General features: G+C 69.5%; 53 protein-coding genes (2 of these 53 only partly in view). 16 read left to right on the forward strand and 37 right to left on the reverse strand.

The genetic code is table 11. The features are described 5' to 3' along the window. From AC0KXF_RS05005 to ispF, 3 genes are all read left to right on the forward strand, one after another. Window positions 1–252, forward strand: partial view of a CarD family transcriptional regulator gene (locus AC0KXF_RS05005; protein ID WP_223044813.1) — the 3' portion only. 234 nt of this gene lie to the left of the window's left edge; only the last 252 of its 486 coding nucleotides appear in the window; the start codon falls outside the window, past its left edge; it ends in the stop codon at window positions 250–252. Window positions 253–442: 190 nt separating this feature from the next. Next, window positions 443–1,240 carry a 2-C-methyl-D-erythritol 4-phosphate cytidylyltransferase gene (ispD, locus tag AC0KXF_RS05010; RefSeq protein ID WP_473108139.1) on the forward strand — a complete coding sequence of 266 codons (798 nt, stop codon included), beginning with the start codon at window positions 443–445 and terminating at the stop codon, window positions 1,238–1,240. Then, window positions 1,237–1,722, forward strand: a complete 486-nt coding sequence (gene ispF / locus AC0KXF_RS05015) for a 2-C-methyl-D-erythritol 2,4-cyclodiphosphate synthase (RefSeq protein WP_473108140.1) — start codon at window positions 1,237–1,239, stop codon at window positions 1,720–1,722. The genes ispD and ispF overlap by 4 nt, the downstream gene beginning before the upstream one ends. Before the next feature lie 40 nt (window positions 1,723–1,762). Here ispF and purM read toward each other — a convergent pair whose 3' ends face one another. After that, window positions 1,763–2,866: a phosphoribosylformylglycinamidine cyclo-ligase gene (gene purM, locus AC0KXF_RS05020; protein WP_473108141.1), complete on the reverse strand. Its 1,104-nt coding sequence runs from the start codon at window positions 2,864–2,866 to the stop codon at window positions 1,763–1,765. A gap of 115 nt (window positions 2,867–2,981) precedes the next feature. Here purM and purF point away from each other — a divergent pair, with 115 nt between their 5' ends. Next, window positions 2,982–4,442, forward strand: coding sequence for an amidophosphoribosyltransferase (gene purF / locus AC0KXF_RS05025; protein ID WP_223044816.1), 1,461 nt, complete (start codon window positions 2,982–2,984; stop codon window positions 4,440–4,442). A gap of 196 nt (window positions 4,443–4,638) precedes the next feature. On the opposite strand, the gene AC0KXF_RS05030 is transcribed toward purF, so the two are convergent. The 4 genes from AC0KXF_RS05030 to AC0KXF_RS05045 all read right to left on the reverse strand — a co-directional run bounded on the left by AC0KXF_RS05030 (window position 4,639) and on the right by AC0KXF_RS05045 (window position 6,180). After that, window positions 4,639–4,908, reverse strand: coding sequence for a twin-arginine translocase TatA/TatE family subunit (locus AC0KXF_RS05030; RefSeq protein ID WP_473108142.1), 270 nt, complete (start codon window positions 4,906–4,908; stop codon window positions 4,639–4,641). 32 nt (window positions 4,909–4,940) lie between these two features. Further along, window positions 4,941–5,228: a Sec-independent protein translocase subunit TatA/TatB gene (locus tag AC0KXF_RS05035; RefSeq protein WP_473108143.1), complete on the reverse strand. Its 288-nt coding sequence runs from the start codon at window positions 5,226–5,228 to the stop codon at window positions 4,941–4,943. A gap of 34 nt (window positions 5,229–5,262) precedes the next feature. After that, window positions 5,263–5,721: a hypothetical protein gene (locus AC0KXF_RS05040; RefSeq protein WP_473108144.1), complete on the reverse strand. Its 459-nt coding sequence runs from the start codon at window positions 5,719–5,721 to the stop codon at window positions 5,263–5,265. A 105-nt stretch (window positions 5,722–5,826) separates the two neighbouring features. Beyond that, window positions 5,827–6,180: a sterol carrier family protein gene (locus AC0KXF_RS05045; protein ID WP_473108145.1), complete on the reverse strand. Its 354-nt coding sequence runs from the start codon at window positions 6,178–6,180 to the stop codon at window positions 5,827–5,829. Window positions 6,181–6,238: 58 nt separating this feature from the next. Here AC0KXF_RS05045 and purD point away from each other — a divergent pair, with 58 nt between their 5' ends. Further along, entirely contained in the window at window positions 6,239–7,501 is a 1,263-nt protein-coding gene (purD, locus tag AC0KXF_RS05050; protein ID WP_473108146.1) for a phosphoribosylamine--glycine ligase, read from the forward strand. 32 nt (window positions 7,502–7,533) lie between these two features. Here the strand turns inward: purD and AC0KXF_RS05055 are convergent, their stop codons facing one another. Beyond that, window positions 7,534–8,313 carry an SRPBCC family protein gene (locus AC0KXF_RS05055; protein ID WP_473108147.1) on the reverse strand — a complete coding sequence of 260 codons (780 nt, stop codon included), beginning with the start codon at window positions 8,311–8,313 and terminating at the stop codon, window positions 7,534–7,536. Between the two features lie 266 nt (window positions 8,314–8,579). Here AC0KXF_RS05055 and AC0KXF_RS05060 point away from each other — a divergent pair, with 266 nt between their 5' ends. The 3 genes from AC0KXF_RS05060 to purQ all read left to right on the forward strand — a co-directional run bounded on the left by AC0KXF_RS05060 (window position 8,580) and on the right by purQ (window position 10,552). Continuing rightward, complete coding sequence (locus AC0KXF_RS05060) at window positions 8,580–9,479, forward strand: phosphoribosylaminoimidazolesuccinocarboxamide synthase (protein WP_473108148.1); 900 nt, start codon at window positions 8,580–8,582, stop codon at window positions 9,477–9,479. An 81-nt stretch (window positions 9,480–9,560) separates the two neighbouring features. Then, the gene (purS, locus tag AC0KXF_RS05065; RefSeq protein WP_473108149.1) at window positions 9,561–9,848 is read left to right on the forward strand and encodes a phosphoribosylformylglycinamidine synthase subunit PurS; all 288 of its coding nucleotides are present in this window, start codon (window positions 9,561–9,563) and stop codon (window positions 9,846–9,848) included. Further along, window positions 9,848–10,552, forward strand: a complete 705-nt coding sequence (purQ, locus tag AC0KXF_RS05070; protein ID WP_473108150.1) for a phosphoribosylformylglycinamidine synthase subunit PurQ — start codon at window positions 9,848–9,850, stop codon at window positions 10,550–10,552. The genes purS and purQ overlap by 1 nt, the downstream gene beginning before the upstream one ends. Window positions 10,553–10,773: 221 nt before the next feature. Here the strand turns inward: purQ and AC0KXF_RS05075 are convergent, their stop codons facing one another. Genes AC0KXF_RS05075 through hemE form a run of 6 tightly spaced genes read right to left on the reverse strand, consistent with a single transcriptional unit; the run spans window position 10,774 to window position 17,796 of the window. Then, window positions 10,774–12,111, reverse strand: a complete 1,338-nt coding sequence (locus AC0KXF_RS05075) for a glutamate-1-semialdehyde 2,1-aminomutase (RefSeq protein ID WP_473108151.1) — start codon at window positions 12,109–12,111, stop codon at window positions 10,774–10,776. Next, a complete protein-coding gene (hemB, locus tag AC0KXF_RS05080) occupies window positions 12,108–13,079 on the reverse strand; it encodes a porphobilinogen synthase (RefSeq protein ID WP_473108152.1) in 972 nt (323 codons plus the stop codon). Before hemB ends, AC0KXF_RS05075 begins: the two co-directional genes overlap by 4 nt. Next, window positions 13,076–14,056, reverse strand: coding sequence for a uroporphyrinogen-III synthase (locus AC0KXF_RS05085; protein ID WP_473108153.1), 981 nt, complete (start codon window positions 14,054–14,056; stop codon window positions 13,076–13,078). Before AC0KXF_RS05085 ends, hemB begins: the two co-directional genes overlap by 4 nt. Beyond that, window positions 14,053–15,117: a hydroxymethylbilane synthase gene (gene hemC / locus AC0KXF_RS05090; RefSeq protein WP_473108154.1), complete on the reverse strand. Its 1,065-nt coding sequence runs from the start codon at window positions 15,115–15,117 to the stop codon at window positions 14,053–14,055. Before hemC ends, AC0KXF_RS05085 begins: the two co-directional genes overlap by 4 nt. An 8-nt stretch (window positions 15,118–15,125) precedes the next feature. After that, window positions 15,126–16,688, reverse strand: coding sequence for a protoporphyrinogen/coproporphyrinogen oxidase (locus tag AC0KXF_RS05095; protein ID WP_473108155.1), 1,563 nt, complete (start codon window positions 16,686–16,688; stop codon window positions 15,126–15,128). Further along, the gene (hemE, locus tag AC0KXF_RS05100) at window positions 16,678–17,796 is read right to left on the reverse strand and encodes a uroporphyrinogen decarboxylase (RefSeq protein WP_473108156.1); all 1,119 of its coding nucleotides are present in this window, start codon (window positions 17,794–17,796) and stop codon (window positions 16,678–16,680) included. Before hemE ends, AC0KXF_RS05095 begins: the two co-directional genes overlap by 11 nt. Before the next feature lie 114 nt (window positions 17,797–17,910). On the opposite strand from hemE, the gene AC0KXF_RS05105 reads away from it, so the two are divergent. Then, window positions 17,911–19,197, forward strand: coding sequence for a glutamyl-tRNA reductase (locus tag AC0KXF_RS05105; RefSeq protein ID WP_473108157.1), 1,287 nt, complete (start codon window positions 17,911–17,913; stop codon window positions 19,195–19,197). Window positions 19,198–19,363: 166 nt separating this feature from the next. On the opposite strand, the gene AC0KXF_RS05110 is transcribed toward AC0KXF_RS05105, so the two are convergent. From AC0KXF_RS05110 to fae, 4 genes are all read right to left on the reverse strand, one after another. Beyond that, the gene (locus AC0KXF_RS05110) at window positions 19,364–20,863 is read right to left on the reverse strand and encodes an MFS transporter (RefSeq protein ID WP_473108158.1); all 1,500 of its coding nucleotides are present in this window, start codon (window positions 20,861–20,863) and stop codon (window positions 19,364–19,366) included. 71 nt (window positions 20,864–20,934) lie between these two features. Then, the gene (locus tag AC0KXF_RS05115) at window positions 20,935–22,395 is read right to left on the reverse strand and encodes an NAD-dependent succinate-semialdehyde dehydrogenase (RefSeq protein WP_473108159.1); all 1,461 of its coding nucleotides are present in this window, start codon (window positions 22,393–22,395) and stop codon (window positions 20,935–20,937) included. Further along, entirely contained in the window at window positions 22,392–23,393 is a 1,002-nt protein-coding gene (locus tag AC0KXF_RS05120; protein WP_473108160.1) for an NAD(P)-dependent oxidoreductase, read from the reverse strand. Before AC0KXF_RS05120 ends, AC0KXF_RS05115 begins: the two co-directional genes overlap by 4 nt. Next, complete coding sequence (gene fae, locus AC0KXF_RS05125; protein ID WP_473108161.1) at window positions 23,380–23,913, reverse strand: formaldehyde-activating enzyme; 534 nt, start codon at window positions 23,911–23,913, stop codon at window positions 23,380–23,382. The genes AC0KXF_RS05120 and fae overlap by 14 nt, the downstream gene beginning before the upstream one ends. A 128-nt stretch (window positions 23,914–24,041) precedes the next feature. Between fae and AC0KXF_RS05130 the strand changes: the two genes are divergently transcribed. Then, window positions 24,042–24,890, forward strand: a complete 849-nt coding sequence (locus tag AC0KXF_RS05130; protein ID WP_473108162.1) for an IclR family transcriptional regulator — start codon at window positions 24,042–24,044, stop codon at window positions 24,888–24,890. Window positions 24,891–24,911: 21 nt separating this feature from the next. Here AC0KXF_RS05130 and AC0KXF_RS05135 read toward each other — a convergent pair whose 3' ends face one another. The 7 genes from AC0KXF_RS05135 to AC0KXF_RS05165 form a co-directional block, all read right to left on the reverse strand. Further along, window positions 24,912–26,297: an FGGY-family carbohydrate kinase gene (locus AC0KXF_RS05135; RefSeq protein WP_473108163.1), complete on the reverse strand. Its 1,386-nt coding sequence runs from the start codon at window positions 26,295–26,297 to the stop codon at window positions 24,912–24,914. A gap of 75 nt (window positions 26,298–26,372) precedes the next feature. After that, window positions 26,373–27,833, reverse strand: coding sequence for an FAD-binding oxidoreductase (locus tag AC0KXF_RS05140; RefSeq protein ID WP_473108164.1), 1,461 nt, complete (start codon window positions 27,831–27,833; stop codon window positions 26,373–26,375). Between the two features lie 78 nt (window positions 27,834–27,911). Continuing rightward, on the reverse strand, window positions 27,912–28,688 hold the full coding sequence (locus tag AC0KXF_RS05145; RefSeq protein WP_473108165.1) for an SDR family oxidoreductase: 777 nt from the start codon (window positions 28,686–28,688) through the stop codon (window positions 27,912–27,914). 70 nt (window positions 28,689–28,758) lie between these two features. Next, window positions 28,759–29,703 (reverse strand): glycine betaine ABC transporter substrate-binding protein, encoded by a 945-nt coding sequence (locus tag AC0KXF_RS05150; protein WP_473108166.1) that lies wholly within the window; start codon window positions 29,701–29,703, stop codon window positions 28,759–28,761. Between the two features lie 47 nt (window positions 29,704–29,750). After that, entirely contained in the window at window positions 29,751–30,548 is a 798-nt protein-coding gene (locus tag AC0KXF_RS05155) for an ABC transporter permease (protein ID WP_473108167.1), read from the reverse strand. Window positions 30,549–30,550: 2 nt separating this feature from the next. Next, window positions 30,551–31,609: an ABC transporter ATP-binding protein gene (locus AC0KXF_RS05160; protein WP_473108168.1), complete on the reverse strand. Its 1,059-nt coding sequence runs from the start codon at window positions 31,607–31,609 to the stop codon at window positions 30,551–30,553. Continuing rightward, window positions 31,602–32,240 (reverse strand): ABC transporter permease, encoded by a 639-nt coding sequence (locus tag AC0KXF_RS05165; RefSeq protein WP_473108197.1) that lies wholly within the window; start codon window positions 32,238–32,240, stop codon window positions 31,602–31,604. Before AC0KXF_RS05165 ends, AC0KXF_RS05160 begins: the two co-directional genes overlap by 8 nt. Before the next feature lie 148 nt (window positions 32,241–32,388). Between AC0KXF_RS05165 and AC0KXF_RS05170 the strand changes: the two genes are divergently transcribed. Further along, window positions 32,389–33,255, forward strand: a complete 867-nt coding sequence (locus tag AC0KXF_RS05170; RefSeq protein ID WP_473108169.1) for an IclR family transcriptional regulator — start codon at window positions 32,389–32,391, stop codon at window positions 33,253–33,255. A 218-nt stretch (window positions 33,256–33,473) separates the two neighbouring features. On the opposite strand, the gene AC0KXF_RS05175 is transcribed toward AC0KXF_RS05170, so the two are convergent. The 5 genes from AC0KXF_RS05175 to AC0KXF_RS05195 all read right to left on the reverse strand — a co-directional run bounded on the left by AC0KXF_RS05175 (window position 33,474) and on the right by AC0KXF_RS05195 (window position 38,710). Beyond that, window positions 33,474–34,190: an iron ABC transporter ATP-binding protein gene (locus AC0KXF_RS05175; RefSeq protein WP_473108198.1), complete on the reverse strand. Its 717-nt coding sequence runs from the start codon at window positions 34,188–34,190 to the stop codon at window positions 33,474–33,476. Window positions 34,191–34,294: 104 nt separating this feature from the next. Beyond that, window positions 34,295–35,326: an iron chelate uptake ABC transporter family permease subunit gene (locus AC0KXF_RS05180; protein ID WP_473108170.1), complete on the reverse strand. Its 1,032-nt coding sequence runs from the start codon at window positions 35,324–35,326 to the stop codon at window positions 34,295–34,297. 2 nt (window positions 35,327–35,328) lie between these two features. Next, entirely contained in the window at window positions 35,329–36,321 is a 993-nt protein-coding gene (locus AC0KXF_RS05185; protein WP_394358282.1) for an ABC transporter permease, read from the reverse strand. Window positions 36,322–36,404: 83 nt separating this feature from the next. Continuing rightward, the gene (locus AC0KXF_RS05190; protein WP_473108171.1) at window positions 36,405–37,406 is read right to left on the reverse strand and encodes a siderophore ABC transporter substrate-binding protein; all 1,002 of its coding nucleotides are present in this window, start codon (window positions 37,404–37,406) and stop codon (window positions 36,405–36,407) included. A 308-nt stretch (window positions 37,407–37,714) separates the two neighbouring features. Then, on the reverse strand, window positions 37,715–38,710 hold the full coding sequence (locus AC0KXF_RS05195) for a hypothetical protein (protein WP_473108172.1): 996 nt from the start codon (window positions 38,708–38,710) through the stop codon (window positions 37,715–37,717). Between the two features lie 728 nt (window positions 38,711–39,438). Here AC0KXF_RS05195 and purL point away from each other — a divergent pair. Further along, window positions 39,439–41,853: a phosphoribosylformylglycinamidine synthase subunit PurL gene (purL, locus tag AC0KXF_RS05200; protein ID WP_473108173.1), complete on the forward strand. Its 2,415-nt coding sequence runs from the start codon at window positions 39,439–39,441 to the stop codon at window positions 41,851–41,853. A 186-nt stretch (window positions 41,854–42,039) separates the two neighbouring features. Beyond that, the gene (locus tag AC0KXF_RS05205) at window positions 42,040–42,249 is read left to right on the forward strand and encodes a hypothetical protein (protein WP_473108174.1); all 210 of its coding nucleotides are present in this window, start codon (window positions 42,040–42,042) and stop codon (window positions 42,247–42,249) included. Window positions 42,250–42,260: 11 nt separating this feature from the next. Here AC0KXF_RS05205 and tmk read toward each other — a convergent pair whose 3' ends face one another. The 7 genes from tmk to AC0KXF_RS05240 all read right to left on the reverse strand — a co-directional run bounded on the left by tmk (window position 42,261) and on the right by AC0KXF_RS05240 (window position 49,983). Continuing rightward, a complete protein-coding gene (gene tmk / locus AC0KXF_RS05210; protein ID WP_473108175.1) occupies window positions 42,261–42,893 on the reverse strand; it encodes a dTMP kinase in 633 nt (210 codons plus the stop codon). A 207-nt stretch (window positions 42,894–43,100) separates the two neighbouring features. Beyond that, window positions 43,101–45,947 carry a type I DNA topoisomerase gene (topA, locus tag AC0KXF_RS05215; protein ID WP_473108176.1) on the reverse strand — a complete coding sequence of 949 codons (2,847 nt, stop codon included), beginning with the start codon at window positions 45,945–45,947 and terminating at the stop codon, window positions 43,101–43,103. Between the two features lie 198 nt (window positions 45,948–46,145). After that, on the reverse strand, window positions 46,146–46,949 hold the full coding sequence (locus AC0KXF_RS05220) for a M23 family metallopeptidase (RefSeq protein WP_473108177.1): 804 nt from the start codon (window positions 46,947–46,949) through the stop codon (window positions 46,146–46,148). After that, a complete protein-coding gene (locus tag AC0KXF_RS05225; protein WP_473108199.1) occupies window positions 46,946–47,305 on the reverse strand; it encodes a TadE family type IV pilus minor pilin in 360 nt (119 codons plus the stop codon). Before AC0KXF_RS05225 ends, AC0KXF_RS05220 begins: the two co-directional genes overlap by 4 nt. Window positions 47,306–47,441: 136 nt before the next feature. After that, complete coding sequence (locus tag AC0KXF_RS05230) at window positions 47,442–47,774, reverse strand: DUF4244 domain-containing protein (protein ID WP_473108178.1); 333 nt, start codon at window positions 47,772–47,774, stop codon at window positions 47,442–47,444. Between the two features lie 179 nt (window positions 47,775–47,953). Further along, window positions 47,954–48,841 (reverse strand): type II secretion system F family protein, encoded by an 888-nt coding sequence (locus tag AC0KXF_RS05235; protein ID WP_473108179.1) that lies wholly within the window; start codon window positions 48,839–48,841, stop codon window positions 47,954–47,956. Window positions 48,842–48,981: 140 nt separating this feature from the next. Continuing rightward, a complete protein-coding gene (locus AC0KXF_RS05240) occupies window positions 48,982–49,983 on the reverse strand; it encodes a CpaF family protein (protein ID WP_473108180.1) in 1,002 nt (333 codons plus the stop codon). A gap of 257 nt (window positions 49,984–50,240) precedes the next feature. On the opposite strand from AC0KXF_RS05240, the gene acs reads away from it, so the two are divergent. Next, the gene (gene acs, locus AC0KXF_RS05245) at window positions 50,241–52,235 is read left to right on the forward strand and encodes an acetate--CoA ligase (RefSeq protein ID WP_473108181.1); all 1,995 of its coding nucleotides are present in this window, start codon (window positions 50,241–50,243) and stop codon (window positions 52,233–52,235) included. Window positions 52,236–52,365: 130 nt separating this feature from the next. On the opposite strand, the gene AC0KXF_RS05250 is transcribed toward acs, so the two are convergent. Beyond that, complete coding sequence (locus AC0KXF_RS05250; RefSeq protein ID WP_223044843.1) at window positions 52,366–52,842, reverse strand: RidA family protein; 477 nt, start codon at window positions 52,840–52,842, stop codon at window positions 52,366–52,368. Window position 52,843: 1 nt separating this feature from the next. Continuing rightward, complete coding sequence (locus tag AC0KXF_RS05255; RefSeq protein ID WP_017883616.1) at window positions 52,844–53,011, reverse strand: DUF4177 domain-containing protein; 168 nt, start codon at window positions 53,009–53,011, stop codon at window positions 52,844–52,846. Between the two features lie 111 nt (window positions 53,012–53,122). Here AC0KXF_RS05255 and AC0KXF_RS05260 point away from each other — a divergent pair, with 111 nt between their 5' ends. Continuing rightward, window positions 53,123–55,801, forward strand: coding sequence for a transglycosylase domain-containing protein (locus AC0KXF_RS05260; RefSeq protein WP_473108182.1), 2,679 nt, complete (start codon window positions 53,123–53,125; stop codon window positions 55,799–55,801). Next, on the forward strand, window positions 55,794–56,678 hold the 5' portion of the coding sequence (locus tag AC0KXF_RS05265) for a metallophosphoesterase (RefSeq protein WP_473108183.1). It continues 126 nt past the right edge of the window; only the first 885 of its 1,011 coding nucleotides appear in the window; the start codon lies at window positions 55,794–55,796; the stop codon falls past the right edge of the window. Before AC0KXF_RS05260 ends, AC0KXF_RS05265 begins: the two co-directional genes overlap by 8 nt.

Here is a 56,678-nt window from a genome sequence, read left to right on the forward strand (position 1 = left end):
ACCGAAGAGCCCACCAACTGGTCGCGCCGATACAAGGCCAACACCGAAAAGCTCGCCTCGGGCGACGTGATCAAGGTGTCCGAGGTCGTGCGCGACCTGTGGCGCCGCGATCAGGAGGTGCGCTCGCTCTCCGCCGGCGAGAAGCGCATGCTCGCGAAGGCCCGCCAGATCCTCGTCTCGGAGCTCGCGCTCGCCGAGAAGACCGATGAGGACAAGGCCTCCGAGGTACTCGATCAGGTGCTCGCTTCCTAAGAAGGTCTGAGCCTCGGGATCCCGATCCCGCACCCGAAACGCCCCGCCCCGAGCGGGGCGTTTCGCGTTTTCGGCACGCTTCGGCCCCCAAGGAGGAGATCCGCGCCCGTGCGGGCCGGTCCTGGAATTTCTTCCTACCTGGGGAACGATCTCCTCATCGCGGGCCTCGCTCCGGCGGTACGCTGGGGCCATGAAGACACTCGCGAACGACTTCTCCGGATCGACTCCGCACGCGCTTCCCTCGCTGGGCGTGGTACTCGTCGCCGCGGGCCGTGGCGAGCGCCTCGGCGCAGGCACCCCGAAGGCGTTCGTCGAGCTGCACGGGCGGGCACTGCTCGAGTTCGGGATCGGGGTCGCTACCTCACTCCCCCACGCGGGGCACCTCGTGGTGGTCGCCCCCGAATCGCACGCCGCACTCGCACTCGAGATCGTCGAGCAGGTGCTGCCCGAGGAATCGCCATGGGAGGTCTCGGTGGTGCACGGGGGCCGCGAGCGTCACGAATCGGTGCGCTTCGGCCTCGAGGCTCTGCCCGAGAGCGTCGAGACGGTGCTTGTGCACGATGCAGCCCGCCCCTTCGCGAGCGCCGAGCTCTTCGAGCGCGTGCTCGCCGAGGTCGTGCGCACCGGTGACGCGGTGGTGCCGGCGCTGCCCGTCGTCGACACCCTCAAGCGCGTCGATGAGGACGGGATCGTGCACGAGACCGTGGATCGCGCGACGCTGGTCGCCGTGCAGACCCCGCAGGGCTTCGTGCGCGAAACGCTCGCTGCCGCGCACGCCACAGCGCAGATCCAACAGGAGGACGACGCCCCCACCGACGACGCCGAGGTCATGCAACGCGCGGGTGCTCGGGTGCGCACGATCGAGGGTGAGCAGCGCGCTCACAAGCTGACGACGCCGGCCGACCTCGCGCTCCTCGAGCATTTCCTCACGGAGAACCTGCTCGGCCGCGAAGCCGCGCCCGCCGGAACGCACGGGGCCGCCCTGTGAACGCGCAGCTCCCGGCGATCCGCGTGGGCAACGGCTTCGACGTGCACGCCTACGATGCGGGATCGCCCCTGCGCCTGGCGGGCCTCGAGTGGCCGGACGAGCCGGGCCTCTCGGGTCACAGCGACGGTGACGCCGTCTGCCACGCGGTCGTCGACGCCCTGCTGTCGGCCGCCGGGCTCGGAGACATCGGGGAGCTCGTCGGCGTGGATGAGCCCGGAACCGAGGGAGCCGACAGCACGCGGTTCGTACAACTCGCGCTCGCGAGACTCGCCGAGCACGGGTGGCGCCCCGTCAACGTCTCGGTGCAGATCGTCGGCAACTCGCCCAGGTTCGCTCCGCGAAGAGACGAGGCGCAGTGGCGCATGTCGAAACTCGTCAGGGCCCCGGTCTCCCTCGCGGCGACGACCACCGATCACCTCGGCTTCACCGGCCGCGGCGAGGGCCTCGCCGCGATCGCGACCGCGCTGATCGAGCAGGTCTGAGCAGCTCTGAACGAGCAGCTCTGAACGAGCAGGCGCTCCGCTACCGCGAGTACGCTCCGACGAGCTTCACGGCGCCGCCGTCGACGCCCTTGGCGCCCTGCTCGAACCCATCCAGCTCGCGCGTCGCAGTCGAGATCGTGCCCGCGACCCAGGTGTCGAGTCCCTCGGCAGTGAGCGCTGCCGCGACCTGCGGGGCGCGATCCGCCTCGACGACCGCGAACATGCCGATGCCGAGGTTCCAAGCGCCCTCGAGCGACTCGAGCGTGTGCCCGCCCAGCTCGGCGAGGTGCCTGAACACTGGCAGCGGCGACCACGACGCGCGGTCCACCTCGACCCAGGCGCCCTGCGGCAGCACCCGCGCCAGGTTCGCCGCGATGCCGCCGCCCGTCACATGCGAGAGCACGTGGACGGCGCCGTCGAGCGAGGGGTCCTCGAGCACGCGCAGCAGCGGCGCCGTGTAGAGCGCGGTGGGCGTCAGCAGCGCCTCGCCGTAGCTCGCGCCCAGATCGTCGCTGCGGTCGCCGTAACCGATGCCGCGCTCGGCGAGGATGTGGCGCACGAGCGAGAAGCCGTTCGAGTGCAGCCCGGAGGCCGCCATCGCGAGCACCACGTCGCCGTCGCGCACGAGCGCCGGCTGCAGCATGCGATCGGCCTCGACAACGCCCGTCGCGGCGCCCGCCACGTCGTAGTCATCGGGTCCGAGCAGGCCGGGGTGCTCGGCCGTCTCTCCGCCGACGAGTGCTGTACCCGTGGCCTCGCAGGCCTCGGCGATGCCGCGCACGATATCGGCGATGCGCTGAGGCACGACCTTGCCGCAGGCGATGTAGTCGGTCATGAAGAGCGGCTTCGCGCCCACCACCACGATGTCGTCGACGACCATCGCCACCAGATCCTGCCCGATCGTGTCGTGCTTGTCGATGGCCTGGGCGATCGCGACCTTCGTGCCGACGCCGTCCGTCGAGGAGGCGAGCAGCGGGCGACGGTAGCCGAGCAGCGCGCTCGCGTCGAACATGCCGGCGAAGCCGCCCACACCGCCGAGCACCTCGGGGCCGTGAGTGCGGCCCACCGCTGACTTCATCAGTTCGACGGCGAGATCGCCGGCTGCAGTGTCGACTCCGGACCGGGCATACGCGTTTTCGCTCACCCCACCAGCGTACAGTGCCGTTCACTCCCCGGCAGCAGAGCACAGCGGCATGTGGGACACTAGTCCGTGCGTCTGTCTGACGCTCCATCGCATCCCAGGGAGCATTCACACCAGCATGTGCGGCATCGTCGGAATCGTCTCGCAAGAACCGGTCAACCAGCAGATCTACGACAGCCTCCTGCTCCTGCAGCACCGCGGACAGGATTCCACGGGAATCGCCACGCTCGACGGCGACTTCTTCCACATGGTGAAGGCCAAGGGCCAGGTGCGCGAGGCCTACCGCACCCGCGACATGCGCACCCTCATGGGCAGCATCGGCCTGGGGCACGTGCGCTACGCCACACGCGGTTCGGCCGCCGCGGAAGAGGAGGCGCAGCCGTTCTACGTCGGCGCCCCCTACGGCATCATCCTGGTGCACAACGGCAACCTCACCAACACACGGGAGCTCACCGCGGAGCTCTACAACGTGGATCGCCGCCACCTCAACACGCACTCCGATACCGAGCTGCTGCTCAACGTGCTCGCCAACGAGCTTCAGGCCGGCATCTCGGGTCTGTCGCTCGACGCCGAGCAGGTCTTCGACGCCGTCTCCCGCGTGCACGAGCGCGTCGAGGGCTCCTACGCGACGATCGCCCTCATCGCCGGATACGGGCTGCTCGCCTTCCGCGATCCGAACGGCATCCGTCCGCTCGTGCTCGGCCGCCGCACCGCGCAGAACGGCGCCGACGAGTGGGTCGTCGCCTCGGAGTCGCTCGTGCTCGAATCGGGCGGATACGAGATCGTGCGAGACGTCGAACCGGGCGAAGCGATCCTGATCTCCCCCGACGGCTCGATGGCATCACGGCAGTGCGCGGCTCAGAGCCGCCTCGTGCCCTGCGCCTTCGAGTACATCTACCTCGCGCGACCCGACTCAGTGCTCGACGGCATCGCCGTCTACGACGCGCGTCTGCGTATGGGCGACGTGCTCGCCGAGGAGATCAAGCAGCAGCTCCCCGACCTCGACATCGACGTCGTCATGCCGATCCCCGATTCCGCCCGCCCCAGCGCCATGCAGGTCGCGCAGAAGCTTGGCATCGAGTACCGCGAGGGCTTCTTCAAGAACCGCTATGTCGGCCGCACCTTCATCATGCCCGGACAGGCGGTGCGCAAGAAGAGCGTGCGCCAGAAGCTCAACGCCATGAGCATCGAGTTCAAGGGCAAGAACGTGCTGATCGTCGACGACTCGATCGTGCGCGGCACCACCTCGCGCGAGATCGTCGAGATGGCGCGAGCGGCCGGCGCCAAGTCCGTCGTCTTCGCCTCGGCGGCTCCCCCGGTCGTGTTCCCCCACGTCTACGGGATCAACATGCCCTCGCGGGCCGAGCTGATCGCCCACGACCGCACTCCCGCGGAGATCGCCGCAGAACTGGGTGCCGACCACCTCATCTACATGAGCGTCGAGGGCATGAACAGGGCGATCATGCAGGGTCAGGATCGCGTCACCGAGCTCGAGCAGAGCTGCTTCACGGGCGAGTACATCGCCGGCACCGTGGACGCGGAGTACCTCTCCTGGGTCGAGCAGACCCAGGAGAGCTGAGAGTCCCAACCGCAACTGATCGCGAGGGCGCGATCAGCGCCGTCGCCGCGCAAAGCTCCGCTTTGCCCTGAGCGGCTTGCCGGGGTCGAGCAGACCCAGGAGAGCTGAGCGGCGAGCGAGCACCCGGAGGACTCCCGGAAACGCCAGAAGCGGGTGCCGCGCTTCTCAGCACGGCACCCGCTTCTGTTCGAAAGGTCTAAGGCCGGTCGCCCGGCGCGGCCCCGTTGCCGGGATCTCGTCGCTCGGTGCCATCAGCGTCGCTCCGCGGTGCTGCGGGGGTCGTCGTATCCGCGGCATCGTTGCTCTGCCCCGCCGACCCCTCGTCGTCGCTGCGCACCTCTTTCTTCAGGATGCGCATCGACTGGCCCAGGCTCTTCGCGAGCCCCGGCAGCTTCGGCGCGCCGAAGAGCAGCAGCACGATGATGAGGATGACCACCAAGGTGGGGCCGTTGAGGTTACCGAGCATGCGGTGAGACTCCGATCGTCAGCGTCAGATCATTATGGCACGTCGGGGCGCTGCGGCCCAGCGTTCTCACCCGCGGGCGCTGCTGCGGGAGCCGTAGGTGCCGCCGCAGCGGCCTTAGCCGATACCGGCTGCGACACGGCAGCCTCATCAGCCACCGTTTGCGACGTATCGGACGCGGTATCGGTGGTGACCTCTTTCTTCAGGATGCGCATCGACTGGCCCAGGCTCTTCGCGAGCCCCGGCAGCTTCGGCGCACCGAAGAGCAGCAGCACGATGAAGAGGATGACGACGAGATGCGCTCCGCCCAGGTTTCCAAGCATGCGGTCAACTCCGTTCGTGAGTAGGATGGGGCGATTATCGCACGTCCCGCTGGATCGCGATGCCCAGCCCGCTGCCGCGACGCGCGAGCACCCCCAGCACGAGCGAGAAGAGGCCACCGACGGCCAGACCGATCGCGGCTCCGATGATCGCGCTGAAGCCGACCACCTGCCCCATCGTGTACTCGGCGCCCTCCGGGATCGGGAAGAGCAGGCAGACCATCGCGGCGACGAGCGCTCCGAGGGCAGCGGCTCCGACGAGCACCCGTCCGTAGCGCACCGTGCGCTGCAGCTCCACCTCGTGCTCGGTCTCCTCGATCACGGCTGCGGGTTGGTCGAGCGCCTCCCCGAGCGGGCTCTGACCGTTCTGAACGGGGGCCCCGGGCACGGCGGATTCAGACACGACGGCCTCGGGCACAGCGGTTTCGGGCACAGCGGATTCGGGATCGACGGCGGCGCACTGCGGCTGGCCGCTCGCTGCATCGGAAATACTCATGGGCCCATTCTCGCAGCGGCGGCTGTGCGTCGCCTCCCGGTCGAGGGGACATCGATGATCTGCGTGCTGCGATGCACGCAGCCGTGGACCCGTCGGCCCGCCCTCTCAGGCCAGCGGCAACAGCCCGTGGAGGTCGGCGCGGGATCCCGAGGCCACCACGCGCGCCTCGCCCAGCGCGGTCTCCCAGTCGAGCTCGCCCGTCGCGAGCGCGATCCAGGTCTCCGGATCCGTCTCGATCACATTGGGAGGGGTGCCGCGCGTGTGGCGGGGCCCCTGCACGCACTGGGTGGCGCCGAAGGGAGGCACCCGCACCTCGACAGAGTTGCCGGGAGCTCGCTCAGCCAGCTCCTCGAGCAGATAGCGCACCGCGGTCGCGAGCACGATCCTGCCCCTCTCCCCCGCCCGCGCTGCGGCGAGCGCCGCCCGTCCGTCCTCGATCGACACCTTCCGCTTCGCCATGTCGCACCACCCTACTCCGAACATCGAGCAGGCCCCACCGCCCGACTATCCTGGAAGCGTGAAGATTCTCGTCCTGGGGCCGGGTGCCCGCGAACACGCCATCGTCCTCGCTCTCCTCGCCGAGTCCGCCGATCATGAGATCGTCTGCGCGCCCGGCAACGCCGGTATCGCCGCCAGCGGGATCGAGACCCCTGCGCTCGCCTACACCGACCCGGCAGCGGTCGCCGAATTCGTGAGCGATCGCGGCTTCGACCTCGTGGTGGTCGGGCCGGAGGCGCCGCTGGTGGCCGGCGTGGCGGATCCGCTGCGCGAGGCCGGAGTGCCGGTGTTCGGGCCTGATCGTGCGGCGGCTCAGCTCGAGGGCTCGAAGGCGTTCGCCAAGCGCATCATGGATGCCGCTTCGGTGCCGACCGGGCGCGCGGTGCGGGTCGCCACGGTCGAGGACGCGGGATCGGTGCTCGACGAGTTCGGCGCACCCTACGTGGTGAAGGCCGACGGCCTGGCTGCGGGCAAGGGCGTGCTCGTGACGGAGGACCGCGCCGCCGCGCTCGACCACGTCGCCACGTGGGCGCCGCAGGGGGACGTGCTGATCGAGGAGTTCCTCGACGGTCAGGAGGTATCGCTGTTCTTCTTCGCCGACGGGCACGACGTGCTGCCGCTCACCCCCGCGCAGGATTACAAGCGCATCTTCGACGGTGACGAGGGGCCGAACACGGGGGGCATGGGCGCGTACTCGCCTCTTCCCTGGCTGCCGGGCGGCGTGGATTCGTTCGTCGAGGAGATCACGCGCACGGTTGCGCTGCCGACGGTGCGCCGCCTCGAAGAGGAGGGCACTCCGTTCGTCGGTCTGCTGTACTGCGGGCTCATCGTGACCTCGAAGGGCGTGCGGGTCATCGAATTCAACGCGCGATTCGGCGACCCGGAGACCCAGGTCGTGCTGGCCCGCCTCGAGTCGCCGCTGAGCCGCTACCTGCTGGCCTCGGCGAGGGGCGAGCTCGCCGCTCAGCCTTCCCCGGAGTTCTCCGACGACCCCGCGGTGATCGTGGTCGTCGCGAGCGAGGGATACCCAGGAGAGGTCGCGACCGGCCGCGAGATCACGGGGCTGGACGCGGCCGAGCAGGTCGAAGGCGTGCACCTGGTGCACGCCGCCACGCAGCGGGACGATGAGGGGGGCTGGATCGCGACCGGTGGTCGAGTGCTCGGCGTGGTCGCACGCGGCGCCGACTTCGGCGAGGCCCGATCCCGAGCCTATGAGGCAGTGGAACGCATCGGCCTCGAGGGCTCACAGCACCGCACGGACATCGCGGCGCGGGTCGCGTAGGGGCGGATCGGAGGCCGGCTGAGGGGCGGCGATCAGAGGCCTCGGAGAAGGCTGTCGAAATCGGGGTCGCCCGTCAGGCTCTCCTCGTCGGAGGAGCGATCCTTACCGCCATCGGAGGAGCGATCCCGATCATCCGAGCGCCCGGGCCCGATCACCGGCACCACCGCGGTGTCCAGTTCGAGGTGCTCGCCCGGCTGCGGTTCGGCGTCGACCTCGATCTCGATCTCGGCCTCCACCTCGACGACTTCGCCGTCGACCTCTTCGGGAGCGAGCTCGATCTCGCCGGTCCAAGCCGGGCTCGGCTCCAGGGCGGCGAGGGGCCGCGGTTCCGACGCTGAAGCGGGCGGGGCCTCGACTTCGGGATCCGCCGCGGGGCCCCGCCCGACCCTGTCGTCCGCCCCGATCGTGCCCGCGGCGACGCCGCGATCGATCGCATCGGACAGCGCGGAGAGCAGCACCTCCCACCCCTGCTGCGAAGCGGCCGCGCGTTCCGCGGGGGCGGGCAGCGCGTCGAATCCCGTCTCCGTGACGGTGACGCCGGTCTCTTCACCCTGAGCGCGCAGGGTCAGCAGCACGGCAGTGTCGCGCGCGTCCCCGGCCTCTCGCCAGGTGAACCCGATCGCGTGGCCCTCGACCCAGACGTCGATGCGGCCCGAAGCGTCGCGGCTCACCATCTCCTCGCCCGAGCCCTCGCTCCAGCGCTCGACGACCTCTCCGCCGATGCGACCCTCCATCTGCAGGTCGGGCCACCACTCCGAGCGGCGCTCCGGGTCGCTCACGTACGTCCAGACGCCGGCCCGCGCTGCCCTCATCCGGCTCCGCGCAACCACCGGTCCCAGCGGGATCATGTTTCTCCTCAGCGTCGCTCACCGGGATGACCACGTTCCTCGCGCCCGGCTCCCGGCGAGCGACCGGGCGCGGAGGTTCCCCTCACTAGTGAAGAGTAGTCGCACCCGCTGACAACGAGGTCTCATTCGTGTGGCAATTCGCCGAGCGGCCGAGTCGATGCTCGGTAGAGCCGTTCGCGTCATCATTCGAGTCGCAATTCGAATGATCATTCGCGTGAAAGAATGGAGCGGTGACCGATCTCTCCTCGCCCCAGCAGCTCGCCGGATGGAAGCACGTCTACTCCGGAAAGGTGCGCGATCTCTACGTTCCCGCCGACGGCTCGGACGCCCACCTGCTCGTCGTCGCGAGCAACCGGGTGAGCGCGTTCGACCACGTGCTCGAGCCGCCGATCCCGGGCAAGGGCGCCCTCCTCACCGCGCTGTCGAACTGGTGGTTCGAACGGATCGACCTCCCCAACCACCTGGCGGGCGACGATGCCCCCGGAGTTCCCGAGGAGGTCGCCGACCGCGCCGTCGTGACTCGCAGGCTCGAGATGCACCCGATCGAGTGCGTGGTCCGAGGGGCCCTCACCGGATCCGGTTTCGCCGAGTACCAGCGCACGGGGGCGGTGTGCGGCATCGAGCTGCCCGCGGGCATCGAGGACGGGGATCTGCTCGAGACGCCGATCTACACCCCGGCGTACAAAGCGCCGCTCGGCGAGCACGACGAGAACATCACTTACGAGCAGACCGTGGAGCTCGTCGGGGCCGACGTGGCCTCCGCGCTGCGCGAGGCCTCGCTGCGCATCTTCACCGCCGCGCGGGATCTCGCCGCCGAGCGCGGCGTGGTGCTCGCCGATACCAAGTTCGAGTTCGGTCGTGATCCGCGATCCGGGGGTCCCGCTGATCTCGTGCTCGCCGACGAGGTGCTCACGAGCGACTCATCGCGTTACTGGGACGCCGCTGCGTACTTCGACGAGCAGAATTCGCGGGCGGATCGCCTGGCCTCGTTCGACAAGCAGATCGTGCGCAACTGGCTCTCGGCCAACTGGGATCGCACGGGCGAGCCGCCCGTGCTCCCCTACGAGATCGTCGCGCAGACCCACGACCGCTACGCGGAGCTCTACGAGCGCCTCACGGCCCGAGGCTGATCAGCGCCGCACCGCCGGGGACGCCCTCGCACCGGGTAGACTGATGCTCGACTTCTGTGTTCTCGAGTTGGAGGCTCTCTAGTGCCCACGATTGTTGTTGATGTCATGCCCAAGGCCGAACTGCTCGACCCGCAGGGCAAGGCGACCACCGGGGCGCTCGCCCGCCTCGGCCATGACAAGTTCGAGAACGTGCGCATCGGCAAGCGCTTCGAGTTCACCGTCCAGGGCGAGGTGACCGACGCGGTGCTCGCCGAGGTGCGCCAGGTCGCTGACGAGATCCTCTCGAACTCCGTCATCGAGGACGTCGTGGCGATCAGCGTCGACGGCGCCCCCGTCGAGACTCGCGCCGTCGTGGGCGAGGCCCGCTGATGACCGCCCGCATCGGCGTCGTCACCTTCCCCGGCTCTCTCGACGATCGCGATGCACAGCGCGCGATCCGGATCGCGGGCGCCGAACCGATCGCTCTCTGGCACGCCGATCACGACCTGCAGGGCGTCGACGCGATCGTGCTGCCCGGCGGCTTCAGCTACGGCGACTACCTGCGGCCCGGCGCGATCGCGGCGATCTCCCCGATCATGACGGAGGTCGTCGAGGCCGCCCGTAAGGGTCTGCCCGTGCTCGGTATCTGCAACGGCTTCCAGGTGCTGGTCGAGTCCCACCTGCTGCCCGGCGGCCTCATCCGCAACGCGCACCAGCAGTTCATCCGCCGCGACCAGCGACTCGTGGTCGAGAACGCCGACACCGCGTGGACCAACCGCTTCGAGCAGGGCGAGGAGATCGTGATCCCGCTCAAGAACGGCGACGGCGGCTTCATCGCCGACGACGAGACACTGAAGCGCCTCGAGGGCGAGGGGCTCATCGCGTTCCGCTACGCGGGCGTCAACCCCAACGGATCGCTCGACGACATCGCGGGCCTCACCAACGAGCGCGGCAACGTGGTCGGTCTCATGCCGCACCCCGAGCACGCGGTCGAGCCCGGCTTCGGCCCCGACACCGCCGAGGCCATGCGGTCGGGCATCGACGGTCTGCGCTTCTTCGAGAGCGCCGTAGCCGCACTCGCGGCGCGGGTGTAGCCGCGACGAACAACGGTGAAGGGCGGCGGATCGCATGATCCGCCGCCCTTCACCGTCTTCGTCGGGTGTCGCCGGCGCTCAACAGACGACGGCTCCCTTCGCCGGTGTAGACCTCCGGCACCGGTGTAGATCCCTCGCACTGTTCTAGAGGTCTACACCGGTGCCGGAGGTCTACAACGGTCACTGCTGTACCGCTGCCCCCTACCGGTCGCCGACGGCCGCTAGGCGGTCGGCGGCACGGCCTCCGCCGCGGCCCGAGCCGCCGCCGGCAGCGCCTCGAGCACGCGCGAGATCGCCGCATCGTCGTGCGCCGAGGTGGCGAACCAAGCCTCGAAGGCGCTCGGCGGCAGGTTGACGCCGCCCTCGAGCATCGCGTGGAAGAACGCCCGGTGCCGCTGCGTCTCCTGGCGCTGCACCGTCGCGTAGTCCAGCGGAGCCTCGGGGAAGTCCCCGAAGAGCACGCTGAAGAGCGTTCCCGCGCGCTGCACGCGGTGCGGCAGGCCCTCGGCGTTCAGGGCATCGGCGACGGCGCCCGCGATCGCGTCGGCGGCCGTGCCCAGGGCCGCGTAGGCGGCGACGTCGGCGTGGCGCAGCGTCGTCAGCCCGGCGGCGACGGCGAGCGGATTGCCCGACAGCGTGCCCGCCTGGTAGACGGGTCCGAGGGGCGCGAGCAGATCCATGATCTCGGCCCGCCCGCCGAGCGCCGCGAGCGGCAGCCCGCCGCCCACGACCTTGCCGAAGGTGAAGAGGTCGGGCGCCTCCCCCGACGGCACGCGCGCCTGTTCGATCCCCCAGTATCCCGAGGGGCCCGCCCGGAATCCGGTGAGCACCTCGTCGAGGATCACGAGCGCACCGTGCCGGTGAGCGGTCTCGATCATGAACTCCGTGAACCCGGGCGCGGGCGGCAGCACCCCCATGTTCGCGGCCGCCGACTCGGCGATCACGGCGGCGATGCGTTCGCCGTGCTCCGCGAAGGCCGCGGCGAACGCCGCCGGATCGTTGTAGGGCAGCACGAGCGTCTGGCCGGCGGTCTCGGCCGTGACTCCCGCCGAACCGGGCATGGCCAGGGTCGCGAGCCCCGATCCGGCCTCCGCCAGCAGTCCGTCGGAGTGGCCGTGGTAGTGGCCCGCGAACTTCACGATGAGCGGGCGCTCGGTGGCGCCGCGCGCGAGCCGGATCGCGGTCATCGTGGCCTCGGTGCCGGTCGAGACGAGGCGCAGCCGCTCGACCTCGGGCACGCGTGCGATGATCTCCTCGGCGAGCTCGGCCTCCTCGGGCACCGAGGCGCCGAAGCCGAGACCGCGCACGGCCGCGGCTTGCACGGCCTCGACCACAGCGGGGTGCGCGTGGCCGAGCAGTGCCGGCCCCCACGAGGCGACCAGGTCGACGTACTCGTTGCCGTCGGCATCGGTGACGTAGGGGCCCCGCCCGGAGACGAGGAAGCGCGGGGTGCCGCCGACGGAGCCGAACGCGCGCACCGGCGAGTTCACCCCGCCGGGGATCACGCGCGCGGCGCGCTCGGCGAGCCGGGCGCTGCGATCAGTCTGCGCGGCGGTCATCGGATCCACCCCGCGAGCTCGACGGCGAAGTAGCTCAGGATCGCGTCGGCCCCCGCGCGCTTGATGCCGATCACGGACTCCTCGATGGTACGGCGCCGGTCGATCCAGCCGTTCGCGGCCGCGGCCTCGATCATGGCCGCTTCGCCCGACACCTGGTAGGCCCAGACGGGGACGGGGCTCAGCGCCGCGACGTCGGAGAGCACGTCGAGGTAGCTCATGGCGGGCTTCACCATGACCACGTCGGCTCCCTCCGCGATGTCGAGCTCGGCCTCGCGCAGGCCCTCGCGGCGGTTCGCCGGATCCTGCTGGTACGTGCGCCGGTCGCCCGTCAGCTGCGAGTCGACGGCCTCCCTGAAGGGTCCGTAGAACGCAGAGGCGTACTTGGCCGAGTAGCCGAGGATCGCGGTGCTCTCGTGCCCGGCCTCATCGAGCGCGTCGCGCACGGCGGCGACCTGGCCGTCCATCATCCCCGAGAGTCCCAGCAGGGCCGATCCCGCCTCGGCCTGCGCGAGGGCCATCGCCCGGTAGCGCTCGAGGGTGGTGTCGTTATCGACCTCCCCGCGCGCGTCGAGCACGCCGCAGTGGCCGTGGTCGGTGAACTCGTCGAGGCAGAGGTCGGTCTGCACGACGAGCGCATCGCCGACCTCGGCCGCGACGGCGCGGGTGGCGACGTTGAGGATGCCCTGCGGATCGTCTGCCGCGCTGCCCTCGGCGTCGCGCACGGCGGGCACGCCGAACAGCATGACGCCGCCGATGCCGGCCTCTGCCGCCTCAGCGGCGGTGCGGCGAACCGAGTCGAGCGTGTGCTGCAGCACGCCGGGCATCGAGGCAATCGGGCGCGGCTCGTCGATTCCCTCGCGCACGAAGACCGGCAGGATCAGCTCGGCCGGATGCAACCGGGTCTCTGCTGCGAGCCTGCGCATGGCCGGGGTGCTGCGCAGGCGGCGGGGGCGGACAGTGGGGATCATGCGGTGGTTCCTCCGTGATCGGATCGGCGGGTGCTTCGGGCGGGACTGGCGGGATCGGTGGCGGGATCGAGTTCAGATGCGGGATCCGGTTCAGACGCGGGATCGAGAGCCGCGACGAGCGCGGCGAGCACCCCGTCGACGGTGTGCTCCGTCGCGACCGTCGCGGCCTCAGCGCCGTATTGCGCGAGGGCGCGGGCCGTGGGGTCGCCGATCGCGATGATCAGCGTGCCTGTCGGCAGGGGCGCGAAGCGGCGGGCGATCTCGCGGGCGCCGCTGCTGCTCATCGCGAGGATCGCGTCGATGCGACCCGCTGCGACTTCCGCCTCGGCTGCGGCGTCGCGGGCCGCGGGAACGGTGCGGTAGGCGGTGACGCGGTCGGGATCGTGGCCCGCCGCCGCGAGCGCGGTCTCGAGTTCGGTCGATGCGATCTCCGACAGCGGAAGCAGGAGGCGGACGGGCGCCGTCGCGGCGCTGCCGTTCCGCTCCTGCGGCGCGCTCCGGCCGTCGGCGGTCCGGGCGACGGCTCCCCGGGCATCGGCACCGGCGCCCCGGGCGTCCCCGCCCGGACCGATCCGCTCGAGCAGCGCCTCGGCGATCCCGGTCGCGGAGAATTCGCGCTCGGGCATGAGCGCGACTTGGAAGCCGCGCTCGCGCAGCGCCTCGGCGGTGGCCGGGCCGACCGCGGCGACGGCGGCGTCTCCCGGCCGCGCACCGGCCTCGACGAAGGCGCTGGCGGCGTTCGCGCTCGTGACCACGAGCCAGTCGTACTCGCCCCGGTTCCAGCGCTCGGCGGCCGCGACGAGCGCGGCCGGGTCGGCCGGCGGAGCGGTCTCGGTGAGCGGCGACACGACGGGCTCGCCGCCGAGTTCTCGGATCGCTGCGGCCCAGCGCTCCCCCGCCGCACCGCCGCGCGGCACGAGCACGCGTCGCCCGATGAGCGGCTGCGCATCGGCCTCCGGGAGATCCGTCGGACTCACCGCGGGCCCCCGGGTCTCGTGCCGCCGGGCCGCTCGGCGCCGGGCTCGGTTCCACCGAGCGGAGCGATCATTGCCGCGCCCATCTCGAACAGGCTCTCGGCCACGGTGCGCCCGAGGCGGTCGGGGATCTGCCGATGCTCGGGATCCGCCGCCGTCCACGGCAGCGCGCCCCCCGTGGAGAGTCCCTGCGTCCCGTCGAGTGCCGAGACCTCGGCGTTCAGTTCGAGCGCGCCGTCCACGACGCGCGCGGTGGCTCCGATCGGAGCCGCGCACCCGGCCTCGAGGGTTGCGAGCACCGCGCGCTCCGCGAGCGCGCACGCGCGCGACTCGGCGTGATCGAGTGCGCTCAGGGCTTCGGCGTACGGCTCGCGCGCGAGATCATCGGCCCGCACCTCGATGGCCAGTGCGCCCTGCCCGGGCGCGGCCGGCATCTCGTCGAGCGGGAAGCGCTCGGTGATGACGCCCGAACGGCCGAGGCGGTCGAGGCCGGCGCACGCCAGCACGACCGCGTCGAGGTCGATCTCGAGGCGTCCCAGCCGGGTGTCGACGTTGCCGCGCAGGTCGACCACGTCGAGGTCGGGCCGGCGCCTGAGCAGCTGGGCGACGCGGCGGGGCGAACCGGTGCCGACGCGGGCTCCGGCCGGCAGTTCCCGCAGCGTCAGCCCGTCATGCGCGCAGAGGGCGTCGCGGGCGTCGGCGCGCTCGGGCACGGCGCCGAGCGCGATGCCGGGACAGGGGCCGGTCGGCAGATCCTTCAGCGAGTGCACCGCCAGGTCGCACTCACCGGCGAGCAGGGCGTCGCGCAGAGCGCTCACGAAGACACCCGTTCCGCCGAGCTGCGAGAGCGGGGCTCGCGAGGTGTCGCCGTGGGTGGTGACGATCACGAGCCCGACGTCGAGTCCGGTGGCCGCTGCGATGGTCTCGGCCACGGTCGTGGTCTGCGCGACGGCGAGCGCGCTGCCCCGGGTGCCGACGCGCAGCAGCCCGGGGGCGGCGGCGAGGGGTGTGTCGGATCGGAAGACCCGCCCGCTCGTGCGCGTGTCGTCGGGGTGTGCGTTCATACCGCTGTTCATGCCACTCGGCTTTCTGCTCGTGCTGGGTTCTGGAGGTGCTCGATGACGCCCTGCGCGGCCGCGCGCGCTCCGGGAATGACCGAGGCGAGACCGGTACCGCTCACCCAGTCCCCCGCGAGCACGACGCCGGGCGGCGCGATGATCTCGGGATCGGCGGACTGCCCGCCGACGGGCGCCCCCATGGTCCAGGTGCGACGGGTCGAGGCGAGCACCGAGCGCTCGACGAGTCGGAGGCCGAGGATCCGCGAGGCATCCTCGAGCGCGAGGCGGCGGGCCGCGGTGTCGTCGAGCTGCAACGTCTCGGGCGGCGAACCCGCTCGGCCGTACGACAGGCGCAGCACGTGCCTTCCTCGGCCCATCTCACGCGCGCGTTCCGCCCACTTGGCGGTGACGTGGGTCAGGGCCTTCGCGCGGATCGGCGCCTCCGGCGATCCGCTCGTGCCATTCGTGGAGCCGCCCGATCCGCCATCCGCTTCGGCGCTTCTCGCGACGAGCGCTCCGGTGCCGCGCGGCGCGGCGTCGAGGCGAGCGTCGTCGAGCACGAGCGCGACGACCTCGACGAGGGTCTCCGAGCCCGCCCGGTCCGGCGCACCGAGCATCGCCCTCGCCGCCGACTCCGGAACCGCGAGGATCGCGGCGTCGAAGCGGTGCGTCTCGCGTACCGCGTAGGGGTCCGAGCCGGAAGTCGTGCCGCGGATCGGGTCGGGAGCCGAGCTGGCGGTGACGCGACACCCGCGGCCCGCGGGATCGGTCGCGTCCGTCTCACCCGAGACGCTCTCGACGTGCACGCCGGTCTCGACGCGCACCCCGAGGTGATCGAGTTCCGCCGCGAGCGCATCGATCAGCACGGTCATGCCGCCGCGCAGGCCCGCGACCGCGCCGCCGGCGGCCTGCTGGCTCCCCCGCAGTTCACGGGCCGCGGCGATCAGAGATCCGGTGCGCTCGAAGGCGGATGCGAGCCCCGGTACCGAGCCGAGGGCGAGCCGCTCGGGATCGGACGAGTGCACGCCGAGGCAGACCGGACGCACGAGACGATCGAGCACGCGCGAGCCCAGCCGGCGGCGCACGACCCAGCCGACCGTGGCCTCGGCGTCGCCCGATCCCGAGCGCGCTCCGAAACCGCGCGGCAGCAGCGGCTCGACCGCGGCGCGCAGCGCGCCGGCGAGACCGAGCGCCCGTCGCGAGGCGGGCGACAGCGGGGCCGCGGGGATCCCGAGCGTGCCCGCCGGCGGCAGCGGCACCGCGCGATCGGCGGTCACGAGCCAGGATCCGAGCGCCACCGGGCGCACGACCTCGTTCTCGAGCCCGAGCTCGGCGAGCAGCTCGGCGACCGTGCCGCCGCGGGTCGCGAATGCTTCGGCGCCGATGTCGAATGCGGCGCCGTCGTGATCGGCGCTCCGGATCCGCCCGCCCAGCCTCATCTCGCTCTCGAAGACCGTGACCGCGCATCCGGCCTGGGCGAGTCTCCGGGCCGCGACGAGCCCCGAGACGCCCCCGCCGACCACGGCGACCGTGCCACGGGGGTCGACGCGACCCGCCTCGGGTAGATCAGCGGTCATGCGCGAGTTCCACGATGCGCGTGAGCACCGCCGGATCCGCCTCCGGCGGTACCCCGTGCCCCAGGTTCAGCACGTGCGCGGGAGCGCGCGATCCTCTCCGCAGCACGTCGTCGAGATGCGCCTCGAGCCGCTCGGCCGGCGCCCCCAGGTACGCGGGATCGAGGTTGCCCTGCAGCGGCAGCGCGTCGCCGAGCCGGCGGCTCGCCTCGTCGAGCGGCGTGCGCCAGTCCACGCCGAGCGCGCTCACGCCCACCTCGGCGAGTTCCTCGAGCAGGTGCCCCGACCCGACTGCGAAGTGGATGATCGGCACGGTCTCATCGCGTGCGTCCTGCCCCTCGTGCGCGGGGCGCCGGGCGCCGAGCCCGCGCACCGCGTCAAGGGTGCGCCGGGAGGCCGGAGCGACGTGCTCGCGGTAGTCCGCCGCGCTGAGCGACCCGGCCCAGGAGTCGAACAGCTGCACCGCGCTCGCGCCGGCCTCGACCTGCGCCTCGAGGAAGACGCCGCTCAGGTCGGCGACCCAGGCGAGCAGCTGGCGCCAGGTCTCGGGATCGGAGTGCATGAGGGTGCGGGCCCGCAGGTGATCGCGGGACGGGCCGCCCTCGACGAGGTATGCGGCCAGCGTGAAGGGAGCGCCCGCGAAGCCGATGAGCGGGGTACCGCCCAGCTCGTCGACCGTCAGGCGCACCGCCTCGCGCACGGGTTCGAGGGCCTCGCGCAGGCGATCCGCCGTGAACTCGGCTCGGCAGCGCGCCACATCGGCGGCCGTGCGCACTGGCTCGGCGAAGACCGGCCCGCGGCCGGCGACCAGATCGACGTCGACCCCCGCGAGCTTCATGGGCACCACGATGTCGCTGAAGAAGACCGCGGCGTCGACGCCGTGCCGTCGCACGGGCTGCAGGGTGATCTCGCTCGCGAGTTCGGGATTCACGCAGGCGTCGAGCATACGATGGTCTGCGCGGATGCTGCGGTACTCGGGCAGCGAGCGGCCGGCCTGGCGCATGAACCAGACGGGTTGGCGCTCCGGCCGATCGCCCCGGAGGGCGCGGATCAGAGGGGCGTCGCTCGTACGTGCGTCGACGAGCGGGTGCGAAGCTGGGAGTGATCTCATCGATCGAGATGTTAGCTTATAGATCTGATGTGAAAGATCTGATCTACTCAGCTTCGAGTGCTGAGCTGATCCGGTCACCGCCCCAGCCCCGATCGAGACCCTGCCGAGAACCCCATGCTGCTCTGCCTCACCGTCGATCATCGACGCGCCGACCTCGCGCTACTCGAACGCATCGAGCGTCGCACCGAACCGGTGACCGCCGCTCTCGGCGACTCCGAGTTCGCGCGCGGGGCCGTCGTGCTCGCGACCTGCAACCGCTTCGAGGCCTACCTCGACGCGCCGGGGCTCGCACCGGAGGAGGCGCTCAACGGTTTCGCTCGGGCGGCGCGCCTCGAACCGGCCGAGCTCGAGCGGGCCTGCACCGTGCACCGGGGCGACACCGTGGCCGAGCATCTGTTCGCCGTCTCCAGCGGCCTCGAATCGGCCGCTGTCGGCGAGGGCGAGATCGCCGGGCAGGTGCGTCGCGCCATCGACGCCGCACGCGATGCCGGTCGGTCGAGCGCCGAGCTCGAGCGCCTCTTCCAGCGTGCCCTGCTCGTCTCGAAGCAGATCAAACACCGTACGGGCCTGCAGCGCAAAGGCCGCTCGCTCGTGCAGCTCGCACTGACGATGGTCGACAGCCGCGTCGGCGATTGGGCCGAGGCGCGGGTGCTGCTGATCGGCACGGGCGCGTATGCGGGGGCGAGCCTCGCATCGCTGCGCGCCCGGGGCGCGACGAGGATCGGGGTCTACTCGCCCTCCGGTCGCGCGGAGGCCTTCGCCGACTCCCACGGCATCCGCCCGGTCGCATCCGACGCGCTCGACGCCGAACTGCGAGACACCGACCTCGTGGTCGCCTGCAGCGCGGTGCACGAGCCTCTGCTCACCAGGGAGCGCTTCGACGAGACCGTGACCGAGGGCGCCCCGCCGTTCTGCGCGCGGTTCGGCGGGCTCGAAGCCGATCCCCGTACCCGCACCCGCCCCGCCCCTCGGCCCAGGCTGCTCATCGACATGGGGCTGCCGCGCAATATCGCCCCCGACGTCGCGGGAGTGGCGGGCGTCGAGCTGCTCGACCTCGAGACGATCGCGCTGCACGCCCCCATCCCCGAGCTGGGCGCCGAACTCGAGGCCCGCGACATCGTGCGCACCGCCGCCGCGGAATACGCCGCCACCCGCGCGGAGCGGGAAGCGGTGCCGGCCCTGCGCGAGCTGAGGTCGTTCGTGAACGACATCCTCGATGACGAGATCGCGCGCGTCCGGTCGCGGGACGCGGGGCGCGACGGGGGCGGCGAGGTCGAGGCCGCCCTGCGGCACCTCGCGGGACGCCTGCTGCACCGCCCGACCGTGCGGCTGCGCGAGCTCGGCAGGGAGGGGCGCGCACCCGAGGCCGCGGCGGCCGTGTCGGCGCTCTTCGGGGAGTAGGCAGGCGTTCGCGCGTCGATCCTCAAGCGGGGGCTCGACGTCTCGGAGGGGAAGATCATGGAATCTGACCCCTGAGTGTCGACCCCTGCTCAAACAGTGTCCGGAGCAGTCAAACGGGCACCCGGCTCCTACTCGGACGGCGGCCCGACGCCGAGGACCCGAACGACTATTTCTCGTTCCTCGGCAGCGTGATCAGGCCCGAGTCGACAAGGGTCTGATGTTTCGTCTCGGGCGCCCACATCCACGACACGATCAGACCGAGCAGCAGCACCCCCGCAAGGACCAGCATCGTCATGGCGACGCCGAAGTTCGCCATGAGCACGGGCAGCAGGAACGTGCTGATAACGGAGCCGAGGCGGCTGACGGCTGTGGCCAAGCCGATTCCGGACGATCGCACAGGCGTGGGGAAGCTTTCAGCCGGGAACACACCAACGAGGTTGCTCACCGCCGACAGCGTGAAGGTCATAACGGCGAAGAGCACCACGAGCACCACCGTCATGGTCGTCGGCACTAGCGCGAGCGCGACCAGGGACACGACCAATACAACGAAAGACGTGAGCAGGAAGCCCCGACGCGTGAACCTGGCGGTGAAGTAAATGCCGCAGAGAGCGCCCACTAGCAGGAAGACGTTGAGATAGATCTCGACCGCGTACCCTTCACCCGTTGCCGCGAGATTCGAAAGCCCCATCTGCTCAAGCACGCTGGGCAGAAAAGTGTAGATGGCGAAATAGGGCATGACGAGGCAGGCGAAGAACACGCAGTTGAAGATGGTGCGGCGGATGTAGGCCCGGCTGAACAGCGCCCGGTAGCCGGCGTCACACAGCTCGGGCTCGGGCTGGAGCACCACGTTCTTGCCGAAGAAGCGGTCCACGATCGCGCGTGCTTCATCACTCCGCCCGACGCGCAGAAGCCACCTCGGCGATTCGGGGATGCCCATGCGCGCGATGAGCACCAGCGCGGAGATCACGCCGGGCGCGATCAGCATCCAGCGCCACGCATCCTCGATCCCCGACTGCATGAACCAGATGCCGAGCAGTGTTGCGACGACGTACCCGAACGTCCATATCACCGAGAACGAGCCCATGATCTCCCCACGTCGCTTCTGGGGCAGGACCTCCGCCAGCATCGCGTGACCGACCGCGTAGTCCCCGCCGATTCCGACCCCCATGATGATGCGTAGGGCAAGCAGCTGCCAGGGCTCTTGAGCCCAGAACTGCGCGAACGTGGCGAGGGTGATGACCACGAAGCTGGCGATGAAGATCGGTCGCCGCCCGAGGCGGTCGGCGACGTTACCGAAGATGAGCGCCCCGAGGAAGAGCCCGAACAGGGCGCCCGCACCGAGCGCTCCGGTCCACCAGGCATTAAGATCCATAGCGCCTTCTCTGCCGATCAGCACGATCGCCATGCCGATGATGCCAATGGCGAAGCCGTCGTTGAAGTGCGCGCCGAACGTGAGTCCGGTCACGCGGATGTGGAATCTATTGATCGGTAGATCGTCGAAATCAAGTCTCGTTCGATCATTCGTGTTTGTTGTCGTCATCTGTACTTCTTCTTTCGCCTGCGCCTTTGCTGGGCGGTGGGTTGCGGGTGAGAGACACACAGGAGGAATCCTCATGCCGGTCGATGGAGGTGGAGATGCGCGGTCAGTGGAGGTGCGAGGGCGCACCTCTCGACGGGTCAGCGGATGGGCAACAACTACGATCCCAATCCGCTGACCCGTCGAGCGACTGTCGGGAACTACGCCGCCAACGGATCGGCGATGCCGACGTAGACGGTCTCGAGGAACTCGAAGATGCCTTCGGAGCCGCCCTCGCGCCCGAGTCCCGACTGCTTCACCCCGCCGAACGGAGCCGCGGGGTTCGAGACGAGCCCCGTGTTGAGACCGAACATGCCGGTCTCGATCCGCTCGGCGAGACGGAGCGCACGATTGAGGTCGCGGGTGTAGGCGAAGGCGACCAGCCCGTATTCGCTCGCGTTAGCGAGGCGCACGGCCTCCGACTCATCGCTGAAGGAGACGATCGGCGCCACCGGCCCGAAGATCTCTTCAGTGAGAATCCGGGCGTGCGCGGGCACTCCGGTGAGCACGGTCGGCGGGTAGAAGAAGCCGTCACCCTCGGGCGTTTCTCCGCCAATCTCGATGCGTGCACCCTGCGAGGCCGCGTCGCGCACCAGCTCGTCGACCTTGCTGCGGGTCGCCTCGTCGATGAGCGGGCCTATGGTCACGCCCTCCTCTGTGCCAGCGCCCTGGACGTAGCCCGCCATGCGATCGCTCAGCTTCGCACTGAACTCTTCGATGACGCTCTCGTGCACCAGCATCCGGTTCGCGGCCACGCAAGCCTCTCCGCCGTTGCGGAGCTTTGCCACGAGCGCGCCCTCCACAGCGGCATCAACGTCCGCGTCCTCGAAGACGATGAACGGGGCATTGCCGCCGAGTTCCATCGACACCTTCAGCACCTGCTCGGCGGAATCGCGGATGAGACGCTTGCCGACCTCGGTCGATCCGGTGAAGGAGAGCTTGCGCAGGCGCGGGTCGGCGATGATCGGGCCGGTCACGCGGCCGGCACTCGCCGTCGGGATGACGTTGACCACGCCCACGGGTACACCGGCCTCTTCCAGGATCGCCGCGAAGTAGAGCGCCGTGAGCGGCGTCTGCTGCGCCGGCTTCAGCACCGAGGTGCACCCCGCTGCGAGGGCCGGGGCGATCTTACGCGTCGCCATCGCCAGCGGGAAGTTCCACGGTGTGACGAAGAGGCTCGGACCGACGGGGCGGTGCAGCACGAGGAGGCGGTTCTTGCCGTCGGGCGACATCGTGTAACGGCCATCGATGCGCACGGCCTCCTCGGAGAACCAGCGCAGGAACTCAGCGCCGTAGGCGACCTCTCCGAGCGATTCAGTGAGCGGCTTGCCCATCTCGAGGGTGATGATACGCGCGAGCTCTTCGCGGCGCTCGACCGTAAGTTCGAAGGCGCGTCGCAGGATCTCACCGCGCTCGCGAGGAGCGGTAGCGGCCCAGGCCTCCTGCGCTGCGACGGCCGCATCGAGGGCTGAGGCGCCGTCGGCGACGGACGCGCTCGCGACGGAGGCTAGCCTCTCGCCCGTCGCCGGGTTGAGCACATCGAGCGTCGCACCGTCTTCGGCGTCGCGCCATTCGCCGCCGATGAAGAGGCTTGTGGGGGTGTTCTCCGGGAGCGCGCTCATGCGTGCACCTCCTCGACGGCGTCGGATCCCGCATCGGCATCGGATCCCGCATCGGCATCGGATCCCGACCCCAGGCGCAGCTCGGTTCCGAGCAAGTCCTCGTAGAGCTTGAACGGGGTCATCTCGCCGGCCAGGTCCCCATAGGAGCGGCGGGCCCGGCGGAAAACCTGCTCGACGAGCGCTGACAGCTCGCTCGGCATGCCGACGGCGCGCGCGAGGTCGATGGAGAGGCCCAGATCCTTGCAGGCGAGCGCGATCGCGAAGCCCTCGTCGTAGTCGCCGTGCTCGAGGATCGACATCACGTCGTTCTCGAGGAAGTTGCTGTTGGCCGGGCTCGCGATGAGCGATCGGCGCAGCACTCCGAGGTCGACGCCCGCGGCGGTGCCGATCGCGAGCACCTCGGCGGTCGCGACGACGTGCGAGAACCACAGCTGGTTGATCATCAGCTTCACCGCGTAGCCTGCGCCGTGACCGCCGACATTGATGATGCGCTCAGGATCGCCCATCGCCTCGAACACGGGGAAGAGCTCCTCGAAGAGTTCAGGCTCGGCTCCGACGAAGATCTGCAGTCGACCGTTCGCGGCGCCCACGGACATGCCGCTCACGGGGGCATCGACGACGCGGATGCCGCGGGCGGTGGCTTCGTCTCGGATGCCGTCGGCGACCTCGGGAACGGAGGTGGACATGTCGATCCAGGTCTTGCCCGCCGACAGTCCCGCGAGGATCCCGTGCTCGCCGCTCAGTGCAGCCGACACGATGCGCGGGGTCGGCAGCATCGTGATGACGATGTCAGATCGGCGGGCGACCTCGGCCGCGGTGTCGGCCCACGCAGCGCCCCCGGCCAGCAGAGGCTCTGCGACCTCGCGGCGCAGGTCGGTGACGACGAGCTTGAAGCCGTTCTCCTGCAGGTTGCGGCTCATGCCGGAGCCCATGTTGCCCAGGCCGATGAAGCCGATGACCGGGGCGTTCGCATTGTTGGTGCTGTCAGCGTGCGACATCTGCGCCGACCTCCTCGCTCGGGGTGTAGAAGGGGTTGCTGGGGGTGTTGCGGGCGGCGATGACGGCCTCGGCGCTCGGAGCGTTCGCCGCGCCGGCTTCAAGCGCACGGCGGGTCGCTTCGCGGTTGTTGCGGTAGATCTCGTCGAGGTCTTCGACGCCGGGGTTCACCCAGACGGCGACGATGAGCGCGTGCGTGCCGGTGTACGAATCGGGAATGATCCCCTCGGCGACGGCGTCGGCGACGCCCGCTGCGACACCCGCCTGCGCGGGACCCCAGATCGCGGTTCCGTGGAGGTCGTTCGCCGGGGAGGCCTTGGCGACGAACAGGGTCATCGGCTTCACCGGAAGCGACGGCTGCAGCACCGCCACGAACGGCACGAAGCCCTCGCTCGGGCTGGCCAGCGCGGTGGCCCAGGCGGTGCCGACCGGCCCCTGGCGTTCGCCGAGCACCGTATTGATATGGGCCGCGTTGACCCCGTCTCCGACGAAGCTCTCGCCGAGCTGAACGCTTTCCGCCATCGATCATCACTCCTCTGTGGTTCGGCCGCCGTGGGCGGCGCTGCTGCCTTCCCGGAAACCGTATGGAAGCGATCACGATATGCGCAATCGATGTTGCGCATATCGGTCCATGCAACGAGACTGGAGGAATGCACACCCCCTCGAACGCACCGCGCACCAACACTGCGGGTCTCGGCCGCGACATCGAACTGCTCGAGCTGCTCGCAAGCGACGCCGCCGCCCGGGCGGGAGGCTACGGCGTCACCCAGCTCGCCCGACTCTCGGGACGCAGCAAGACGGTGGTCTCACGCGCCCTGCAGACCCTGGCAGCGGCAGGTCTCGCAGCGCGGGACCCCGACACCGGCAAGTACGCGGTCGGTTCGCGCGTCTTCGCGCTCGCGGCACGCACCGCCGAGGCACAGCTCGTGCGTCTCGGGCGCCCCGTATTGCGAGGGCTCGTGCGGGCGACCCACGAGACGAGCCATCTCTGCGTGCTCGCGCACGGTAATGTGCTGACGCTCGCGAGCGAGCCGAGCCCGCACGAGGTCCGTTCGGCGGGATGGGAGGGAGTGACGACGGCGGCGTGGCGCACCTCATCGGGGCGCGTGCTCGTGAGCGAGTGGGACGAGGCATCGCTCCGAGCCTGGTACGACGAGCACGGGCAGGACGAATCGGTGATCGACCGCGAGGCCTTCGACCGCGAGGCCAATCCGTTCTTCCTGCTGGAGACCCCGCCGCCCGGCCAGGCCAGGGTCCGGGGGTATGAGTCGTTGACGGACGAGATCGGCCGCATCCGTCGAGACGGCTACGCCATCATCGACGAGGAGTTCGAAGCCGGGGTCATCGGCGTCTCGACGGCCGTCCACGATCACACCGGCAGCATCGTCGCCGCGCTCAACGTGAGCGGGCCGCGGACTCGCCTGGGTCCCAGGATCGAGGCCCTGGCGCGCATCGTGCGCGGGGCGGGGGTCACCTTCTCCCGCACCCTCGGAGCCTGAGACCCGGGTGGGGTGTCATGCTCAGGCGTAGATCGCATGGATGCGCGGCAGCACGGCACGGTATTCAGCGCGGACCCGGCGGTAGGCGGCGACCCACTCGGGGTCGGGAGCGACCCGCAGCTCGGTGCGCACCATGGCGGCCACGGCGGTGTCGAAGTCCGGGTGCAATCCGACGGCTACCGCGGCGCAGATCGCGGCCCCGGTGCCCGCCGCGTCCCTCACCGCAGGTCGTCGCACCGGCGCGTCGTAGACGGCGGCGAGGATCCGCAGCATCAGCTCGGACGCGGCGCCCCCACCGGTCACCACCAGCTCGCCGAGCTCGCGCCCGAGTGCGGCGAAGGTGCGCGAGGCGCCCTCGGCCGAGGCGATCGCGAGCGCTTCGAGGATCGCGCGGTAGACGTGGAAGGTGCCCTGGGTTCCGTCGAAGCCCACGATGGCTCCGCGCCTGCGAGGGGCATCGCTCGGGGCGAGCCAGTCCAGGCCGACCACGAGGCCACCGGAGCCGATCGGCACCGACTCGGCGCCGATCCCGAGCTCGCGCTCTGAGACGGCACTGCCTGCGCCCGAGATGAGATCCCGATACCAGCTGACCGTCCACATCCCCCGACGTACGCCGTCGCTCTCGTAGAGGTAGCGCCCGGGCTCGGCTGCGAAGTTGATCCAGCAGGCGCCGTCTACGGGCGCGACGCTCTCCCCCACCGTCATCGCCGCGACGTAGGTGCCGAGGGAGAGCAGCGCGTCGCAGTCATCCCGCAATCCCGCGCCCAGCGCCTCAACGGCCTTATCGTTCGACGTGGCGACCACGGGCATGCCGACCGGCAGGCCCGTCTCCTCCGCGGCTTCGGGGGCGACCGCACCCAGGATCTCTCCCGGCCGTGCGAGGTCGAAGAGCTGCTCGCGTCGCATGCCTGCACGCGCGTACGATTCTTCGTCGGCGCTCCAGTCCCATGCGCCTATGTCGATCGGCCACACGCCCTGGCAGTTGCCCGCCGCGTCGCGTCGGCGCCCTGTGAGCCGGTACGCGATGTACCCGGAGGAGGTCGTGATGTAGCGAGCGTCCTCGCGCTCCTGCGCGTAGGGCTTCGAGACGCGCTCGTCCATCCAGCTCATGACCGGCTGGGCGAGCGTCCCGTCCTCGCGCAGCACCGCACGGCAGAAGCGGATGGTGCAGAGCCCGAGCGCCCGGATCTCGGAGGGATCCCCGGCGAACTCCTCGAGCGCGTCGCGCAGCGCTGCGACGATCGACGTCCAGAGGTCGTCGTCGGGGTGCTCCCAGCGGCCGGGAGCGGGCGAATCGTACGGCCGCAGGGCGACGCGCGCGCTCGCGTGCACGGTGCCGCCCGCGTCGACGATCGATACTTTGGTGCTCTGCGAGCCGTTGTCCACGGCGATCACGTAGCCGGTCATCGGCGATCCTTTCCGAGGCGGGTCGAGCGAACGGTGAACGGCGGGGCCGGTCTCGCAAGAGGCCGGCCCCGCGTCTCACGAGATCGGGAAGATCGTACCCCGGTTCATGATCCCGTTGGGGTCGAACCCGCGCTTCAGCGTCTCGAGCAGAGGATAGGCCGTGCCGTGCTCCTCGAGCGTCCACGGCGTCCGGTACTTGCCGATGCCGTGGTGATGCACCATGGACCCGCCGAGGCGCAGCGCCTCCTCCACCACGATGGTGTTGATGGGCTCGTGGTACTCGGTGATCTCCTCACGCGGCTCGCAGTCGATGTCGTAGTCGTAGACGAAGTAGAGGTTCGTGCCGGTCTGGTAGCTGTGCGAGGAGTGCGCGCCGAGCATCGTGAGGTCCCCGGCGCGCGGGAACTCGGTGCGCACGCGGAGCATGACCGAGTCGAAGAGTTCCTCGACCCCTGACCAGTCGATCGACACCTCGGTCGTGTAGCCGAGATGCGCCTTCTCGAGCATCTCGCGCTTCTCGGCATCGATCTTGTCCTGGCCCCAGTTGAGGTTCTCGAACCACTGCTCGATGAGCGCGGAGTCCACCTTCTCATGCGGGATCTCCTCGAAGATCTCCTCGACGCCCGCGGCCGTCGCGTCGGCCATGCCCCTTGGCCCCTCAGCTACGACCACCACGACGGCCCGTCCGCCGGCGAAGTGCGAGAAGTGCTGCGCGGCGTCCTCCTCGGAGTAGGCGCGGGCGACCGAGGGGCGATAGCCCTCGACGATGATGCGCCGCAGACCGTCCACGCCGGCCGGCAGCGAATCGACGAGGTAGCCCAGGAAGCGCAGGTTCTCGGGCTGATACTTGAATATCTTGACCGTCACCTCGGTGATGAAGCACAGCGCGCCCTCATTGCCGATGACGACGTGGCGGATATCCGGGCCCGCCGCCCGCCGCGGCACGTTCTTGATGCGACTCGTATGCCCACCCGGGAATACTGCCTCGAGCCCCACGACCATATCCTCGATCCCGCCGTAGAGCGTCGAGAACTGCCCGATCGAGCGGGTCGCGACGAGGCCGCCCATCTGCGCGATCGGCTTCGACTGCGGCGAGTGACCGGTCGTGAAGCCCTGTGCCCGCAGTTCGTCCTCGAGCACCTGCAGCGGCACGCCGCACTGCACCGTCGCCATCATGTCGACCGAGTCGATCTCGATGATGCGGTTCATGGCCGAGCCGTCGAGCACGATCGTGTCTTCGACGACCGTCTCCAGGCCGCCCTCCGTTGCGGTGCGGCCGGTACGGGGCACGACGTTGATCAGGTGCTCGTCGGCGAAGGCGAGCACCGCGGCCACGTCCTCCGTCGAGCGGGCGTTCACGATGGCCGCGGGGATCGGGCCGTCGAATATCCCGTGCACGGCGGTGTACTTCTTGAAGCGGTCGACGCTCGCCTCGCGCAGCTCCGGTTCGTCGGTGACCACCTGGTCGGACCCGACGAGGGTCTGCAGGCGGGAGACGATCTCGGCACGGTCGAGGCTCGAACGCGATGTAACCATGAGAATTGCTGGTCCTGTTCTGTTGGGTTCCGGCAGGGTTTGGGTTCCGGCAGGGTTTGGGGCGGGGCTCCGCACCGCTCAGCGCACGCGGTAGCCGCCGTCGACGGTGAGCACGTGCCCGCTGACGAAGTCGGAGGCGCGGCTCGCAAGGAACACCATCGCTCCCATGAGATCGACGGCCTCCCCCCAGCGCCCGGCGGGCGTGTGCTCGATCACCCGGCGGTTGCGCTCGGGGTCGTTGCGGGTGCCGGTGGTGATGGGTGTGGCGAAGTAGCCGGGGGCGATCGCATTGACCTGGATCCCGTGCTCGCCGAGTTCGTCGGCGTACGCCTTCGTGAAGCCGACGATGCCGTGCTTCGTAGCGGCGTAGGCAGGCGATCCGAGTCCCCCGAGGAAGGCGAAGAGGGAGGCGATGTTGATGATCTTGCCCGATCCCTGCGGGATCATGCGCTTCGCCGCCTCGTGTCCCATCTCGAAGGCTGCGGTGAGGTTCACCGCGATCATGGGATCCCACTGATCGCGCCCGAAGCGCTCAACGTCGGCGATGCGGCTGATGCCCGCGGAATTCACGAGGATGTCAAGACCCCCGAGCGCCCGTGTGCACCCTTCGACGGCTCGGGCGGGAGCACCGGGAGAGGTGATATCGATCGCAAGTTCTTCGTAGCGCCTGCCCTCGGCACGAACGAGTCGGGCGGTCTCTCCGCCGTCGTCGAAGAGGCCGGGCACGAAGATGTCGGCTCCGGCCTTCGCGAGCGCGAGCGCGAAGGCCTGCCCGAGCCCGGTGTTTCCCCCCGTCACGATCGCCTTCTTCCCGGCCAGGGAGAAGAAATCGAGGGAGAAGTCGGTGATGTTCAATGTCGTTCCTCAGGGATGACGTCCGGGGCGGCGGGCGGGTGCAGTCCGCCGCCCCGGGGCTGGTCGTTCGTCAGATCAGGCCTTCTTCTTCGAGCCAGTCGAGGGCCACGTCTTGCGGATCCTCTCCGTCGACGTCGACCTTCGCGTTCAGCTGCTGCATCACCTCGGTGGTCAGCATCTGGCTGACCTCTCCGATGATGTCGGCGATCGCGGGGTACTCGTCGAGAGTCTCCTGCTTCAGAGTGAAGGCGCCCTGGTAGCTCGGGAAGAATTCCTGGTCGTCCTCCATCACCACGAGGTTCAGCGCCGGGATGCGTCCGTCGGTCTGGAACACCTCGCCGAAGTTGCAGTCGTCGCCTGACTCGGCCGCCGTGTAGATCACCCCGGTGTCGAGCATGGTCACGTTCGATTCGGGCGCCTGGAACCCATAGGCCGCCTTGAGGCCCGGCCAGCCGTCGTCGCGGGTGGAGAACTCGCTCTCGATGCAGAAGGTCTGGTCGGCCTCCGGCAGCTGCGCGACATCGCTCAGCGTCTTCACACCGAGATTATCGGCCTCGCTCTCGCGGATCGCGAAGGCGTAGGTGTTGTTGAACCCCGCCGGGTCGAGCCAGGCGATGCCGTTCTTCTCGGCATCGGCGTCCCTGACCGCCTCGAACTGCGCTTCCGCCCCCTGCACGGGCTCGGTGTTGCCCAGATAGGTGATCCATCCGGTGCCCGTGTACTCCCAGTAGCCGACGAACTGGTCGTTCTCGAGCGCCTGGCGGGTGTTCGCCGAGCCCACGAGCTTCGTGTTGGCCTCGAGGTCGGCGCCGTGGGCGTTCAGCAGTTCGGTCGTGAGGTGCGCGAGGATGTACTGCTCCGAGAAGTCCTTCGACCCGATCTCACCGGTCAGGCCGCTCAGCTCGTCGCCGCCCTCGGCACCCCCGCCCCCGCCGCCGCCCGAGCATCCTGTGAGGGCGAAGGATCCCGCCGCGAGCGCGGCGAAGGCGGCGAGCGCCATCTTTCGTTTCTGCATGTGAGTGCCTTTCGTGTGTACGGATCGTGTGTACGAGGTGCCTGCGGTCAGGTGCCGCGGGGCTTGAGGATGTCTTCGACGAGCCCCGCCGCCCAGTCGATGAGCACGGCGATCGAGGCGACGAGCACGGCGCCGACGACGAGCACCGGGTAGCGCTGCAGCTTCAGTCCGTTGACGATCATGTCGCCGAGCCCGCCCGCGTTGATGAAGGTCGCGACGGTCGCGACGCCCACGGCGAAGACGAGCGCGGTACGCAGACCGGCCACGATCACCGGGGAGGCGAGGGGCAGCTCGATGCGCCGCAGCACCTGGCCGGGGGTCATGCCCATGCCCCGCGCTGACTCCTTCACGTTCGGGTCGACCTGCTGCAGGCCGGTGATCGTGTTGCGCAGCACAGGCAGGAAGGAGTAGACGACGAGCGCCACGAGCGCGGTCATGAAACCGGTCTGCCAGAGGATGGCGAGGAGGATCACGACACCGATGGCCGGCGTCGCCTGGCCGATGTTCGCGATGCCCACGACGATGCCGTTGAACACGCGCGACTTCGAGCGGCTGACCGCGATCCCCGCCGGGATGGCGAGCACGGCGACGAGCACGGCGGCGCAGATGGAGAGCACGAGGTGCTCCCAGATGCGCCGGGAGATGTAGTCGGCGTTGAGCGTTCGCTGCTCGATCGAGTCGAGGTCGAGCGCCGCGACCCACAGGAAGGTGAGCAACAGCACGACGGCGACCACGATCAGCGGGAGGCAGCGCTTCACGATGCTCCCGGCTCGCCCAGGCCTGCGCGGAGGCACGGGGTTCGGGATCGCCATCGTCGGCGACGGCGTGATCTGCTGGGCCGACATGATCAACCTTCCGCCCCGGAGGCCTCCGCCGCACGCGCCGCGCCGCGGGGCGCCTCGGCGCCGAGCACCGAGGAAATGGCCGCGTAGTCGAGGGATCCGACCGGCCGGTCGCCCTCGGTCACGTTGATGCGGGGCGCGCCGGTGAACACGAGGTGGTCGAGCGCCTCGCGCAGCGAGTCGGTCGAGGACACGGTCGACGCGGGCGCCGAGGCGTCGACGGGACCGAGCGGGGCGTCGCCCGACGGGATGAGCGCGAGACGCTTGAGCGCGGCGCCCTCGCCGATGAAGGAGGAGACGTAGTTGTTCGCCGGGTTCTTGAGGATGTTGGCCGGTGTGTCGAACTGCTCGATCCGGCTGCGCCCGCTGAGCACGGCGATGCGATCACCCATGCGGATCGCCTCCTCGAAGTCGTGCGTGACGAAGATGATCGTCTTGCCGATCTCGGCCTGCAGCCTGAGGAACTCGGCCTGCAGACGCTCTCGGGTGATCGGGTCGGTGGCGCCGAACGGCTCGTCCATGAGCATCACAGGGGGATCGGCAGCAAGCGCTCGGGCGACACCGACGCGCTGCTGCTGCCCGCCCGAGAGCTGCCTCGGGTAGCGGTTCGCGAAGACGCCCGGGTCAAGCTGCACAGTCTCGAGCAGTTCCTCCACGCGCTCCGCGATGCGCTGCTTCGACCAGCCGAGCAGCCGGGGCACGGTGCCGATGTTCTCGGCGATGGTGAAGTGCGGGAAAAGGCCGATCTGCTGGATGACGTAGCCGATGTGCCGACGCAGCTCGTTGGCGTCGATCGAGAGCACGTCGTTGCCATCGATGCGGATGGAGCCGGAGGTGGGCTCGATGATGCGGTTGATCATCTTCATCGTGGTCGTCTTGCCACAGCCGCTCGGGCCGACGAACATGATGAGTTCGCCGGGCTCGATGCGCATCGAGAAGTCCTCGACGGCCGGCGTGGTCTGGCCGGGGTAGAGCTTCGTGATGCGGTCGAGCTCGATGGATGCCCCGCCCTGCCGGGAGGCGAGCGCGGAGAGGATGCCGGTGTTCGTCGAGATGTCAGGCACGGAGCCCCCTTGAAGTCGTGAAGCGGGAGATGAGCACGAAGATTCCGTCGAGCAGGAGCGCGAGGAGGATGACGGCGACGGTGCCGACGAGTGCGTAGTTGAGAGCGTTCTTGGAGCCGAGCGAAGAGAGCCCCTTGAAGATGTACTCGCCGAGACCGGGGCCGGCGACGTAAGCGGCGATGGCTGCGATGCCCACCGTGAGCTGCGCGGCGACGCGGACGCCGGCGAGGATCACCGGCCAGGCGATGGGCAGCTGCACCGTGAGCAGCACCCGTGTCGGCCCCATGCCGACGCCGCGCGCGGCCTCGAGCACCGAGACCGGCACCTCGCGGAGCCCGACGACGGTGTTGCGCACGATCGGGAGCAGCGAGTAGAAGACGAGTGCGACGACCGTGGGCATCCAGCCGAGGCCGAGGACGGGGCTGAGCAGCGCGAGGAGCGCGAGGGACGGAATGGTGATCGCGACCGCGGACGCGGTGATGACCGCGGAACGCGCGAAGCGCCGGTTCCGCACCGCGATACCGAGGCCGATGCCGATCACCGCCGCGAGCGCCAGCGAGATGAGCACGACGACGAGATGATCGACCACGAGGTCGACGATGTCGTCGGAGCGTCGCGACAGGAAGGTCATCAACCCGTCCAGATCGAATCTGTTCAAGGATCGGCCTCCTCTCTCTTCGTTGAGTGGTTACGTCGTAATGACAGCACCCAAGTTACTTTCCGTAGCCAAATAGACATAGCTAGTTGTCAATATGGAAACATAGCGTTATCGTGTTGTTATGAACGAATCCGCACGCCAGACGAGCCCCCGCCGCAACTCATCCGGTCTCGGTCGAGATCTCGACCTACTCGACTCACTCGCCTCGCCCGAGTCCCTGCGCGGCGGCGGCCTCGGTGTCTCGCAGGTGGCACAGCTCGTCGGCCGCGACAAGGCGGCCGTCTCCCGGGCGCTCGCGACCCTCGCCGACGCCGGCCTCGTCGATCGCGACGAGGACTCCCTGCGCTACTTCCTCGGCCCGCGACTCTACGCACTCGCAGCGCACACGGCGCAGGCGGCCCTCGTCCGAGCATCGCGGGCCCACCTGCGCAAGCTCACCCAGGTCACCAGGGAGACGAGCCACCTCTGCGTACTGCAGGGCGGCAACGTGCTCACGCTGGTGAGCGAGCTCAGCCCGCTGGAGGTGCGCACCACGGGTTGGGCGGGCAGCACGACGGCCGCGTGGCGCACGCCGTCGGGCCGGGTGCTGCTGAGCGACTGGGATGAGACCTCGCTCAGGCAGTGGTACGAGGCGCATGGCCAGGACCGAGCGCTCATCGGGCCACTGAACCCCGAGACCGGGCCGTTCGGCTTCCCGGTGCTCCCCGAGCCGGCGCCCGGCACCTCCCCCGTGACCGACTTCGACAGCCTGCTGCTCGAACTGAAGTCGGTGCGCGAGCGCGGCTACGCGACTTCCGACCAAGAGCTCGAGAGCGGCGTGGTCGCCGCGTCTTCTCCCGTGGTCGACTTCACGGGGCGTATCGTCGCGGCCGTCAACGTGAGTGCCCCGAAAGCCCGGATCGGGGACCGGCTGGACGTGCTCGGCACCTACACCGCGAAGACCGCCCGAGAGCTCTCCAAGCAGCTGGGTTCCCCGCGGCACGCCTGAGCACTGGCGGACGTCGGCCCTGGACGCTGTTCCCGCACCTCCCGCTGGATCCTAGCCCGCGGCCGTCGCGGCGCTGTTCGAGGAGTAGCGCCGCGATCCTCGTCCCTTCGTTCGGAGCTCATCCGAACTTCGGAGCAGATCATTGCCTGCCTGTCCGAATAACGGGCGAGATCCGAGCTTCGGGCCAGCTCCGAACTTCGGGCGAGGCCCCGGGCCCCCTACGGCCGGTAGTACACGGCGACGCGGTGCCCGCCGTGCTCCACCACGTCGACCGGCGTCTCGAACACGCGCTCGAGCACCTCGGAGGTGATGATCTCCTCCGGGGTGCCCGAGGCGACGACGCGCCCCTCGGCGAGCGCCACGATGCGGTCCGCGTAGGCCGCGGCGAAGTTCACGTCGTGGATCACCAGCACGACCGTCTTGCCGAGGGCGTCGGCGGCCGCGCGGACCTGACCCATCATGCTGACCGCGTGCCGCATGTCGAGCCCGGTCAGCGGCTCGTCGAGCAGCACGAAGTCGGTGTCCTGCGCGAGCACCATCGCCACGAAGGCGCGCTGTCGCTGGCCGCCCGAGAGCTCGTCGATGAAGCGCTCCTCGAGCCCGGCCAGGTCGAGGAACGCGATCGCCGCGTGGATCGCCCGCTGATCGGTCTCGGTGAGCCTGCCCGCGGAGTGCGGGAACCGACCGAAGGTGACGAGCTGACGCACGGTGAGGCGCGCCATGAAGTGGTTCTCCTGCTTGAGGATCGACACCACCCTGGCCAGTTGCTTCGACTTGGCGGTGCGCACGTCGAGGCCGCCGATCGAGACGCGCCCGCAGTCGGGATCGAGCAGGCGCCCGATGATGGTGAGCATCGTCGACTTGCCCGCCCCGTTCGGCCCGATGAGCGCGGTCACGCCGCCCCGCTCGAGGCTGAGGTCGACCGGCCCGAGCACGTGACGGCCGGCGTACGTCTTCTCGACACCGCGCAGTTCGATGCCGGAGGCGGCGGGATCGGACCCCGACGGGGCCTCCGCCGCGGTCTCGATGTGTGCGTCGGTCAACGCATCCCCTTTCTCAGCAGGACAATCAGGAACAGCAGGCCGCCCGCGAACTCGATGATCACCGTGACGAGGCCGGCCGCGGCGAATACATGCTTGAGCACGAACGTGGCGCCCAGCAGGGTGACGAGCGCGATGCCGATGGCGAGCGGGATGATCTCGGCGTGAGAGTCGCCTCGCGCGAACTGGTAGGCGAGCGTCGCGACGAGGAAGCCGTAGAACGTCATAGGCCCGACCATCGTCGCCGACACCGAGACCAGCACCGCGACGAGCACGAGCACGGTGACCACCTCGCGCCGGTAGTTCACTCCGAGGCCGATCGCCACGTCCCGTCCGAGCGCCACGACGTCGTAGGTGCGGCGGCGCAGCCACACGAAGACGAGGATCGCGCAGACGAGACCCGCAGCGATCGGCAGGTAGTCGGGGTTGCCCTTGCTGATGCTGCCGAAGAGCCGGGCGCTCAGCACGTCGAACTCGCTCGGCGTGAGCATGCGCTGCAGGAAGGTCGACACGGAGCCGAATCCGATCCCGAGCACCACCCCCACGAGCAGCAGCAGGTGCAGATTCGCGCGCGGCCCCGAGAACAGCCAGCCGTACAGCAGCGTCGCGAACACGACCATCAGCACGCTCTGCGCGATGATCTTCGGAATGCCCTCCATGCTCGCGGCCGCGGTGCCGAACACGAAGACGAGCACGGTCTGGGTGAGCACGTAGAGCGCGTCGAAACCGAGGATGGACGGAGTGAGGATGCGGTTCGACGTGGCGGTGTGGAACAGCACGGTCGCGAGCGCCTGGCTCACGGCGACGAAGGCGATGGTGCCGAGCGAGGTGAGGCGCGTCTGGGCGATGATCCAGAATCCCGGGCTGCCCACGGGCGCGGGGTTGCCGTAGACGAAGATCGCGACGGCGAGGGCCGCCGCGACGGCGAAGACGATCACGATCGGCAGAGCCTCCCGCCACCGGGCTCCGCGGGGCTGGGTGACGAGCGGTGGTTCGCCGGTGCTCGCCAGTCTGACGATGCTGCTCTCCACGTTCACCTTCCCCGCTGCCTCAGCAGCAGCGTGATGAAGACCGCCGAGCCGACGAGACCGAGCACCATCGACACGGGGATCTCGAACGGCATGATGATGATCCGCCCCACCAGGTCGCACAGCACCACGAGCGCGATGCCGCCGAGACACACCCACGGCAGGTTGCTGCGCACGTTGTCGCCGCGGATCATCGAGACGATGTTGGGCACCACGAGCCCCAGCAGCGGCAGGAAGCCCACGACCACCGTCGTCACTCCCGCGGCGACCGCCACGAGCGCGGTACCGCCGAGCAGGATCGCCTCGTAGCGCACGCCCACGCTCGTCGCCACGTCCTTGCCGAGGCCGGCGACCGTGATCCGATCCGCCATGAGGAACACGAGCAGCGTGACGATCGCGACCACCCACAGCACCTCGTAGCGACCGCGCACCACCGAGGTGAAGCTGCCCATGAACCAGACCCCGAGCATCTGCAGCAGGTTGGTCTGCGCCGCGATGAAGGTGGTGAGCGAGCTGACGATCGCCCCGAGCATGATGCCGATCAGGGGGACGACGAGCGTGGTGCGGATCACGATGCGGCGCAGGATCAGCATGAACAGCATCGCCCCGACGAAGGCGAAGCAGCTCGCAATCACCATCTTGCCGACCAGACCGGCGCCCGGCAGCAGCAGCGTGGTGAGCAGCAGCCCGAGCGCCGCCCACTCGGTCGTGCCCGACGTCGTGGCGTCGACGAAGCGGTTCTGGGTGAGCATCTGCATCACGAGCCCGCTCGTCGCCATCGCAGCGCCGGCCAGCACGAGCGCGATGGTGCGCGGCACGCGGGTGATCCAGAACATCTCGGACCCGAAGTCGCTGCCGGCGATGTCGTAGACGCCGACGGCGAGCGACGCCACGAGCAGTGCGAGAACGACCGCGATCGCGGCGATGAGCAGCCAGGGGCGACGCTTCGGCGGGGCGAGCTCGGGCGCGACGGGCCGAGTGCCCCCGACCACCGTCATGTCGTGGACACGCCCAGCGGGGCGCCCGTTCTCGTGAACGTGCGCCCCGCTGTCGCGACCCTCTGGGGTCATGGCCGTGCGGCTCATGCGGCGGAGAATGCCTCCTCGAGCTGGTTGAACAGCTCAGTGTACGCCTGGATGCCCTCGGTCAGGTAGAAGTTGGGGTCGAGGATCACGATCTGATCCTTCTGCACGGCGGTGACGTTCTGCAGTGCCTCCGAGCCCCTGATGAGTTCGTCCGCGGGCGCCGAGCCCGGCTCGCGGTCCTCGGGCACGAAGGAGGCATCGCGGTCGAGCGCGACGATCCAGTCGGGGTTCGAATCCGCGATGGCCTCGACGCTGATGTCGTCGCCCTGGTGATCGTCGGTCGCGCCCTCGACCTCGAGCGCCGGCTTCCAGCCGAGCTCGGGGAACACGGGGCCGAGCGAGCGGCCGACGACGGGGGCGATGTAGCCGATCTGGCCGGCCGAGGTGTTGACGGCCATGACGGTGTCGCTGCCGTTGTAGGCGTCCTTCGCACCGGCGATCGCCTCATCGAGGTCGCTGTTCAGTGCGGCCGCTTCTTCCTCGTGGTCGAAGATCTGGCCGAGGATCTCGGTCTGGCGCTTCAGCTCGCCGAACTCGTCCTCACCCTCGCGCGGAGCGATCTCGATGACCACGGCCTGCGGGTTCTGCTCCTTGATCTGGTCGTAGTAATCGCCGAAGCGGTACCCGCCGATGATGAGGTCGGGCTGCTCTGCCACGATGACCTCGAGGTTCGGCTCGCGGTGGTTGCCGACGTTGGCGACGTTCTCGTCGTCGATGTAGTCGGGCCACACCGAACCCATGACATCCTTCGGCACCGCGGCCAGCTCGATGTCCCACTCGTCGAGGGTGTCGAAGGCCGTGTTGTCGAGCGCGACGACGGTCTCGGGGTTGACCGGCACCTCGACCTCACCGTGGTTATCGGTGATGGTGACGGTGGCGGCCTTCGCCGGCTCCGACGGCTCTTCCGAGGCGGGGGCGCTCGAGGCGCAGGCGGAGAGCGCGAGCGCGGCGCCCAGGGTCAGCGCAGCTGCGGCGCTGCGGGTGATGCGGATGGACACGGTTCGGCTCCTGATGTTCGAGGTACGACGGGCGGGATGCAACGGGCACCGAGCAGCACTGTGCGCGCAGAAGAGCAGACCCTCGGCCCCAAGAGCACCGAGGCGGTGCGCGCGTCAGTGCTTCACGGCTCCCCGGCCCTCATGAGGCGCCCGGGGAGAACCCGTAGTAAGCCTATACATACGTTCATCTGATGTTCAACACGATTCGCGCCCATTTCCGGAATTGCTGATCAGAGGCCGTTTGAACGCACGAATGCCCAGCGACCCGGAGGGCGGCTGGGCATTCGTCAGGACCGCGAGCGCCGCGATCAGCCGCGGTGCTGCTGCAGCGCGGAGAAGTCGGGCTGGCCGTCGGGGCCCGCGGGGAGCGGGCGCCCGTCGGGGAACGTCGGCCACGGCAGCAACGGCTGGGACTGAGGCTGCTGCTGGGGCTCCTGCGATCCGGACGGCCTCGGGGCCTGCTGGGGCTGCTGCGCCCCCTGATGAGGAGCGACCGACTGCGCAGGACGGGGCTGCGCCGGGGCCTGCTGCACCGGGCCGGCCTGCTGCCCGCGGGGCGCCTGGGCGCTCGGCTGGGGCGCACCGATGTAGGGCGCCGGCCCTCGCGCCGCACGGGCGGCCTCTCGGGCCGCGGAGCCGTACGACCAGCGCAGCAGCAGCGTGATCGACAGCCCGAGGGCGGTCAGGATCAGCAGCGCCGTGGCGATCTTCCAGTACAGATCGGGGATGTGCAGATCGAACGCCTCGATGCCCACGGGAGCGGTGAAGAGGATGCCCGACAGCACGGCCAGCACACTCGTCACGAATGCGAAACGGGTCACCACGACGGGCAGCTTCACGCCCATGCCGAGCAGCAGCTGGCAGCAGAGGATCACGAGTCTCGTGACGAGGATCACGAACACCGACTTCCAGAAGATCTCGAGCATGAGCCCGAACGCCGCGTACGGCGTCATCCAGATCACGATGAGCAGCAGACCCAGGATGTAGGCGTTGGCGATGAGCGCCACCGGCGCATACCACTCGGATTTCTGCTCGCGACGGGTGTCGAGCGCGGTGAACAGCACGAACACGGCGAAGAGCGCGAACGTCGAGAAGACACGCTCGAACTTGCCCTCGAAATCGCCGATGAACAGCAGAGAGATCGATGCGACCGTGAGGCCGGCGAGCAGGATGATGCTGACCTTCAGGAACGTCGACAGGCCGGCGTCCTCAGACTTCGCCGCCCGCCCGGGCTTCGGAGCGCGCTCGCGCTTCTTCGCGGGCTGCTGGGGCGCCTGAGCGGGCGCGGCGGGTGCGCCGTGCACCGGAGCGGGCGCGCCGTGGACCGGGGCGGCCGGACTCGGCTCCGGAGCGGGCGCGCCCTGCGTCGGGCCTGCCGCGCTCGGTGCGGGTGGTGCCGCGCTCGGTGCGGGTGGCGCCAAGCTCGGTTCCGGTGCCGCCGCGCTCGGTTCCGGTGGTGCCGGGCGGCTCGGGTATTCAGAACCCTGGGCTTGAGCACTCGGCACCGCGGGGCCCTGCCCCGCCGGAGCAGCCGACGCGCCGGGGGTCGAAGCCGACTCCTCTGATCCGGCGCTCGGCTCCTTCTGCCACGAGAAGGGCTCCTGCAGGTCGAGTTGCGGCGCCTCCTCGCGCGCGGGGCGAGACCCCGGCTCGGGCTTCAGCCAGTGACCCGACGAGGACGCCGGCTCCGGTGTCGGCTCGGAATCCGGCGTCGACTGAGGCTCCGGCGCAGGCCCGGAACCCGACGCCGGCTCAGATTCTGGGGTCGGCTGTGAATCCGGGGTCGGCTCTGACCCGGCCGTCAGCTCGGACTCGGACTCCGGCGAATTCGGTTGAGGTGCGTTCGTGTTCGGATCGCTCATGCACCAAGTCTCGCGCGTCCGCCTGTGAAACGGCAACGGATCGCCTCGCGAGTCGCCTCCGCCATCCTGCGCGACGGAGGACTCCCGGCACGAGGAGGGATAGACTGGAGCCTGCATGTTTCGGCTCGCGGAGCCGATCCCGATCCCTCACTCACTGGAGCACATCGAGCGTGACCGACACCGCCGCCCCCACCCATGCCCCTCGCCCCGACACGGTGGCTGACGCGATCGCGACACCGGACAAGGAGCAGCCGTACGGCGCCCTCGGTCTGAAGCCCGACGAGTACGACAGGATCCGCGAGATCCTCGGCCGCCGCCCCACCTCGGGCGAGCTCGCCATGTACTCGGTGATGTGGTCCGAGCACTGCTCCTACAAGTCGTCGAAGATCTACCTGCGCCAGTTCGGCAAGAAGGTCAACGACAAGATGAAGGAGCGCCTCCTCGTCGGCATGGGCGAGAACGCCGGCGTCATCGACATCGGCGAGGGCTGGGCCGTCACCTTCAAGGTCGAGAGCCACAACCACCCCAGCTACATCGAGCCCTTCCAGGGTGCGGCGACGGGTGTGGGCGGCATCATCCGCGACATCATCTCCATGGGTGCGCGCCCGGTCGCGGTGATGGATCAGCTGCGCTTCGGCGACATCGACGACCCCGACACCGCGCGCGTCGTGCACGGCGTCGTCTCGGGCATCAGTTCGTACGCGAACTGCCTCGGTCTGCCGAACCTCGGCGGCGAGACCGTCTTCGACCGGGTCTACCAGGCCAATCCCCTCGTCAATGCCCTCGGCGTGGGCGTGCTGCGCCACGAGGACCTGCACCTCGCCAACGCCTCCGGCGCGGGCAACAAGGTCGTGCTGTTCGGCGCGCGCACGGGCGGCGACGGCATCGGCGGCGCCTCGATCCTCGCGTCCGACAGCTTCAGCGAGGGCGGGCCGACCAAGCGCCCCGCCGTGCAGGTCGGCGATCCCTTCGCCGAGAAGGTGCTCATCGAGTGCTGCCTCGAGCTGTTCCGCGGCGAGCTGGTGGAGGGCATCCAGGATCTCGGCGCTGCCGGCATCTCCTGCGCCACCTCCGAGCTCGCGGCCAACGGCGACGGCGGCATGTTCATCGAGCTCGACAGCGTGCTGCTGCGCGATCCCTCGCTCACCGCCGAGGAGATCCTCATGTCGGAGAGCCAGGAGCGCATGATGGCGGTCGTCGCGCCCGAGAAGCTCGACGCGTTCCTCGCGGTCACCGAGAAGTGGGACGTCGAGACGAGCGTGCTCGGCGAGGTCACCGACACCGGCCGCCTCGTCATCAACTGGCGCGGCGAGGAGATCGTGAACGTCGATCCCTCGACGGTGGCGGTCGACGGCCCGGTCTACGAGCGCCCCGTCGCCTACCCGGCATGGATCGACGAGCTGCAGGCCTCCGGCGTTCGCGCATCCGGGCTCGCCCGCGCAGCGTCGGGCGACGATCTGCGCGCTCAGATGCTCACCGTCGCGGCCTCCCCCAACCAGGCCGCCGTCGACTGGGTCACCAACCAGTACGACAAGTACGTGCTCGGCAACACGGCGCTCTCGTTCCCCGATGGCGCCGGTATGATCCGCGTCGACGAGGAGTCGGGCCTGGGCGTCGCGATCTCCACAGATGCGAACGGCCGCTACTGCCAGCTCGACCCCTACGTCGGCTCGCAGCTCGCGCTCGCGGAGGCCTACCGCAATGTGGCGGCCTCGGGCGCGGTGCCCACCGCCGTCACCGACTGCCTCAACTTCGGCAGCCCCGAAAACCCCGAGGTGATGTGGCAGTTCTCGCGCTCGGTCGAAGGCCTCTCGGATGCGTGCCTCGCACTCGAGGTGCCCGTCACCGGCGGCAACGTGTCCCTCTACAATCAGACCGGCGACACCCCGATCCATCCCACCCCGGTGGTTGGTGTGCTCGGCATCATCGACGACGTCGCGCGCCGCGTGCCGAGCGGCTGGCAGGATCAGGGCGAGCACCTGTACCTGCTCGGCGTGACCCGTGACGAACTCGACGGCTCGGCATGGGCCGAGGCCGTGCACCAGCACCTGGGCGGACGCCCGCCGGTCGCCGACCTCGACGCCGAGCGCGCGCTCGCCGAGCTGCTCCAGGCCGGCACCCAGGGCGGGCTGATCTCGGGTGCGGTCGACCTCTCCGAGGGCGGGCTGGCCCAGGCGCTGGCCGACGGCGCGCTCCGCTTCGGTGTGGGCGCGCGAGTGTGGATCGACGAGATCGTGTCGCGCGACGGTGTCGACGATACGGCAGCCCTGTTCTCGGAGTCGCAGGCGCGCGTGCTGGTCGCGGTGCCGCACGAGGAGGAGGTGAAGTTCCGTGGCCTGTGCGAGGGCCGCGGCTTCCCGGTACTGCGCGTGGGTGTCACTGACGGCGCGGGCGATGCCGCGGTCATCGAGGTGCAGGATCGTTTCACCCTGCCGCTCGCGGAGTTGCGCGCGGCGTCTCAGGCCACGCTGCCCGAGCGCTTCGGTGCGGTGATCGCCGCGGATCCGCGCGAGGCCGTCGCGGATGCCGCGGCGGCGCGCTTCGAGCGCTCGATGCAGGTCCCCGGTCCCGGCATCTCGGAGTAGCCTGCCGAAGCAGTGTCACGGCCCCTGCGGCGCTCGCGCCGCAGGGGCTCCTTCGTGTCTCCGCGGCGCCGCACCCTCGTCGCTCGGCCGGGCGGGTTCGTTGATTCTCGACGCCGCCCTCTCGGCGCCGGTGTAGACCTGCGGCACCATTGTAGACCTCTCGCGCGGTACGAGAGGTCTACAACGGTGCGAGAGGTCTACACCGACGGGAGGGCGGCCTCCGTCACAGAGCCCGCCGTCACCGGCCTCGACCCCCCCCCGTGGGAGGGCAGCCTCCCCGCTCTCACCGGCCGACCCGGCCGACCCGGCCCTGCGGTGATGTCCGAACTCACCGGCGGGGTCGTGAGCCTCTCGGGCGACGGGCTGCTGCGCCTCTACGAGCGGATGACGGGCTGAGCCTGCGGACGTTACAGCGCGGAGAGCAGCGGCGCCACGCGGGCGATGACGGCCTCGTTGAGCTCCTCGGCGGGCTGGTCGGCGTCGAGCACCAGGTAGCGGTCGGGGTCGGCCTCGGTGAGTTCCAGGAACCCCTGGCGAACCGCCCGGTGGAAGTCGTCGGTCTCGCCCTCGAGCCGATCGGTGCCTCCCCGCGATTCCCGCCGGGAGACCGCGACCTCGGGGTCGACATCGAGCAGCACCGTCAGCTGCGGTCGCAGCCCCTCGGAGGCCCACTCGCTGATGCGCCGCACATCGGAGACGTCGAGCACGCGGCCGGCGCCTTGGTAGGCGAGGGAGGAATCGATGTAGCGATCCTGCACCACGACGGCCCCGCGTTCGAGCGCGGGCCGCACCACCTTGGCGACATGCTGCGCACGATCGGCCGCGTAGAGCAGAGCCTCTGCGCGCGGATCGACGTCGCCGACGTCCTCTCCCCCGTGCAGCAGCAGCCGGCGTATCTCGGCGCCGAGGCGCGTGCCTCCCGGCTCTCGGGTGCGAACCACCTCGTAACCGCGCGTTTCGAGCCAGGCGCCGAGCAGCTCCGCCTGCGTGCTCTTGCCCGCGCCGTCGCCGCCCTCGAGAGTGATGAAGATTCCGCTCATGGGGTCCAGTCTCTCATCTCCGGTTACCCGCCGGTTGAGCTTCGGGGCACCCTGGCGCCGGCGTGTCCGACGCGCGGGGCCGCCCCGCCCGCACTCCATCCCCGAAAGGTCGAAAACGCATGCTCCTCAGAAGAAACACATGCGTTTTCGACCTCTCGGCGTGGGTCAGCGGGGTATCGCGGGGAGGCTACTCGCCCGCGGCCTCGGCTACTTTTCCTCCGCGGCCTTCTTCGCGGCGTTCGCCTTGCGCGTCTCCGCGGCCTTCTTGGCCGCGGCCGAGCGGGCGGGGTCGACCGCCTTCTTCGCCGTGCTCTTCTTCGCGGCGGGCTTCGTCGCGGTCTTCTTGGCGGTGGTGGACTTCGCGCTCGAGGCTGCGGTCTTCTTCGCAGCCGTCTTGCGCGCCGGAGCCTTCTTCTTCGCCGGGCCCTTGGCGCGCTTGATGGCGAGCAATTCGACGGCGCGCTCGAAGGTGATGTCTTCGACGCTGTCGCCACGAGGGATCGTGGCGTTGGTCTCACCGTCGGTGACGTACGGGCCGAAGCGGCCGTCGCGCACCTTGACCGGCTTGCCGCTGACCGGATCGGCGTCGAACTCCTTGAGGGCGCTCGACGCCTTCCGTGCGCCGTACTTCGGTTGGGAGAAGAGCTCCTGGGCACCGGCGAGGTCGATCGAGAAGATCGCATCCTCACTCGGCAGCGATCGGGTGTCGGTCCCCTTCTTCAGATAGGGACCGTAGCGGCCGTTCTGGGCCGTGATCTCGGCGCCCGATTCGGGGTCCTGGCCGACGACCCGGGGCAGGTCGAGCAGAGCGGCCGCGGTGTCGAGGTCGATGGTCGCGGGATCCATGGTCTTGAAGAGCGATGCCGTGCGCGGCTTCTGCCCCTTGGGCAGTTCCTCGCCCTCATCGGGCAGCTCCGTGACGTAGGGGCCGAAGCGGCCGTTCTTGGCGACGACTCGCTTGCCGGTCTGCGGGTGGAGGCCGACCACGCGATCCTCGGCGGGCTCGGCGTCCGCCAGCTCGTGAGCCTTCTCCGGCGTTAGCTCATCGGGGGCCATGCCGTCGGGAATATTGACGCTGCGGGGCTTCAGCACCCCGTCCTCGCCGACCTCGCACTTCTCGTCGAAGACCTCGAGGTAGGGACCGTACTTGCCGTTGCGCAGCGAGATCTGGTCGTCGATCTTGATGGTGTTGATCGCGCGGGCGTCGATCTCGCCCAGGTTGTCGACCACGCCGCGCAGACCGGGGTGATTGTCGGTGCCGAAGTAGAAGTCGCCGAGCCACTTGCCCCGCGCCTCGTCTCCGGCAGCGATGCGGTCGAGGTCGTTCTCCATCTCAGCGGTGAAGTCGTAGTCGACGAGCTCGCTGAAGTGCTCCTCGAGCAGACGCACGACCGAGAACGCGATCCAGCTCGGCACGAGCGCCTGGCCCTTCTTCGTCACATAGCCGCGATCCATGATGGTGCTGATGATCGCCGCGTACGTCGAAGGCCGACCGATGCCGAGCTCCTCGAGACGCTTCGTGAGGCTCGCCTCCGTGTAGCGGGGCGGGGGGCTCGTCTCGTGCCCCTTCGCCTCCCGGTCGGCCACGCCGAGCGCCTGGCCCTCCGCGAGCTGGGGAAGCGACACGTTCTGCTCGGCATCGCCGCGCTTCTCATCGCGTCCCTCTTCATAGGCGAGCAGGAAGCCCGGGAAGGTGATCACGGTACCGCTGGCGGTGAACTCGAGCGGGGTGGGGGCGCTTGCGCCGTCCTCTACCACGGTTGCGCCGACGGTGACGGTGTCGGTCGATCCCTTGACATCGGCCATCTGGCTCGCGACCGTGCGCTTCCAGATCAGCTCGTACAGCGCGAACTCGCCCTGCGTGAGCTTGCCCTTCAGCGAACTCGGGCGCTGGAAGGTGTCGCCCGCGGGACGGATCGCCTCGTGCGCCTCCTGCGCTCCCTTCGACTTGCCCTTGAACACGCGGGGCTTCTCGGGCACCGTCTGGGCTCCGTAGAGCTCTGCGGCCTGTTTGCGCGCAGCCTGGATCGCCTGGCTCGACAGAGTCGGCGAATCGGTACGCATATAAGTGATGTAGCCGTTCTCGTACAGCGACTGCGCGAACGACATGGTCTGGCGCGAGCTGTACCGCAGTTTGCGAGACGCCTCCTGCTGCAGCGTGGAGGTGGTGAACGGTGCGGCAGGCCGGCGGGTGTGCGGCTTCGTCTCGACCGAGATGACGGTGGCCGGTACCTCCTCGGTGAGCAGCTGCGCCAGGCGTTCGGCTCGCTGCTGCCCGAGACCGATCACACCGGCCTTCGCCGCCTTCGCCGTGAGTTCGCCGTCGTCGCCGAAGTCGCCGCCCGTCGCGAGGCGGTTCTCGCCGAGACGCACGAGTCTGGCCTCGAAGTCGGTGGTGTCCTGCGCGTCTGCGCCCGGGCGGAACGTCGCCGTCAGGCCCCAGTACTCTGCGGCGCGGAAGGTCTGCCGCTCACGCTCGCGGTCGACCACCAGGCGCGTGGCGGCGGACTGCACGCGGCCCGCCGAGAGCTTCGGGGCGACTTTGCGCCACAGCACCGGCGAGATGTCGTAGCCGTACAGACGGTCGAGGATGCGGCGGGTCTCCTGCGCATCCACGAGCGAGGTGTCGAGGTCGCGGGTGTTCTGCTTCGCCTGCTCGATCGCCTCCCGCGTGATCTCGTGGAACACCATCCGCCGCACCGGCACCTTGGGCTTCAGCACCTCGAGCAGGTGCCAGGCGATGGCTTCTCCCTCGCGGTCCTCATCAGTGGCGAGCCAGAGTTCGTCGGCTCCCTTGAGCGCACGCTTGAGCTCGGAGACCGTCTTCTTCTTGTTGTCGTTGACGACGTAGTAGGGCGCGAAGTCGTTCTCGACGTCGACGGCGAACTTGCCGAAGGGCCCCTTCTTCAGCTCGCTCGGAAGCTCCGAAGGCTCGGCGAGGTCGCGAATGTGCCCGACCGATGCGATGACCTCGTAATCGTCGCCGAGATAGGCGCCGATCGTGCGCGCCTTGGTCGGCGACTCGACGATCACGAGTTTCTTCGTACCCTCCACGGGGCTCCTTCGTTGCTTCGAACTCACAGACGGCGGGATCGCACTCCTACCGATCGCCCGCCTTGCACCGCCACGCGGTTCTGCACCGACACGATACACACTCTCGTGCAAGAAACCCTCATCGGGGTTCTCCGGCGATCCTCTATTCATATCACCGCTCATCGCCCCTCTGTGCCACTCTTCGCCCGCCACCCCTCCTCAGGGGCGTCCGAGATATTCGAACGGGTCGATGTCGGGGTACGCGTTCGAGGGCGTCGTCGAGAGCGTGAAGTGGGTGTGCGGGCCGGAGGTGCAGCCGCTCATCCCCGCGCTCGCCACGCGCTGCCCCGCTCTCACACGCGCACCGGGCGTCACCCCGAGCTGCTGGGACGAACCGGGCGCCACGTGGTTGTGAGAGCTGTAGATCACGCGCCCCTCGAACTCGTGGCGGATGAGCACGGTGTGGTTCGTCCCGCGCCACCACTCCGGACGCGCCAGGCAGGCCGCGGGCACCCCGCCTCCGTCGGGCCCCGCGCGCACGACCGTCCCCTCGTAGGGGGCGTAGAGCGCGCCGTCAGCGGTGACCGCGAGATCGATCGAGAATCCGTCGTGGAACCCCTGCGAGACGGCGCGACGGTCCGACGGCCAGGCCCAACCGTTCGCACCGACGACGCCGTCGGGCGCGCCCGATGCTCCCGGTACCCCCGGTGCCGATCCGGCACGCGCACGGGCGACAGCGCCGCCGAGCGGTGCCCCGATCCGCACCTCCACCCTCGCCTCTGCTCGCGGAGCCGATACCTCGCAGAGCGTCAACTCGCCCCGCACCTCCGCGGCCACCGTTGCCGCAAGGGCGCACGGCTCGCCCTCCGCCCAGCCGGAAACGGCGTCGGCTGCGGCGAGCGCCGCGGCGTCCGCGGCCCCCGCCGCCCGATGACCGGCTTCGAGTTGAGCGCTGGCCGCGATCACCGGCAACCCGATGCAGAGGGCCGCCGCGCCGCACGCGAGCAGAGACGGAGCACTCATGGCCCCACCCCGTGCTCACCGCTCACGGCGGCGCACGCCCGGCTCTCGATGCTGATCGCCGACAGCAGCCCTCCTCCCGGCCGCGAACCGAGCGTGACGCAGTGCAGCGGCCCGCTGCGCTCCCGGTGCACCGAGGTCTCCGATCCACTTTCCTGGAGCCTCGCCCGTGCTCTGTCCTCGTCACCCCTGGCTTCGAGCCTGGCCACCTCGGCGGCCGTCGTCACCAGGGTGATGCGCTGAGCCGCGATGAAGATCCCGCCGATGGCGAGCCCCAGCACCACGAGCACCGCCGGCATCACGATCGCGAACTCCGCGGTGACCGTGCCCCGCTCATCGCGCCCGAACGCCTCGAGGATGGCTCGAGCGGGTGCGCACCGATTCCCGCGTGGGCAGCCGGCGCGGAAGCCGAGACCACTGCGGCCACCGCGATCGCGGAGGTCCCCGCAATCGTTACGGTCCCCATCGCCACCGCGATCACCGCGGCCGCCGCGATCATCCGCCCGTGCCCAGCGCATTCTGCACCAGTTCCACGAGCATGCTGCGTATCTCATTGGATCGCATGATCGCGACGAGCAGCCCGGCGAAGGCTACCGCGGCCATGATCACAACCGCATATTCCGCGGTGATCGCGCCGCGCTCGTCCTCGAGCAGTTGTCGAACACGGGCGAGGCCGGGTCCTCGCCCGCCGGCACCTGCATCGGTGAACGGGATCGGATCCGGGGCCGGGTTCGGCGTCCGCGCCGATCTCCGTGTGTGGGGAGATGCCGAGCGGCGCTTCGCCACCCTGGTTCCGCGGTCCGAGGCGAGTTCGAGTCTGGTATTCATGGGGTCTCCCTTGGTGGTGTGTCACGGGTGTTTTCTCGGTGGTGTTCCGCTCCGGCGGTCGCCGGTCACCCCATCCTGAGGGGGCGCAGAGACCCGTTTGGAGCGAAACGGAGGATCCGTGGATAAGTCGTACGGGGCGTCGGAAACCCGCTGTTTGTGAGCGAAGTGCCTCGCCCGTCTCACACCCCCAGCATCGCTATCAGCACGGGAACGACGCCGAGCACGATGAAGGCCGGGAGCACGCACACTCCCAGCGGCACGAGCACCCGCACGCCGAGCTTCTCGGCGGCCCGCTCGAGCTCCGCGTGCGACCGCATGCGCGCGGCACCGGCCTCCTCGAGCAGGAGGGGCCGCAAGGGCGTACCGATGCCGGAGGAGACATCCAGGGTTCTCGCCAGCAACCCCGAACTCTCGAAAGCCGCGAACGGCACCCATTCGGCACCCAGCGAGTCGACGGCATCGACGGTGCGGAGCCGGGCCGTCGCGGGAGGCGCACCGCCCCCGAGGGCGATCCATACGAGTTCGAGTTCGATCCCGTCGACGCGGTCCTCACGCGCGACGCTCCGGTGCAGGCTCCGGCTCCAGGCGACTCCGGCCGCGAGCAGAACGGCACCCGATCCGAGCAGCGCCGCCCCGATCGGGCTCAGCAGCACCGGCAGCGGGTCGAATCCCAGCAGTGATCCGAGCAGCAGTGCGAGCGGCGGTAGGGACGAGACGAGTCTCACCGTCGCTCTCGGCCCCGCGAGCAGCACCTCTCGGCGCTCCCGCAAGCGCTCCAACTCTCGCAGCGCTGAGCCGATCCTGTGCAGCGCTGCGGTCAGCGGCGCCCCGCTCTGCTCGGCGAGACGCCACGCGACGGCGAGGATCCGCCACTCCGGATCAGCGCGGGCGGCGAGCACTTCCGGCGGCGACAGGCCCCCGGTGATACGACCCGCAATCCCGGCCTCGCGATCCGCGCCGGTCTCCGCGGTGGCTCGCGCCAGAGCACGGCTCGGGGCTACTCCGCCCCGCAGCATCGACGAGCAGCGCAGAGCGATCTCGGCGGCAGAAGCATTCGTCGAGGTCACCGCTTCAGCGTCGCCGACGCCCGTACCGCCACTCCGCTTCCGCGTCTGCGCGCGCAGTGATCGAAACGATCGCAGCGGCGCCGGTAGCGCCAGCAGCACCCGCCGCATCATCAGCAGCGGCTCCCATCTCCGCTCCGGGTTCACGGCCGCACCTCTTCGATTCCGAGCAGCCCGGCGCCGTCGAGCACGAGTTTGCCCACGCCTGCCACCCGGTGCCCCGTTCGCGCCCGCTCCAGTTGGATGACCCCGTGCAGCGCTGAGGCCGCCTGACGCGCGAGCGCGCGCGGCTCGAGCCCGGCGAGCGCGCCGAGCGCCTCGAGCCTGGCCGGAACATGCGTGATCCTGCTCGCGTGCAGGGTGCCCGCGCTGCCGTCATGACCCGTGTTGAGTGCGGAGAGCAGCGTCGCGACCTCGGCGCCTCTGCACTCGCCAAGCACGATCCTGTCGGGCCGCATGCGCAGCGCCTCCCGCAGCAACCGGTCGAGGGTCACCTCCCCCACCCCCTCGGCGCTCGATTGCCGAGTCTCCAGGGAGAGCGCGTGCGGGTGCCGCAGCCGCAGTTCGGCGACGTCCTCGATCACCAGGATCCGCTCCCGCGGGTCGGCAAGATCCATGAGCGCGGCCAGCACCGTGGTCTTGCCGCTCCCGGTTCCTCCCGTGACCAGCAGGTTGCGACGAGCCGCCACGGCGTCGCGGAGCGCGGCCCCCATGACCGGATCGCAGAGCCCGCCGCGCACCAGCGTGTCGAAGCTCAGGGGGGTGATCCTGGGCACCCTGATCGAGACCGCTGCCCCCTCCACCGCGACCGGCGGCAGTACCGCGTGCACTCGGATCCCGTCGCCGAGCCGCACGTCGGCGACGGGATTCAGCTCGTCGATGTGGCGCCCGCCCGCGGCGATCAGCTCGGTGGCCAGGCGCCCCACTGCGGCGGCATCCGCGTGCCAGCCGGTGACGGCCTCCAGCCTGCCGCTCCGGTCGACCCAGAGCTGTCCTCGGCCGCCGCGCACCTGCACCAGCAGATCTCTCAGCTCGGGGTCGTCGAGCAGCGGAAGAAGACCGCCGAGCGCGCGTTTCGCCGCGATCCCGAGCCCGCCGGTACGGGCGGGCGGAGCACGGAGCGCGGGTGTGGGATCAGCGGTCATGCCCCAAGAAAAGCAGCCCGCAGGCGCCGCCGCGGCCGATTCACCCCGATTGTGGACAAGTCAGTCGCATTCGCTCGAATCGCCTCGTTGTGAGCGGAATATGGGGCGGATACAGAGCAGCAGAGCGAACAGATCGCGGGAGCACGAGGGCCCCGAAACGGTATAGCCTGAAACTGCAACAATCGCGTGCATCGCGGGTGCGACCGCCAGAGTCGCTCCCGCGAGCGCAACACCGGCAACAACGGATAAGGGCGTCCATGACTGACCAGAATGGCACTATCGAAAGTCACCCGCTGCAGCAGCGCGAGGAGGTGGAGGTATACCCGCCGACACCCGAGTTCCGCGCGCAGGCGAACGTGAACGATCCGTCGACGTACTGGCGGGCGGCGGAAGACCCTGAAGCCTATTGGGCGGAACGCGCGCGGCAGCTCAAATGGACCAAGCCGTTCACCGAGACCCTCGACTGGTCGAACCCGCCGTTCGCGAAGTGGTTCGCCGACGGCGAGCTGAACGTGGCTGCGAACTGCCTGGATCGCCATGTCGCGGCGGGCCTCGGGGAACGCGTGGCGATCCACTTCGAGGGCGAACCGGGCGATACGCGCACGCTGACCTACGCCGAATTGACCTATGAGGTGAAGCGGGCAGCGAACATGCTCACGAGCCTGGGTGTCTCGGCCAGGGACCGTGTCGCGATCTACATGCCGATGATCCCCGAGACCGTGATCGCGATGCTCGCGGTGGCCCGGCTCGGGGCGGCGCACTCGGTCGTGTTCGGCGGGTTCAGCGCCGAGAGCCTGCGCGCCCGCATCGACGACGCACAGGCCGAGCTCGTCATCACCGCTGACGGGGGCTATCGGAAGGGCCGCGTCTCGGCGCTCAAGCCCACGGTCGACGACGCGCTCGCCCTCGACACCGGCACGCCGCTCTCGGTCGAGCGCGTGCTCGTGGTGCAGCGCGGCGGCAACGACGTGGCGATGCAGCAGGGACGCGACCTGTGGTGGCACGAGGAGATCACCTCGTTCGACGGTCAGCACGAGGCCAAGGGCTTCCCCGCTGAGAACCCGCTGTTCATCCTCTACACCTCCGGCACGACCGGCAGGCCGAAGGGCATCCTGCACACCTCCGCGGGCTACCTGACGCAGGTCTCGGCCACGCACCGCGACGTGTTCGATCTCAAGCCCGAGACCGATGTCTACTGGTGCACCGCCGATGTGGGCTGGATCACCGGTCACAGCTACGTCGTCTACGGTCCGCTCGCGAACGGCGCCACCCAGGTCATGTACGAGGGCACTCCCGAGACGCCCGACTGGGGTCGCTGGTGGTCGATCATCCAGAAGTACGGCGTCACGATCTTCTACACCGCCCCGACCGCGATCCGAGCCTGCATGAAGGTCGGCCGCCAGGTGCCCGAGCAGTACGATCTGTCGTCGATCCGCGTGCTCGGCAGCGTCGGGGAGCCGATCAACCCCGAGGCGTGGCGCTGGTACCGCGAGGTCATCGGCGGTGGGCAGGCCCCCATCGTCGACACCTGGTGGCAGACCGAGACCGGCGCGATCATGATCGCCCCGATGCCGGGACTCACCGGTTTGAAGCCGGGCAGCGCGCAGGTCCCGCAGCCGGGGATCACCGCCGCCGTCGTCAACGAGCAGGGCGAGCAGGTGGATCACGGCCAGGGCGGACTGCTCGTGGTGCAGCGTCCGTGGCCGTCGATGGTGCGCACCATCTGGGGGGACGATCAGCGATTCATCGACACCTACTGGTCGAAGTTCGACGGACAGTACTTCGCCGGCGACGGCGCTCGCTACGATGACGACGGCGACATCTGGCTGCTGGGCCGGGTCGACGACGTGATGAACGTCTCGGGCCACCGGCTCTCGACCGCGGAGATCGAGTCCGCGCTCGTCGAGCACCACGCGGTCGCCGAATCCGCGGTGGTCGGCGCCGACGACGAGACGACCGGGCAGGCGGTCGTAGCGTTCGTGATCCTGAAATCGCAACAGACCCTGCTCACCCCCGAAGAGGCCGAGACCGCCCTCAAGAAACACGTCGCCGAGCAGATCGGCGCCATCGCCCGCCCGAGACAGATCTTCGTGGTCACCGAACTGCCCAAGACCCGCTCGGGCAAGATCATGCGCCGCCTCCTCAAGGATGCGGCCGAGGGCAAGGAGATCGGCGACACCACCACCCTCGCCGACACCTCCGTCATGCAAACAATCTCGGCCCGGGTCCGCAGCGAGAGGGGCTCGGATTAGCGCTCGTAGGCGCACCGCCTCCGAGCGCTAATCTCGGAGCGAGTCGGCGAAGAGCCGTCGCCCACTGAGAAGACGAGGGGCGGATCCGCGCAGTGCGGATCCGCCCCTCGAGCGTTCAGGCGCGAGTCGCTCAGTCCTCGACCTTGAACACGAACTCGATCTCGACCGGAGCGTCGAGCGGCAGCACGGAGACACCCACCGCCGAACGCACGTGGATCCCGAGGTCGCCGAAGACGCGGCCGAGGAACACCGAGGCGCCGTTGGCGACGCCCGGCTGCCCGGTGAACGAGGGATCGGAGGCGACGAACGCGGTCACCTTGACGACCTGCACGATCTTGTCGAGCGAGCCGATGACGCCGCGGACGGCGGCGAGCGCGTTGAGCGCGCAGAGACGCGCGAGCTCCTCGGCCTGCTCAGGCGAGACGAGCCCCTCACCCTCGCCGACCTTGCCGGTCGCCGGCAGCCCGCCGTTCACGAAGGGCAGCTGGCCCGCCGTGTAGACGTAGTTGCCGTCGCGCAGGGCGGGGACGTAGGCGGCCACGGCCGCGGCTACCTCGGGAACCTCGAAGCCGAGATCGCTCAGGCGCTCCTCGATCACAGACGTCATTTCAGGCCTTCCTCTTCAGATATGCGACGTTGCCGCCCGCCGGGCCCTCGATGATCTGCACCAGCTCCCATCCCTGGGCTCCCCAGTTGTTGAGGATCTGTGCCTCGTTGTGTAGCAGCAGCGGCGTGACGAAGTACTCCCAGCGAGGTGCTTCGGTCGATTCACTCACGTGCGGATCTCCCTCGGTATGCGGTGACGATACGGTCCGGACGACGGCGCGCGCGACCGCGAAGCCGCCCGCATTGCTGTTTTTTCAGCTATGTCGCCTACCCTAGATTCTATGACCCGTCAGACATCCATGTCCGCGCGCGTACGCACTTTCAGGCCACGCAGCGCGGGAGGTGCCCTCGGCGGCATCCTCGGCGCGATCGCCATGAGCGTCATCGCCGGAGTGCTCGTCACCGCAGCCGTCACCCCTGTCGTCGCGCTGAGCGGGCATACCGCGAAGACCGCCGTCGATATCTTCGAGAAGCTCCCGAGCCACCTCGACCCGGGCCAGCTCGCCGAGCCGTCCACGCTCTACGCGACGGGTGCCGACACGACGGTGTACGAGCTCGCCACGTTCTACGATCAGAACCGCGAGACGGTCGAGTGGGACAGCATCTCGCAGTTCGTGAAGGACGCGGCGGTCGCCGAGGAGGATCCGCGGTTCTACACCCACGGCGGCGTCGACATCCTCGCGACGAGTCGCGCCGTGCTGCAGAACGCCGCCGGGCAGAGCCTCTCGGGCGCGTCCACTATCACCATGCAGTACGTGCGCAACGTGCTCATCCAGGAGGCGTACGCCATCCTCGACAAGGATGAGCGCGACAAGGCTTACGAGGACGCGATGCGTCAGGACGCGGATCGCAAGCTCAAGGAGATGCGCTACGCGATCAGCATCGAGAAGCAGTACTCGAAGGACGACATCCTGCTCGGGTACCTCAACATCGCCCTCTTCGGCCGTCAGATCTACGGCATCGAGTCGGCAGCGCAGTACTACTACGGCAAGTCTGCGAAGGACGTCTCGCTCGCCGAGGCCGCGAGCCTCGTCGCGATCGTGAACAATCCGTCGCTGTACCAGCTCGATGTTCCCGACAACCTCGACGCGAACAAGGAGCGCCGCGACAAGATCCTCGGCAGCATGCTGCGCCACGGCAAGATCACCCAGGCGCAGTACGACGAGGCCGTCGCCACCCCGATCGAACCGAAGATCACCCCGCGCGTGCAGGGCTGCTACGTCGCCGAGCAGAACTTCGGCCTCGGCCACTTCTGCGATTACGTGCTGCGCTACATCAAGCAGGATCCCTCCTTCGGCGATACGCCCGAGGAGCGCCAGTTCAGGTTCAACCGCGGCGGCTTCCAGATCTACACGACGATCGACCTCGACATGCAGGCGGCCGGCCTGGAGGCGATGCGCAACACGGTTCCGGCGCTCATGGACGGCATCAAGGTGGGCGGCGCGAGCGTCAGCACGCAGGTCGGCACCGGTCGGGTGCTGGCGATGGTGCAGAACCGGCCCTTCAACGACGCCGACGACTTCTTGAAATCGAACCCCGAGTACACCACGGTGAACTACAACACCGATGAGGAATACGGCGGCTCGAGCGGTTTCCAGGTCGGATCGACGTTCAAACCGATCACTCTCGCCGAGTGGATCCGCTCGGGGCACTCCGTTCAGGACAGAGTGAACGTGAACAGCCGCACGGTGCAGGAGAGCAGTTTCCAGGCCTCGTGCCTGCCCGACGGGGTCTACGGCTTCGGATCGTTCAAGTTCACCAACGACAACGAGGGCACACGAGGCAATCAGTCCGTGCTCACCGCGATCGCGAAGTCCGTCAACGGCGGCCTGGTCTCGATGCAGCAGCGAATGGACCTCTGCGACACGTTCGCCACCGCTCAGAAGCTCGGGATCCATCGCGCCTCCGACCAGCCGCGATTCACGCAGGAGGAGGCCGATGCGGGCTACATCAGCCAGGAGCAGGTCGGCCAGATCCGGGTCCCGACTCTGAACGGCGATGACCGCGACCTGTCGGTCGTGCCCTCGAACGTCTACGGCGGTATCGACGAGATCGCCCCGATCACCATGGCCACCGCCTACGGCGCGTTCGCCGGCGACGGCACCGTCTGCACACCCGTGCCGATCGACCAGATCCTCGACTCGAACAACGAGCAGGTGAAGTTCACCAAGAGCAAGTGCTCCGAGGCGCTCTCCCCCGAGGTCGCCGCGGGTGTGGCCTACGCACTCGAGTACACGGTGAACAACGGGCTCGCGAGCCATGCTCGCTCGGCTACCGGAATCCCGCACCTCGCGAAGACGGGCACCACGGACGACGTGGTCGATAACTGGACCGTCGGATCCAGCACCACGGTCTCGACCGCCACCTGGGTGGGCAACGCCGACCCGATCCAGCTGCCCGACGGCACCTGGGCGCGCGTCTCGACCATGCCCTTCGGCAACCTCATGTACGCCGACCAGACGATCTGGCCGGCCATGATGAACGTGGCCGACCAGAAGTATGGCGGCTCCGCGTTCCCCGAGCCCTCGCAGGCATCGATCCGCCAGACGATGGTCACCGTCCCCGATGTGAAGGGCAAGTCCTTCGACGAGGCGTCGAAGATGCTCAACGATGTCGGGTTCTCCGTCGTGGACGGCGGCGAGGTCGACTCCTCCGTCGCGCAGGGGCTGGTCGCCAGCAGCGATCCCGCCGGCGGCTCGTCGGTGCCGCTGGGCTCTGGAGTAACCGTCTACCGCAGTAACGGCCAGGCCGCGGAGGTTCCCGGCGGGCTGGTCGGCGAGACGGGCAACGACGCGAAATCCACCCTGAACCGGGCCGGGTTCTCATCGGTCGCCTTCGCGTGCGAGGCCGGCGGCAAGGCGAACCCGCGCAATGACGAGGTCGTATCGGTCTCCCCGGAGAGCGGCTCCGAGGCCCGGGTGAGTTCGCGGATCACGTTGACCCTCTCGTGCGATGACTGACGCCGTGAACACCTCTCGACGCTCCGCCGCGGCCGTTCTCGGAACGGCCGCGGTCGGGGTCGCCGTCTGGTCCACGCTCATCGAGCGGCGTCTCTTCACCGTGCGGCGGCACACGCTGCCGTTGCTGGGTGAGGGCGCGGCACCGCTCCGCGTGCTGCAGCTCTCCGACCTGCACCTCGCCCCCTGGCAGACCCGCAAGATCGAGTGGGTGCGCTCCCTCGTGGAGCTGAGCCCCGACCTCGTGGTACTGACGGGCGACCTCATGGGGCACCCGGAGGCCCGCCCGGCACTGCTGCGGGCTCTGGCACCGCTCATCGAGCGAGCCCCCACGGTGTTCGTGCACGGGTCCAATGACTACTACGGCCCGATCCTCAAGAATCCGGTCAAGTACCTCAAGGAGCCGAGTCGTCTCAGCACCCGCGAGCCCGATATCGATAACGCCGCACTGACCCAGGGGCTCGTACGGCTCGGCGCCATCGATCTCAACAACTCGGCTGCGCGTCTCGAGATCAAGGGCACCCGAATCGAGCTGCTCGGGCTGAACGACCCGCACATCCGCTTCGACGATGCGGGCGCTATGCGGGATGCGTTGAGCACGATCGTCGCCGGAGGCGCAGCGGAGTCGTCTGCCGAGTCCTCTGCGCAGTCTCCCGTTGACGGCGGAGCTCCGGCCTCAATCGCTTCGGATGAGGCCGCACCTCTGCGCCTCGGCGTCGTGCACGCGCCCTACCAGGAGGCGCTCGGCGAGCTGCTGGACGACCGGGTCGACCTGATCTTCGCGGGCCACACCCACGGCGGCCAGGTGCGCGTGCCCGGTATCGGCGCGCTCACCTCGAACTGCGACCTGCCCACGGCTCAGGCCCGAGGCCTCAGCGTC

It is taken from the genome of Leucobacter holotrichiae, from assembly GCF_055791005.1.

Excerpts from the sequence above, each read along its gene's own strand:
- purQ (WP_473108150.1), top strand. The coding sequence starts at position 9,848 with ATGACCGCCCGCATCGGCGTCGTCACCTTCCCCGGCTCTCTCGACGAT.
- AC0KXF_RS05120 (WP_473108160.1), bottom strand. The coding sequence starts at position 23,393 with ATGTCGCACGCTGACAGCACCAACAATGCGAACGCCCCGGTCATCGGC.
- AC0KXF_RS05140 (WP_473108164.1), bottom strand. The coding sequence starts at position 27,833 with ATGGTTACATCGCGTTCGAGCCTCGACCGTGCCGAGATCGTCTCCCGC.
- AC0KXF_RS05095 (WP_473108155.1), bottom strand. The coding sequence starts at position 16,688 with ATGACCGCTGATCTACCCGAGGCGGGTCGCGTCGACCCCCGTGGCACG.
- AC0KXF_RS05040 (WP_473108144.1), bottom strand. The coding sequence starts at position 5,721 with ATGAGTATTTCCGATGCAGCGAGCGGCCAGCCGCAGTGCGCCGCCGTC.
- AC0KXF_RS05185 (WP_394358282.1), bottom strand. The coding sequence starts at position 36,321 with ATGACGGTGGTCGGGGGCACTCGGCCCGTCGCGCCCGAGCTCGCCCCG.
- hemE (WP_473108156.1), bottom strand. The coding sequence starts at position 17,796 with ATGAGATCACTCCCAGCTTCGCACCCGCTCGTCGACGCACGTACGAGC.
- AC0KXF_RS05105 (WP_473108157.1), top strand. The coding sequence starts at position 17,911 with ATGCTGCTCTGCCTCACCGTCGATCATCGACGCGCCGACCTCGCGCTA.
- AC0KXF_RS05230 (WP_473108178.1), bottom strand. The coding sequence starts at position 47,774 with ATGAATACCAGACTCGAACTCGCCTCGGACCGCGGAACCAGGGTGGCG.
- acs (WP_473108181.1), top strand. The coding sequence starts at position 50,241 with ATGACTGACCAGAATGGCACTATCGAAAGTCACCCGCTGCAGCAGCGC.
- AC0KXF_RS05030 (WP_473108142.1), bottom strand. The coding sequence starts at position 4,908 with ATGCTCGGTAACCTCAACGGCCCCACCTTGGTGGTCATCCTCATCATC.
- AC0KXF_RS05035 (WP_473108143.1), bottom strand. The coding sequence starts at position 5,228 with ATGCTTGGAAACCTGGGCGGAGCGCATCTCGTCGTCATCCTCTTCATC.
- AC0KXF_RS05240 (WP_473108180.1), bottom strand. The coding sequence starts at position 49,983 with ATGACCGCTGATCCCACACCCGCGCTCCGTGCTCCGCCCGCCCGTACC.
- AC0KXF_RS05165 (WP_473108197.1), bottom strand. The coding sequence starts at position 32,240 with ATGACCTTCCTGTCGCGACGCTCCGACGACATCGTCGACCTCGTGGTC.
- AC0KXF_RS05150 (WP_473108166.1), bottom strand. The coding sequence starts at position 29,703 with ATGCAGAAACGAAAGATGGCGCTCGCCGCCTTCGCCGCGCTCGCGGCG.
- fae (WP_473108161.1), bottom strand. The coding sequence starts at position 23,913 with ATGGCGGAAAGCGTTCAGCTCGGCGAGAGCTTCGTCGGAGACGGGGTC.
- hemC (WP_473108154.1), bottom strand. The coding sequence starts at position 15,117 with ATGAACGCACACCCCGACGACACGCGCACGAGCGGGCGGGTCTTCCGA.
- AC0KXF_RS05045 (WP_473108145.1), bottom strand. The coding sequence starts at position 6,180 with ATGGCGAAGCGGAAGGTGTCGATCGAGGACGGACGGGCGGCGCTCGCC.
- AC0KXF_RS05170 (WP_473108169.1), top strand. The coding sequence starts at position 32,389 with ATGAACGAATCCGCACGCCAGACGAGCCCCCGCCGCAACTCATCCGGT.
- AC0KXF_RS05135 (WP_473108163.1), bottom strand. The coding sequence starts at position 26,297 with ATGACCGGCTACGTGATCGCCGTGGACAACGGCTCGCAGAGCACCAAA.
- AC0KXF_RS05220 (WP_473108177.1), bottom strand. The coding sequence starts at position 46,949 with ATGAGTGCTCCGTCTCTGCTCGCGTGCGGCGCGGCGGCCCTCTGCATC.
- AC0KXF_RS05155 (WP_473108167.1), bottom strand. The coding sequence starts at position 30,548 with ATGTCGGCCCAGCAGATCACGCCGTCGCCGACGATGGCGATCCCGAAC.
- AC0KXF_RS05055 (WP_473108147.1), bottom strand. The coding sequence starts at position 8,313 with ATGAGGGCAGCGCGGGCCGGCGTCTGGACGTACGTGAGCGACCCGGAG.
- AC0KXF_RS05115 (WP_473108159.1), bottom strand. The coding sequence starts at position 22,395 with ATGAGCGCGCTCCCGGAGAACACCCCCACAAGCCTCTTCATCGGCGGC.
- tmk (WP_473108175.1), bottom strand. The coding sequence starts at position 42,893 with ATGAGCGGAATCTTCATCACTCTCGAGGGCGGCGACGGCGCGGGCAAG.
- AC0KXF_RS05075 (WP_473108151.1), bottom strand. The coding sequence starts at position 12,111 with ATGACCGCCGCGCAGACTGATCGCAGCGCCCGGCTCGCCGAGCGCGCC.
- AC0KXF_RS05130 (WP_473108162.1), top strand. The coding sequence starts at position 24,042 with ATGCACACCCCCTCGAACGCACCGCGCACCAACACTGCGGGTCTCGGC.
- AC0KXF_RS05260 (WP_473108182.1), top strand. The coding sequence starts at position 53,123 with ATGACCCGTCAGACATCCATGTCCGCGCGCGTACGCACTTTCAGGCCA.
- ispD (WP_473108139.1), top strand. The coding sequence starts at position 443 with ATGAAGACACTCGCGAACGACTTCTCCGGATCGACTCCGCACGCGCTT.
- purF (WP_223044816.1), top strand. The coding sequence starts at position 2,982 with ATGTGCGGCATCGTCGGAATCGTCTCGCAAGAACCGGTCAACCAGCAG.
- hemB (WP_473108152.1), bottom strand. The coding sequence starts at position 13,079 with ATGATCCCCACTGTCCGCCCCCGCCGCCTGCGCAGCACCCCGGCCATG.
- AC0KXF_RS05250 (WP_223044843.1), bottom strand. The coding sequence starts at position 52,842 with ATGACGTCTGTGATCGAGGAGCGCCTGAGCGATCTCGGCTTCGAGGTT.